This is a genomic window from Shinella sp. R2-11 (genome assembly GCF_055330205.1).
In genome coordinates this window covers 1-55185 of record NZ_JBVAPC010000009.1, presented here as the reverse complement: position 1 = coordinate 55185, position 55185 = coordinate 1, and the positions used below count along the sequence as shown (strand labels likewise).

55 protein-coding genes (1 of these 55 only partly in view) are annotated in these 55185 nt (G+C 66.4%); 27 read left to right on the top strand and 28 right to left on the bottom strand.

Annotated features, from left to right (window positions below; genetic code table 11):
- The 12 genes from ACZ1A1_RS20680 to ACZ1A1_RS20625 form a co-directional block, all read right to left on the bottom strand.
- A protein-coding gene (locus tag ACZ1A1_RS20680; RefSeq protein ID WP_463621404.1) for a chorismate mutase family protein crosses the window boundary here: on the bottom strand, window positions 1-7 show its 5' portion. Its footprint begins 293 nt before the window's first position; only the first 7 of its 300 coding nucleotides appear in the window; the start codon lies at window positions 5-7; the stop codon falls past the left edge of the window.
- 320 nt (window positions 8-327) lie between these two features.
- Entirely contained in the window at window positions 328-1332 is a 1005-nt protein-coding gene (gene cydB / locus ACZ1A1_RS20675; protein ID WP_463621403.1) for a cytochrome d ubiquinol oxidase subunit II, read from the bottom strand.
- Complete coding sequence (locus ACZ1A1_RS20670; protein WP_463621402.1) at window positions 1322-2737, bottom strand: cytochrome ubiquinol oxidase subunit I; 1416 nt, start codon at window positions 2735-2737, stop codon at window positions 1322-1324. The genes cydB and ACZ1A1_RS20670 overlap by 11 nt, the downstream gene beginning before the upstream one ends.
- A gap of 266 nt (window positions 2738-3003) precedes the next feature.
- Window positions 3004-3261 carry a hypothetical protein gene (locus tag ACZ1A1_RS20665; protein WP_313194541.1) on the bottom strand — a complete coding sequence of 86 codons (258 nt, stop codon included), beginning with the start codon at window positions 3259-3261 and terminating at the stop codon, window positions 3004-3006.
- Window positions 3262-3324: 63 nt separating this feature from the next.
- A complete protein-coding gene (locus ACZ1A1_RS20660) occupies window positions 3325-3576 on the bottom strand; it encodes a hypothetical protein (protein ID WP_463621401.1) in 252 nt (83 codons plus the stop codon).
- 60 nt (window positions 3577-3636) lie between these two features.
- Window positions 3637-3891, bottom strand: coding sequence for a hypothetical protein (locus ACZ1A1_RS20655; protein WP_313194543.1), 255 nt, complete (start codon window positions 3889-3891; stop codon window positions 3637-3639).
- A gap of 60 nt (window positions 3892-3951) precedes the next feature.
- Window positions 3952-4209 (bottom strand): hypothetical protein, encoded by a 258-nt coding sequence (locus tag ACZ1A1_RS20650; protein WP_313194544.1) that lies wholly within the window; start codon window positions 4207-4209, stop codon window positions 3952-3954.
- A 644-nt stretch (window positions 4210-4853) separates the two neighbouring features.
- Window positions 4854-6023 carry a M20 aminoacylase family protein gene (locus tag ACZ1A1_RS20645; protein WP_463621400.1) on the bottom strand — a complete coding sequence of 390 codons (1170 nt, stop codon included), beginning with the start codon at window positions 6021-6023 and terminating at the stop codon, window positions 4854-4856.
- A complete protein-coding gene (locus ACZ1A1_RS20640; RefSeq protein WP_463621399.1) occupies window positions 6024-6842 on the bottom strand; it encodes an ABC transporter permease in 819 nt (272 codons plus the stop codon). It abuts the gene before it with no gap.
- Window positions 6842-7570, bottom strand: coding sequence for an ABC transporter permease (locus ACZ1A1_RS20635; protein ID WP_313194547.1), 729 nt, complete (start codon window positions 7568-7570; stop codon window positions 6842-6844). Before ACZ1A1_RS20635 ends, ACZ1A1_RS20640 begins: the two co-directional genes overlap by 1 nt.
- A 192-nt stretch (window positions 7571-7762) precedes the next feature.
- Window positions 7763-8545: a transporter substrate-binding domain-containing protein gene (locus ACZ1A1_RS20630; RefSeq protein WP_463621398.1), complete on the bottom strand. Its 783-nt coding sequence runs from the start codon at window positions 8543-8545 to the stop codon at window positions 7763-7765.
- Between the two features lie 28 nt (window positions 8546-8573).
- A complete protein-coding gene (locus tag ACZ1A1_RS20625; RefSeq protein WP_463621397.1) occupies window positions 8574-9347 on the bottom strand; it encodes an ABC transporter ATP-binding protein in 774 nt (257 codons plus the stop codon).
- Window positions 9348-9560: 213 nt separating this feature from the next.
- On the opposite strand from ACZ1A1_RS20625, the gene ACZ1A1_RS20620 reads away from it, so the two are divergent.
- The 4 genes from ACZ1A1_RS20620 to ACZ1A1_RS20605 are packed head-to-tail and all read left to right on the top strand — an operon-like array spanning window position 9561 to window position 13894.
- Window positions 9561-10439 (top strand): dimethylarginine dimethylaminohydrolase family protein, encoded by an 879-nt coding sequence (locus ACZ1A1_RS20620; RefSeq protein ID WP_463621396.1) that lies wholly within the window; start codon window positions 9561-9563, stop codon window positions 10437-10439.
- Window positions 10440-10450: 11 nt separating this feature from the next.
- On the top strand, window positions 10451-11074 hold the full coding sequence (locus tag ACZ1A1_RS20615) for a TetR/AcrR family transcriptional regulator (RefSeq protein ID WP_415213346.1): 624 nt from the start codon (window positions 10451-10453) through the stop codon (window positions 11072-11074).
- A 25-nt stretch (window positions 11075-11099) separates the two neighbouring features.
- Window positions 11100-12290, top strand: a complete 1191-nt coding sequence (locus ACZ1A1_RS20610; RefSeq protein WP_463621395.1) for a pyridoxal phosphate-dependent aminotransferase — start codon at window positions 11100-11102, stop codon at window positions 12288-12290.
- A complete protein-coding gene (locus ACZ1A1_RS20605) occupies window positions 12287-13894 on the top strand; it encodes a 5-guanidino-2-oxopentanoate decarboxylase (protein ID WP_463621394.1) in 1608 nt (535 codons plus the stop codon). Before ACZ1A1_RS20610 ends, ACZ1A1_RS20605 begins: the two co-directional genes overlap by 4 nt.
- A gap of 60 nt (window positions 13895-13954) precedes the next feature.
- Here the strand turns inward: ACZ1A1_RS20605 and mscL are convergent, their stop codons facing one another.
- Window positions 13955-14395, bottom strand: a complete 441-nt coding sequence (mscL, locus tag ACZ1A1_RS20600; RefSeq protein ID WP_463621393.1) for a large conductance mechanosensitive channel protein MscL — start codon at window positions 14393-14395, stop codon at window positions 13955-13957.
- A 187-nt stretch (window positions 14396-14582) separates the two neighbouring features.
- Here mscL and ACZ1A1_RS20595 point away from each other — a divergent pair, with 187 nt between their 5' ends.
- Window positions 14583-18083 (top strand): hybrid sensor histidine kinase/response regulator, encoded by a 3501-nt coding sequence (locus ACZ1A1_RS20595; protein WP_463621392.1) that lies wholly within the window; start codon window positions 14583-14585, stop codon window positions 18081-18083.
- Window positions 18084-18173: 90 nt separating this feature from the next.
- Here the strand turns inward: ACZ1A1_RS20595 and ACZ1A1_RS20590 are convergent, their stop codons facing one another.
- The 3 genes from ACZ1A1_RS20590 to ACZ1A1_RS20580 all read right to left on the bottom strand — a co-directional run bounded on the left by ACZ1A1_RS20590 (window position 18174) and on the right by ACZ1A1_RS20580 (window position 20167).
- Window positions 18174-18806, bottom strand: coding sequence for a CatB-related O-acetyltransferase (locus ACZ1A1_RS20590; protein ID WP_463621391.1), 633 nt, complete (start codon window positions 18804-18806; stop codon window positions 18174-18176).
- 223 nt (window positions 18807-19029) lie between these two features.
- On the bottom strand, window positions 19030-19683 hold the full coding sequence (locus ACZ1A1_RS20585) for a response regulator (protein ID WP_463621390.1): 654 nt from the start codon (window positions 19681-19683) through the stop codon (window positions 19030-19032).
- Between the two features lie 58 nt (window positions 19684-19741).
- Window positions 19742-20167 (bottom strand): hypothetical protein, encoded by a 426-nt coding sequence (locus ACZ1A1_RS20580; RefSeq protein ID WP_463621389.1) that lies wholly within the window; start codon window positions 20165-20167, stop codon window positions 19742-19744.
- A 38-nt stretch (window positions 20168-20205) separates the two neighbouring features.
- Between ACZ1A1_RS20580 and ACZ1A1_RS20575 the strand changes: the two genes are divergently transcribed.
- From ACZ1A1_RS20575 to ACZ1A1_RS20565, 3 genes are all read left to right on the top strand, one after another.
- On the top strand, window positions 20206-20622 hold the full coding sequence (locus ACZ1A1_RS20575; protein WP_463621388.1) for a DUF952 domain-containing protein: 417 nt from the start codon (window positions 20206-20208) through the stop codon (window positions 20620-20622).
- Window positions 20622-21707: a quinone-dependent dihydroorotate dehydrogenase gene (locus tag ACZ1A1_RS20570; RefSeq protein ID WP_463621387.1), complete on the top strand. Its 1086-nt coding sequence runs from the start codon at window positions 20622-20624 to the stop codon at window positions 21705-21707. The genes ACZ1A1_RS20575 and ACZ1A1_RS20570 overlap by 1 nt, the downstream gene beginning before the upstream one ends.
- Window positions 21708-21845: 138 nt before the next feature.
- Window positions 21846-22205 carry a DUF2934 domain-containing protein gene (locus tag ACZ1A1_RS20565; RefSeq protein WP_463621386.1) on the top strand — a complete coding sequence of 120 codons (360 nt, stop codon included), beginning with the start codon at window positions 21846-21848 and terminating at the stop codon, window positions 22203-22205.
- Between the two features lie 22 nt (window positions 22206-22227).
- On the opposite strand, the gene ACZ1A1_RS20560 is transcribed toward ACZ1A1_RS20565, so the two are convergent.
- From ACZ1A1_RS20560 to ACZ1A1_RS20550, 3 genes are all read right to left on the bottom strand, one after another.
- Entirely contained in the window at window positions 22228-23574 is a 1347-nt protein-coding gene (locus ACZ1A1_RS20560) for an MATE family efflux transporter (RefSeq protein WP_463621385.1), read from the bottom strand.
- A gap of 170 nt (window positions 23575-23744) precedes the next feature.
- On the bottom strand, window positions 23745-24227 hold the full coding sequence (locus tag ACZ1A1_RS20555) for a CAP domain-containing protein (protein ID WP_463621384.1): 483 nt from the start codon (window positions 24225-24227) through the stop codon (window positions 23745-23747).
- A 2-nt stretch (window positions 24228-24229) separates the two neighbouring features.
- A complete protein-coding gene (locus tag ACZ1A1_RS20550) occupies window positions 24230-24496 on the bottom strand; it encodes a DUF6460 domain-containing protein (protein ID WP_463621383.1) in 267 nt (88 codons plus the stop codon).
- A gap of 145 nt (window positions 24497-24641) precedes the next feature.
- On the opposite strand from ACZ1A1_RS20550, the gene ACZ1A1_RS20545 reads away from it, so the two are divergent.
- The 5 genes from ACZ1A1_RS20545 to pdeM all read left to right on the top strand — a co-directional run bounded on the left by ACZ1A1_RS20545 (window position 24642) and on the right by pdeM (window position 29871).
- Complete coding sequence (locus ACZ1A1_RS20545) at window positions 24642-25595, top strand: methyltransferase domain-containing protein (protein WP_463621382.1); 954 nt, start codon at window positions 24642-24644, stop codon at window positions 25593-25595.
- 19 nt (window positions 25596-25614) lie between these two features.
- Window positions 25615-26244, top strand: coding sequence for a YitT family protein (locus tag ACZ1A1_RS20540; protein ID WP_415214976.1), 630 nt, complete (start codon window positions 25615-25617; stop codon window positions 26242-26244).
- Window positions 26245-26284: 40 nt separating this feature from the next.
- Window positions 26285-26533: a hypothetical protein gene (locus ACZ1A1_RS20535; protein ID WP_463621381.1), complete on the top strand. Its 249-nt coding sequence runs from the start codon at window positions 26285-26287 to the stop codon at window positions 26531-26533.
- A 70-nt stretch (window positions 26534-26603) separates the two neighbouring features.
- Complete coding sequence (locus tag ACZ1A1_RS20530; RefSeq protein WP_463621379.1) at window positions 26604-29129, top strand: ligase-associated DNA damage response DEXH box helicase; 2526 nt, start codon at window positions 26604-26606, stop codon at window positions 29127-29129.
- Between the two features lie 16 nt (window positions 29130-29145).
- Window positions 29146-29871 (top strand): ligase-associated DNA damage response endonuclease PdeM, encoded by a 726-nt coding sequence (gene pdeM / locus ACZ1A1_RS20525; RefSeq protein ID WP_463621377.1) that lies wholly within the window; start codon window positions 29146-29148, stop codon window positions 29869-29871.
- On the opposite strand, the gene ACZ1A1_RS20520 is transcribed toward pdeM, so the two are convergent.
- Window positions 29861-30421: a dihydrofolate reductase family protein gene (locus ACZ1A1_RS20520; protein WP_463621376.1), complete on the bottom strand. Its 561-nt coding sequence runs from the start codon at window positions 30419-30421 to the stop codon at window positions 29861-29863. The genes pdeM and ACZ1A1_RS20520 overlap by 11 nt on opposite strands.
- Window positions 30422-30533: 112 nt before the next feature.
- Here ACZ1A1_RS20520 and ACZ1A1_RS20515 point away from each other — a divergent pair, with 112 nt between their 5' ends.
- Window positions 30534-31037, top strand: coding sequence for a winged helix-turn-helix transcriptional regulator (locus tag ACZ1A1_RS20515; RefSeq protein WP_463621375.1), 504 nt, complete (start codon window positions 30534-30536; stop codon window positions 31035-31037).
- A gap of 78 nt (window positions 31038-31115) precedes the next feature.
- Entirely contained in the window at window positions 31116-31556 is a 441-nt protein-coding gene (locus ACZ1A1_RS20510) for a universal stress protein (protein ID WP_454630722.1), read from the top strand.
- Between the two features lie 4 nt (window positions 31557-31560).
- On the opposite strand, the gene ACZ1A1_RS20505 is transcribed toward ACZ1A1_RS20510, so the two are convergent.
- From ACZ1A1_RS20505 to ACZ1A1_RS20495, 3 genes are all read right to left on the bottom strand, one after another.
- Window positions 31561-32355, bottom strand: coding sequence for a TIGR02186 family protein (locus tag ACZ1A1_RS20505; protein ID WP_463621374.1), 795 nt, complete (start codon window positions 32353-32355; stop codon window positions 31561-31563).
- On the bottom strand, window positions 32352-33278 hold the full coding sequence (locus ACZ1A1_RS20500; RefSeq protein WP_463621373.1) for a sulfite exporter TauE/SafE family protein: 927 nt from the start codon (window positions 33276-33278) through the stop codon (window positions 32352-32354). Before ACZ1A1_RS20500 ends, ACZ1A1_RS20505 begins: the two co-directional genes overlap by 4 nt.
- A gap of 504 nt (window positions 33279-33782) precedes the next feature.
- The gene (locus tag ACZ1A1_RS20495; protein ID WP_463621372.1) at window positions 33783-37673 is read right to left on the bottom strand and encodes a peptidoglycan-binding protein; all 3891 of its coding nucleotides are present in this window, start codon (window positions 37671-37673) and stop codon (window positions 33783-33785) included.
- A gap of 691 nt (window positions 37674-38364) precedes the next feature.
- On the opposite strand from ACZ1A1_RS20495, the gene ACZ1A1_RS20490 reads away from it, so the two are divergent.
- The 9 genes from ACZ1A1_RS20490 to ACZ1A1_RS20450 all read left to right on the top strand — a co-directional run bounded on the left by ACZ1A1_RS20490 (window position 38365) and on the right by ACZ1A1_RS20450 (window position 46789).
- Window positions 38365-40161, top strand: coding sequence for an acyl-CoA dehydrogenase C-terminal domain-containing protein (locus ACZ1A1_RS20490; protein WP_463621371.1), 1797 nt, complete (start codon window positions 38365-38367; stop codon window positions 40159-40161).
- Between the two features lie 172 nt (window positions 40162-40333).
- The gene (locus tag ACZ1A1_RS20485) at window positions 40334-41542 is read left to right on the top strand and encodes an acetyl-CoA C-acetyltransferase (RefSeq protein WP_463621370.1); all 1209 of its coding nucleotides are present in this window, start codon (window positions 40334-40336) and stop codon (window positions 41540-41542) included.
- Window positions 41543-41544: 2 nt separating this feature from the next.
- The gene (locus ACZ1A1_RS20480; RefSeq protein WP_463621369.1) at window positions 41545-41943 is read left to right on the top strand and encodes a YbaY family lipoprotein; all 399 of its coding nucleotides are present in this window, start codon (window positions 41545-41547) and stop codon (window positions 41941-41943) included.
- Window positions 41944-41955: 12 nt separating this feature from the next.
- The gene (locus tag ACZ1A1_RS20475; RefSeq protein ID WP_463621368.1) at window positions 41956-44163 is read left to right on the top strand and encodes an FAD-dependent oxidoreductase; all 2208 of its coding nucleotides are present in this window, start codon (window positions 41956-41958) and stop codon (window positions 44161-44163) included.
- Between the two features lie 314 nt (window positions 44164-44477).
- Window positions 44478-44687: a cold-shock protein gene (locus tag ACZ1A1_RS20470; RefSeq protein ID WP_415214965.1), complete on the top strand. Its 210-nt coding sequence runs from the start codon at window positions 44478-44480 to the stop codon at window positions 44685-44687.
- A gap of 263 nt (window positions 44688-44950) precedes the next feature.
- Entirely contained in the window at window positions 44951-45235 is a 285-nt protein-coding gene (locus ACZ1A1_RS20465; RefSeq protein WP_463621367.1) for a cold-shock protein, read from the top strand.
- A gap of 68 nt (window positions 45236-45303) precedes the next feature.
- Window positions 45304-45540: a 30S ribosomal protein S21 gene (gene rpsU / locus ACZ1A1_RS20460; protein WP_119257530.1), complete on the top strand. Its 237-nt coding sequence runs from the start codon at window positions 45304-45306 to the stop codon at window positions 45538-45540.
- Between the two features lie 175 nt (window positions 45541-45715).
- Complete coding sequence (locus ACZ1A1_RS20455; RefSeq protein WP_463621366.1) at window positions 45716-45937, top strand: hypothetical protein; 222 nt, start codon at window positions 45716-45718, stop codon at window positions 45935-45937.
- 678 nt (window positions 45938-46615) lie between these two features.
- Window positions 46616-46789: a hypothetical protein gene (locus ACZ1A1_RS20450; RefSeq protein WP_463621365.1), complete on the top strand. Its 174-nt coding sequence runs from the start codon at window positions 46616-46618 to the stop codon at window positions 46787-46789.
- Window positions 46790-46885: 96 nt separating this feature from the next.
- Here the strand turns inward: ACZ1A1_RS20450 and ACZ1A1_RS20445 are convergent, their stop codons facing one another.
- From ACZ1A1_RS20445 to ACZ1A1_RS20430, 4 genes are all read right to left on the bottom strand, one after another.
- A complete protein-coding gene (locus tag ACZ1A1_RS20445; RefSeq protein ID WP_415214961.1) occupies window positions 46886-47941 on the bottom strand; it encodes a sensor histidine kinase in 1056 nt (351 codons plus the stop codon).
- Entirely contained in the window at window positions 47942-48388 is a 447-nt protein-coding gene (locus ACZ1A1_RS20440) for a response regulator (protein ID WP_415214960.1), read from the bottom strand.
- The gene (locus ACZ1A1_RS20435) at window positions 48385-49881 is read right to left on the bottom strand and encodes a sensor histidine kinase (protein WP_463621364.1); all 1497 of its coding nucleotides are present in this window, start codon (window positions 49879-49881) and stop codon (window positions 48385-48387) included. Before ACZ1A1_RS20435 ends, ACZ1A1_RS20440 begins: the two co-directional genes overlap by 4 nt.
- A gap of 115 nt (window positions 49882-49996) precedes the next feature.
- Window positions 49997-50878 carry a DMT family transporter gene (locus tag ACZ1A1_RS20430; RefSeq protein ID WP_463621363.1) on the bottom strand — a complete coding sequence of 294 codons (882 nt, stop codon included), beginning with the start codon at window positions 50876-50878 and terminating at the stop codon, window positions 49997-49999.
- 188 nt (window positions 50879-51066) lie between these two features.
- On the opposite strand from ACZ1A1_RS20430, the gene ACZ1A1_RS20425 reads away from it, so the two are divergent.
- Window positions 51067-51972 (top strand): DMT family transporter, encoded by a 906-nt coding sequence (locus ACZ1A1_RS20425; protein ID WP_463621362.1) that lies wholly within the window; start codon window positions 51067-51069, stop codon window positions 51970-51972.
- Between the two features lie 95 nt (window positions 51973-52067).
- Window positions 52068-52730: a S24 family peptidase gene (locus tag ACZ1A1_RS20420; RefSeq protein WP_119257523.1), complete on the top strand. Its 663-nt coding sequence runs from the start codon at window positions 52068-52070 to the stop codon at window positions 52728-52730.
- Between the two features lie 12 nt (window positions 52731-52742).
- Here the strand turns inward: ACZ1A1_RS20420 and ACZ1A1_RS20415 are convergent, their stop codons facing one another.
- Window positions 52743-53624, bottom strand: coding sequence for a transporter substrate-binding domain-containing protein (locus ACZ1A1_RS20415; RefSeq protein WP_463621361.1), 882 nt, complete (start codon window positions 53622-53624; stop codon window positions 52743-52745).
- 55 nt (window positions 53625-53679) lie between these two features.
- Here ACZ1A1_RS20415 and ACZ1A1_RS20410 point away from each other — a divergent pair, with 55 nt between their 5' ends.
- Entirely contained in the window at window positions 53680-55176 is a 1497-nt protein-coding gene (locus ACZ1A1_RS20410) for a glycosyltransferase family 2 protein (protein WP_463621359.1), read from the top strand.
- The last annotated feature ends 9 nt before the right edge of the window (window positions 55177-55185 follow it).

Here is a 55185-nt window from a genome sequence, read left to right as displayed (position 1 = left end):
TCGCCATTCCGGTCTCCTGTTTTGCGGACCCGGATAGCAGAGGAATGGTGTGGGGAAAAGGCGGCTGCGTGTCGCAAGGCCACATGCAGGCCCGGGGGTGGACAAAAGGAGGGTGCGGTCCTGTCTTTCGCCTGCGGGCCTGCATGCTGGCCGAGGCGGAACCTAGGCACAGAAGCTGGCGCGAGGCTGGACGCCCTCACGTAAGGTAATGTCAGGCGCCGAGCGCCAGTTTGATGGCGAGCCCGACGAGGCTGACGGCGAGCACGCCGCACGCCCACAGGCCGGCGAACCACAGCAGTTTCGTGACCGTCGAGCGCTCTTCGGTCATCAGTGATAACCCTCCTCCGGATCGACCTTGCCGCGGAAGACCCAGTAGGCATAGGCGGTATAGCCGAGGATCATCGGCACAAGGACGACCGCGCCGACAATGAGGAAGGCAAGGCTCTCCTCAGGCGCGGCGGCTTCCCGGATCGTCAGCGAGGCCGGTACGATATAGGGATAGAAGCTGATGCCGATGCCGGCAAAGCCGAGCACGAAAAGGCCGAGCGCGGCGATGAACGGCCACGAATCGTGCTCGGTTTTTAGCCCATGGATCAGCATGGCGAAGCAGCCGAGCACGAGCAGCGGCACCAGCAGGCTGAAGACGATGGTCGGCCAGCCGAACCAGCGCTCGAAATAGAGCGGCTCCAGGAAGGGCGTCCAGAGGCTGAAGACGCCCATGGCGGCGAGCGTGCCGATGCCGGCGCGCAAGGCATAGCGGCGCGCGCGGGCGGCAAGCTCGCCGGTGGTCTTCATCACCAGCCAGGTGGCGCCGAGCAGGCCATAGCCGACGAGCAGCGCGATACCGGTCGCGATGGAGAAGGGCGTCAGCCAGTCCCACCAGCCGCCGGCATAAGCGCGGCCCGTGACGGGAATGCCCTGCACCAGCGCGCCGAGCGCCACGCCCTGCATGAAGGCCGCCACCATGGAGCCGCCGGCAAAGGCGATGTCCCAGAGGAACTCGCCGCGCCTTGTGCGCCAGCGGTATTCGAAGGCGACGCCGCGGAAGATGAGGCCGAGCAGCATGAGGATGAGCGGCATGTAGAGCGCCGGCAGGATGGTCGCATAGGCGAGCGGGAAGACGGCCATCAGCCCACCACCACCCAGCACCAGCCAGGTCTCGTTGCCGTCCCAGACCGGCGCAACGGAATTCATCATCACGTCGCGGTCGTGCTTTTCCTTAAAAAAGGGGAAGAGGATGCCGACGCCGAGGTCGAAGCCGTCGAGGATGACATAGGCGAGCACCGCAAAGGCGATGATGGCCGCCCAGAGGAAGGGAAGGTCAAGCGCCATGGCGGTGGCTCCCGGCTTTGCTGGAGACGGCGGCGGCGGGCGTGATGCCGGCCGTGCGGATGGGGCCTTCCATTTCGGGCATCGGATCGCGCGGCAGGCGGCCCATCAGGCGCAGGATATAGAAGGTGCCCGCGCCGAAGACGAGGAAATAGACGATGATGAAGGCGATCAGCGAGGTCGCGACGGCCGGCGCATCGACGGGCGCGACGGAATCGGCCGTCAGCAGATGGCCGTAGACCGTGTAGGGCTGGCGGCCGACCTCCGTCGTCACCCAGCCGGCGAGCACGGCGAGGAAGCCGGCAGGCCCCATCAGCACGGCGGCGCGGTGCAGCCAGCGGTTCTCGCCAAGCGTGCCGCGCCAGCGACACCAGAGCGACCACAGGCCGAGGCCGAGCATGGCGAAGCCGATGGCGACCATGACGCGGAAGGACCAGAAGACGACCGCGACGGGCGGCTGCAGGTCGCGCGACACCGTATCGAGACCTGCCAGCGGCGCATTCAGGTCGTGCTTGAGGATGAGGCTCGACAGCTTCGGAATCTCGACGGCGTGGTCGACGCGCTGCTCGGCGGCATTCGGCAGGCCGAGGAGGATGAGCGGCGCGCCGTCCGGATGGCTCTGGAAGTGGCCCTCCATCGCCATGACCTTGGCGGGCTGGTGCTCCAGCGTGTTGAGGCCGTGCATGTCGCCGGCCAAAATCTGGACGGGCGCGACGAGCGCCGCCATCCACATCGCCATCGAGAACATCTTCCCCGCCCGCTTCGGCGCATCGCCGCGCAGGAGGTGGAAGGCGCCGACGCCGCCCACGACGAAGGCCGTGGTGAGATAGGCGGCGAGCACCATGTGCACGAGCCTGTAGGGGAAGGACGGGTTGAAGATCACCGCCCACCAGTCGGTGGGCACGAACTGGCCCGCCGCGTTGACGGAGAAGCCGGCGGGCGTCTGCATCCAGGAATTGGCGGCAAGGATCCAGGTCGCCGAGATCAGCGTGCCGAGGGCGACCATGAGCGTGGCGAAGAAATGCAGCTTCGGGCCGACGCGGTTGAGGCCGAACAGCATGACGCCGAGGAAGCCCGCCTCGAGGAAGAAGGCGGTCAGCACCTCGTAGCCCATCAGCGGCCCGACGACCGGGCCCGCCTTGTCGGCGAAGACGCTCCAGTTGGTGCCGAACTGGTAGGACATGACGATGCCCGAAACGACGCCCATGCCGAAGGCGAGCGCGAAGATCGTCTTCCAGAAATTGAAGAGCGCGAAATAGACCTCGTCCTTCGTCCAGAGCCAGAGGCCCTCCAGCACGGCGAGATAGCTCGCAAGGCCGATGGAGAAGGCGGGGAAGACGATGTGAAAGGAGATCGTGAAGGCGAATTGCAGCCGCGCGAGCAGCGTTGCATCCAGCGTTTCGAACATTCGATCCCATCCTTTCCGAGCGCCGCAGTCCTCTCGGCTGCCGTCAGCAAGGATGTGGGCCGGAAATGGGAAAGGTCAATTCCGGCCCCCTGCCCCACGTTGCCGCAGCGCGACAATCGCCCGCGTGCGGCATTTTCGCTTGCACGACGCGGGGCAGAAACGGGCGAAGCTCCCGGTGTTCCCACCGAGAGCTTCGCAGGACGCCGGTAGGGGCGTCGGAATCATCCGCTGCGCCCGGGCTCGATCGCCCGAGCGCAGGAGGCTGATCAGTTGGCGTTGACCGGGGCAACCGAACGGTAGTCGCCGCGCGCCGCGCCCTGGCTGTCGGCAGCATTGTCGCGCACGAGGACGCGCTTGTCGCCGATGCTGTGCGTGCGAACCGCGTCGACGCCCTGGGCCTGGACCGGCTGGCGGGCGCCGCCGACGAAGTATTCACCGCCCGGGGCGGCAAGGGCAGCCGAGGCACCGAAGACGGAGGTGGCCAGAAGGGCGGCTGCGAGAGTGGTGTTGAAGGTCTTGGTCATTGTTCTTGTCCTTGCATAAATCTTGGCATCAAATCTTGTCCGGTCGCCCGGTGGCGCCAACGATCAGTTGGCGTTGCCCGGAGCCATGGTGCGGTAGTCGCCACGGTCGTAGGACTGGGCGTCGGCCTGGCCCTTGATGACGACGTGCTTGCCGCCGATGCTGTTCGTGCGGAAGCTGTCGACATGGGTCTGGGACTTCACGGCATCCGGCGAACCGCCGACATAGTAGTCGCCGCCGGCGAAGGCCGAGGAGGCGCCGAAGACGGAAGCAGCGACGAGGGCTGCGGCGAAGGTGGCGTTGATGGTCTTGGTCATTGTCGTATTCCTTGGTTCAATTCTTCAAAGGCAAGTCCTGGGAGCTTGCCGGTTCGGTGATCAGTTCTGGTAGTTGCCGGCCGGGCGGTAGTCGCCGCGGTCGTAGGGCTTCGGCTGGGAAGCCTGGTGCCTGATCACGACGTTGCCGTTGCTGTCGACGCTGTTGGTGCGGAAGCTGTCGACGCGGGTCTCGGTCTTCACGGCATCCGGCGAACCGCCGACATAGTAGTCGCCGCCGGCGAAGGCCGCGGAGGCGCCGAAGACGGAAGCGGCGACGAGGGCTGCGGCGAAGGTGGCGTTGATGGTCTTGGTCATTGTCATATTCCTTGGTTCAATATTTCGGGGCAAGTCTTGGGAGGCTGCCGTTTTCAGGGATCAGTTCTGGTAGTTGCCGGCCGGGCGATAGTCGCCATGGTCGTAGGGCTTCGGCATGGAGGCTTCGCGCCGGATCACCACATGGCGATCGCCGATGCTGTTGGTCTGGAACCGGTCGAGGCGCTCGTGCTGGGCGGGCTTAACGGCATCCGGCGAACCGCCGACATAGTAGTCGCCACCGGCGAAGGCGGCGGAGGCGCCGAAGAGGGAGGCTGCTGCAAGAGCGGCGGCGAAAGCGGTGTTGAGGGTCTTGGTCATTGTCGTAGTCCTTTCCTATATGTGTTCCGGAGGAAGCGGCGGTGCGGTCTTGCTCGATTACCGGGGCGGGCCAGTTCGGGGCGCTCACAGCTCTCTTTGCTTCAACATTCCCGACATCGTCTTTCCTTCGGTTGTCTTTCCGGAAGCGGTGTGTGCCGCTTTCGTGAATTAAAGATGGTCCCTCAATTTGTGGGACGCAAGGGTCCCGAATTGGAAACAACCGTCAACGTTTTTTGAACAGTGAAAATCGCCGTTCCGGCGCACAACCGGAATGCGGGAAACGGCATCAAACCGTCCGGATGGACGGTTTTTTCATGCGCGCTTTCGCTGCCGCAAGAAATTGATTTAACATGTTAAATTTTCTGGCTTGCCGGCCAGGCGGCGGGACCGCACGCAGAAAATGCAGAGCGCCTTCGCCGCGTTAACCTTTGCGGCGTTATCATCGCAATTGACGATTTCAAGAGTTTCACGAATGTGTGACGATCAAAAAATCGCCCCTGAAACGCCCTCCGGCGTCCGTCCAATTGTGTCGGAAATGTGACAAATCACAAGCCGCGGGCGGCCCGAAGAGACGCTGGCGATTCCCTCTCGCCCCTCTTTCCGCCCCTGGCGGGAAATGCCGGGCCGCGTTTTAAGCCCCAGTCTCAGGCGGCGCGCAGATAATGCTCGGCGAGCTCCGTCCAGAAGGCGGCACCGACGGGCAGAAGATCGTCGTTGAAGTTATAGCCGGGGTGATGGAGCGACCTGTCGTTCCCGCCGGTACTGCCGCCGAGGAAGAAATAGGTGCCCGGCCGCGCCTTGAGCATATAGGCGAAATCCTCGCTGCCCATGAAGGGACGCTCGAGATCGACCACCTTGTCGGCGCCGGCGAAGCGGGTGGCGAGGGCACGCACCAGATCGGTCTCGGCCTTGTGGTTGACGGTCGCGTCGTAGAAGCGCTGGTAGTTCACCGCCGCGCTCATGCCGTAGCTCTCGGCCTGCCGCTCGGCGATAAGGCGGATGCGGCGCTCCAGCTCGTCGCGCACGGCCGGATCGAAGGAGCGGATGCCGACGACGATTTCCGCCCGGCTCGGGATGATGTTGCTGGCCGAGCCGGCATGGAACGAGCCGACCGTCACCACCGTCGGGTCGAGCGGATGGATGTTGCGCGACACGATGGTCTGCAGCGCCATGACGATGGAGGCGCCGCAGACGATGGGATCCAGCGTCTCCTGCGGCTCGGCGCCGTGGCCGCCAACGCCGTTGACCGTGATGCGCGCCTCGTCGACCGCCGCCATGATCGGCCCCTCGCGTAGCGCGAACTGGCCGAAGGGCAGGTTCGGCTCGTTGTGGAGCGCGAAGACGGCGTCGCAGGGGAATTTCTCGAATAGCCCCTCCTCCACCATGATCTTCGCACCGCCGAAATTCTCCTCCGCCGGCTGGAAGATCAGGTGCACCGTGCCGTCGAAATTGCGCCGCTCGGCAATCGCCTTCGCCGCGCCGAGCAGCATGGTGGTGTGGCCGTCATGGCCGCAGGCATGCATCTTGCCCGGCGTCTTGCTGGCATAGGCAAGGCCCGTCTCCTCCTGGATCGGCAGCGCATCGATATCGGCGCGGATGCCGATGGACCGGCTGCCCGTGCCGTTCGTCAGCGTCGCGACGAGGCCGGTCCTGGCAAGGCCGCGCGTCACCTTGTAGCCGTAGCTTTCGAGATGCCGGGCGATGACGTCGGAGGTGCGGACCTCCTCGAGGCCAAGTTCGGGGTGCTCGTGCAGGTCGCGGCGGATCGCCACCAGTTCCGGCATGGAATTGAGCAGGGTCGTATGGATCGTCATCTAGGCACCACGCGTCGGGATCTTGCTTTCGAAATAGCGGAAGGCGACCACCAGGATGGCCGTCAGGCAGAGATAGATGAGCGCCAGCAGCAATAGCGGCTCATAGGTGATGTAGGTCTCCTGCCGCACCTTGGAGATGACGGCATAGACGTCGATCACCGTGATGGTCGCGACCAGCGGCGTCGATTTCAGCTGGAGCACGGTCTCGCCGTTCAGCGTCGGCAGGGCGCGGTGCACGGCGCGCGGCAGCCAGATGCGGCGAAAGGCCGTGAACGGGCTCATGCCATAGGCACGGGCGGCTTCCAGCTCCCCGCGCGGCACGCCGGCAAAGGCGCCGCGCATCACCTCGCCCTCATAGGCGGCGAAGGAAATCGTCAGCGCCGCCACGCCATAGGGCCAGGCCTCGCGCAGATAGGGCCACAGGAAGGAGCTGCGTATGCTCGGGAACTGCGGGAACAGCGAGCCGAGCCCGTAATAGAGCAGCCAGAGCTGCAACAGCAGCGGCGTGCCGCGGATGACGGTGCAGAAGCCCTTGGCCAGCATCTTGAGCGGCCAAGGCCCCGTCACCTGCACGAGGCCGATCGGCACGGCGAGGAGGAAGCCGAGGATCGAGGTGCTGAACAGCATCAGCAGCGTGACGCCGACGCCATAGGCAAGGCGGCCGGAATATTTCGGCACCCAGTCCCAGCGCATGAACCAGACGACGCAGAAGACGAGGATGGCGGCGATCGCCATCAGCACGATGCGGTGCGGCCTGAAGAAGCTTTTCTTCGAGGGCAGCTCGGTCAGCGCCATGGCGGAAACGGTTTGCTCGCTCATCAGGCCGGCCTCGTCATGCCACGCCGGTAGTGGCGCTCGATGAAGCCGATCAGCACGTTCGAGATCAGCGTGATCATCAGGTAGAGCACGCCCGCCGCGCAGAAGAAGAGAAGATAGGCCTTGGTGCTGCCCGCCGCCTGGCGCGTGACGAGCGTCAGCTCGCTGAAGCCGACGACGGCGAGCAGCGCCGTATCCTTGGTGGCGATCAGCCAGAGGTTGGAAAGGCCGGGAATGGCGTGCGGCAGCATGGCCGGCAGCGTGACGCGGCGCATGATCTGCGTCGGCGACATGCCATAGGCGCGCGCCGCCTCGATCTCGCCCGCCGGCACCGCCTTGATCGCGCCGCGCAGCACCTCGGTGGAATAGGCGCCCTGCACGACGCCGATGACGAAGATGCCGGCGGCAAGGCCGCTGATATCGACCGCGCCCCAGCCAAGCGCCGCGGACATCTGGCTCAGCACGTCCGTGCCGGCATAATAGAGGATGAGGATCAGCACGAGCTCGGGCACCGCGCGCACCAAGGTCGTATAGACCTCCAGCAGGTCCTTCGTGACCGGCCCGCCATAGAGCTTGCCCATGGCGCCGCCGGTGCCGAGGACGAGGCCGAGCCCGTAGCCGCCGACGGCGATCTGGATGGAATTCCAGAGCCCGCCCAGCAGAACCCCGCCCCAGCCGGGCGGTTGGATGGCAAGCAGGCTCCAGTTGATCAGCGATCCGGCATCGGCCATGGGGTTTCAGTTTCCTTGCGTGCAGAATCATCCTGAAAGCCGGCGCTTGCCTTACCCCCTCTGGCCTGCCGGCCATCTCCCCCACAAGGGGGAGAAAGGATGAGGCGAGCGCCTGCCCCATCCCGCACGTGGAGCGGGGCAGGAAAGCCCCTCCCCCTTGTGGGGAGGGGTTGGGGAGGGGTCTTCCCCCGATCAGCCGCCGTAGATGTCGAAGTCGAAATACTTCTTCGAGAACTCCTCATAGGTGCCGTTCTCGCGGATCGCCTTGATCGCGGCGTTGATCTTGTCCTTCAGCTCGGTCTCACCCTTGCGCAGGCCGACGCCGACGCCGAGGCCGAGGACTTCCGGATCGTCCTTGACCATGCCCTTCATGTCGCAGCATGCCGCGCCCTGCTCGGACTTGAGGAATTCCAGCATGGCGACGGAATCGGCCTGCACCGCATCGATGCGGCCGGAAGCGAGGTCGTTGTTGGCCTCGTCCTGCGTCTGGTATTCCTTGACCGTCACGCCGGCCGGGGCGAAATACTTGTTGGCATAGACCTGGTGGATGGTCGCCACCTGAACGCCGAGCGTCTTGCCGGCAAGGCCCTCGGGCGTCGGCTCGAACGTCTGGTCCTTCGGGCCGATGACGCCCGGCAGCGAGTTGTAATATTTGTCGGAGAAGTCGATGGTCTGCTGGCGCTCCGGCGTGATCGACATGGAGCCGATGATCATGTCGATCTTGTTGGTGGTCAGCGCCGGGATGATGCCGTCCCAGGCGACCGGCGTGATGACACAGTCGAGCTTGGCTTCGGCGCAGATCGCCTTCATGAAGTCCACTTCCCAGCCTTCCCAGTTGCCCGAGGCATCCGGCGAGGTGAAGGGCGGATAGGGCTCGGCGGCAAAGCCGACGCGAACCTGCTCGGCGGCCGCGCCCGAAATGGCCGCAAGGCCGATGGCGGCGGCAAGGGCGATTGTCTTCAAGGCATTCTTCATGTTCTTCCCTCTGTTGGTCTTATGGTTCTCAGTGGATGGAGCTGATGAACTTCCTGAGGCGCTCGGATTTCGGCGCGCCGAAGATCTCGTCGGGCGGCCCCTGTTCCTCGATGACGCCGCCCGCCAGGAACACGACATGGCTCGCCACGTTGCGCGCGAACTTCATCTCGTGGGTGACGAGGATCATCGTGCGCTTCTCCTTGGCAAGGTCGCCGATGACGGAAAGCACCTCGCCGACCAGTTCCGGGTCGAGGGCGGAGGTCGGCTCGTCGAAGAGCATGACATGGGGCTGGATGGCGAGCGCGCGGGCGATGGCCGCGCGCTGCTGCTGGCCGCCGGAAAGGAAGGCGGGATAGGCATCGCGCTTCTCGTGCAGCCCGACGCGGCGCAGCAGCGCCTCGGCCCGCTCGATCGCCTCGTCCTTCTTCACGCCCAGCACATGGACCGGCGCCTCGATGACATTTTCGAGGATCGTCATGTGCTGCCACAGATTGAAGCTCTGGAAGACCATGCCGAGGCGGGAGCGGATGCGCTGGACCTGCCTGCGGTCGGACGGCATCATGCCGCCGTGGCCGTCCTTCTTCATGGCGATGGTCTCGCCATGGATCGTCACCGTGCCGGCGCTCGGCAGCTCCAGCATGTTGATGCAGCGAAGGAAGGTCGACTTGCCCGAGCCCGAACCGCCGATGATGGCGATGACGTCGCCCTCGTGCGCGGTCAGCGATACGCCCTTGAGAACCTCCAGAGGCCCGAAGCGCTTGTGCAGGTCCGTGACCGCGATTGCCTCGGCGCGTTCCGTCATCGCGGAGCGGTCTCCAGCGCACGGAAAGTCGATGCATGCCCCATGCCAAATTCCCCTGTTTTCAGCGTTCCCGCGGGCATCTTCGGCCCGTCGTTTCGTCTTGTTGAAGCCATCGTGGCACTTGTTAAGAAATTATTCAAGCGTATAATAATCGCATCGCTGACTTTTCTGGCAGCGCCCGTCCAAGATGAATTTTCCTTTGAGGAGCATTGAATGACCGCCTACGGTTCGCAGGAAATGTCGGCCCCTCTGCTGCGCGTGCTGATGCGCCGGCCGGGCGCAAGCCTGAAGGCCGCCGCCCCGTCCAAGTGGCACTACGGCCCGACCTTCGACGGCGCGCGCGCCGTTCACCAGTACAAGGCCTTTGCCGAGCTGGTGGAAAAGTCCGGCACCGAGATCATCTGGCTGGAGGACGAGGGCGATGGCCTCGCCGACGCCATGTTCACGCACGACCCGTCGCTGATGTCCGACCACGGCGCGATCCTCCTGCGCATGGGCAAGCCGCTGCGCGTTTCCGAAACGGCCCTGCATGAAAAGGCCTATGCCGAGCGCCAGATCCCGATCCTCGGCCGTATCGAGGGCGAGGGCACCGTCGAGGGGGGCGACTGCATCTGGCTCGACGCGAAGACCCTCGTCGTCGGCCGCGGCGTGCGCACCAACCAGGAAGGCATCGACCAGTTGACGCGGATGCTCGCGCCGCACGGCGTCAGCGTACTCGCCTACGACCTGCCGCTCTGGCAGGGCGAGGAAGCCTGCCTCCACCTGATGAGCGTGATGAGCCCGCTGGCCGAGGACCTCGCGCTCGTCTTCGCTCCGCTGCTGCCGGCCGCCTTCTACCAGATGCTGAAGAAGCGCGGCGTGCGCCTCATCGAGGCGCCGGCGGAAGAGTTCCACGCCAGCAACGGCCTGTCGCTCAACGTGCTGCCGACCCGCCCCTACGAGGTCATCATGGTGGAAGGCTTCCCCGCCACCAAGGCGGCCATGGAAGCGGCCGGCTGCAAGGTCGAGACCTTCGAGGCCGATGCGCTGTGCATCGCCTGCGAGGGTGGCCCGACCTGCCTGACGCGGCCGGTGCTGCGCCGGGCGGCCTGACAGGAGGACAAATGGCCCGCCGGACCTTTCATCGCGCTCCCGAAGCCGAACGCCGCCACGACCTGATCGAGGCGACGCTCGACTGCATCGCGGAATATGGCCTCGAGGGCGCGACGGTCCGGCAGATCGCCATCAAGGCGGGCGTCACGGCGGGCCTCATCCGGCATTACTTCCAGTCCAAGGAGCATATCCTGCAGGAAGCCTACCGGATCGTCATCGCCCGGCTCACCGAGAAGGCCGAGCGGGTGACGGGCGATCCGGAAACCCGGCTCGTCGACTTCATCGTCATCAACCTGACGGAGCCGGTCGCCAACAGCCGCAGCCTCTCGCTCTGGGCCTCGTTCATCAGCCGCGTCAGCGTCGATCCCGAGCTTGCCGCGATCCATCGCGAAGGCTATCTCGGCTTCCGCAACGCACTGGAGGGGCTGCTCGCGGATTTCCTCACCGAGCGCGGCGTCGACGCCTCGCCGGAGCGCTGCCGGCGGCTCGCCATCGCCATCAACGGCCTGCTCGACGGCCTGTGGCTGGAAGGCTGCCTTGCCGGCGAGCTCTTCGGCGAAAGCGAGCTCGTCGGGATCGCGCTCTCCACCATCGAGACGCTTCTCGGACTGACCTTCAGGCCCGCCAAGGGCTAAACGACATTTCACAGGGAGGACGGCCATGCGCTATGCATCCATCACAGACCGGCTTCAAAATCTCGGCTCGGAGAAATGGGCCATCCATGCCGAAGCGCGGCGCATGAAGGCCGAGGGCAAGCCCGTCATCGAGCTGACCATCGGCGAGCCCGACGTGGCGCCCGACCCGACGCTGCTTGCCGAAGCCACCCGCGCCATGCATGCCGGCCGCCACCGCTATTCCAACGGCCGGGGCGAACCGGCCGTCGTCGGCGCGCTGGTGCGCAAGTACCAGAAGCGCCGCAGCGACGTGACCGCGGAGAACGTCCTGTGCTTTCCCGGCACGCAGACCGCTCTTTTCGCCGTGATGCTCGGCCTCGTGGAGGCGGGCGACGCGGTGCTCGTCGGCGATCCGCTCTATGCCAGCTACGAGGGCGTCATCCGCGCGACGGGCGCCAGCTGCGTGCCCGTGCCGCTGCGCCCGGAAAACGGCTTCCACATGAAGGCCGCGGACCTCGAGGCCGCCATCACGCCGCAATGCCGCGTGCTGCTGCTCAACACGCCGCACAACCCGACCGGGGCCGTGCTCACGGCGGAGGAGATCGCCGAGATCGGCGCCGTCAGCCGCAGGCACGACCTCTGGATCGTCTGCGACGAGGTCTACGAGCAGCTCGTCTTCCACGGCGCCTTCGCCTCGCCCTTCGACAACAAGGACCTTGCCGAGCGCACCGTCGTCGTCTCGTCCATCTCCAAGTCGCACGCCGCGCCGGGCTTCCGCAGCGGCTGGGCGATCGGCCCGACGGAGTTCTGCGCGCGGCTGCTCGCCGTCTCCGAGACCATGCTGTTCGGCGGCCAGCCCTTCATCGCCGACATGACGGCCTATGCGCTCGACAATCCCATCGCGACCGCCGCCATCATGCGCCGAAGCTATCAGGCGCGGGCCGAGCGCTTTGCCGAAGCGCTCTCCCGCGCGCCCGGCCTCGTGCCGCTGCCGCCGGAAGCCGGCATGTTCATCGTGGTCGACGTCTCGCAGACCGGCATGAGCGGCGAGGATTTCGCCTGGGCGCTGCTGCGCGAGGAATTCGTGGCGACGATGCCCGGCTCCTCCTTCGGCGAGCAGGCGGAGGGTTTCATCCGCCTCAGCCTCACCGTTCCGGACACCCATATCGACGAGGCGTGCCGGCGCATCACGGCGCTCGCCGCCCGCGCCACGAGCCCCAAGGAGCGCTGCGCATGACCACGAAGACCGTCGGGGAAGTTCTCGTCGACCTTTTGGAAGCCAACGGCGTCGAGGTGGTTTTCGGCATTCCGGGCGTGCACACGGTCGAGCTCTACCGGGGCCTTGCCGCCTCGAAGATCCGCCACATCACCCCGCGCCACGAACAGGGCGCCGGCTTCATGGCCGACGGCTATGCGCGCGTTTCCGGCAAGCCGGGCGTCGCGCTCGTCATCACCGGGCCCGGCCTTACCAACACCATCACGGCGATGGCGCAGGCGCGGCAGGATTCCGTGCCGATGCTGGTGATCTCCGGCGTCAACAAGCGCGATTCGCTCGGCCACGGCCGCGGCCTGCTGCACGAGCTGCCGGACCAGCAGGGCATGATGAAGACGCTGGCGCTCTATTCGCACACGCTGCTCAACCCCGCCGACCTGCCACTCGTCGTCGAGCGCGCCTTCGCCGTGCTGCTCTCCGGCCGCCCCGGCCCGGTGCATATCGAGATCCCGACCGACGTGATGGCCAAGCCCATCGAGACCGGCAGCTTCCCGGCCGCCGTCGCCACGCGCCCGCGCGCCGATGCGGAGACGCTGCAGCGCGCCGCCATCCTCTGCACCAACGCCTCGCGCCCGGTCATCCTTGCGGGCGGTGGCGCGATCACGGCGGAAGAGGAGATCCGCGACCTTGCCGAGCGCATCGGCGCGCCGGTCGTCACCACCGTCAATGCCCGCGGCATGCTCGCCGGCCACCCGCTGCGCGTGCCGGCCAGCCCCAGCCTGAAGGCGGTGCGGCGGCTGCTTTCCGAGGCCGACCTCGTCGTCGCCTTCGGCACGGAATTCGGCCCGACGGACTACGACATCAACGTCGATGGCGGCTTCCCGCGCCTGAAGACGCTGATCCGCGTCGACATCGACGCTGCGCAGCTCGCTCGCACGCCGCAGACGAGCCTTTCCATCTTCTCCAGCGCCAAGACGGCCGCCGCCGGCATGATCGGCTTCCTCGAAGGGCACAAGCCGATCAGCGAGGGCGTCTCCCGCGCCGAGGCCGCGCGCAAGGGAGCGTGGAAGGAGCTGACGCCCAAGATGCAGGCGGAGATCGGCGTCATCGACGCGATCTGGCGCACGCTGCCGAAGGCGATCGTCGTCGGCGACTCGACGCAGGCCGTCTATGCCGGCAACTACTATTGCGACGCGCCGCGCGCGCGGAGCTGGTTCAACGCCGCGACGGGCTACGGCGCGCTCGGCTACGCCCCGCCCGCCGCCGTCGGCGCGGCGCTGGCCGAGCCCGATGCGCCGATCATCTGCCTCGTCGGCGACGGCGGGCTGCAGTTTTCCCTGTCGGAGATCGGCTCGGCGGCGGATGCCGGGGCGCGCGTCATCTTCCTCGTCTGGAACAATGACGGCTACCAGGAGATCGAGAACTTCATGATCGACGCAGGGATCACGCCCGAGGGCGTAAAACCCTCCGCCCCCGATTTCATCGCCATCGGCACCGCCTATGGCGTGCCCTCCGAACGGCTCGCGGACGTCAAGGACCTGCCGGCGGCGCTGGAGCGGGCGGGGGAACGCGAGGGGCCGAGCCTCGTCGAGGTCCACCAGACGAAAACGGCCGGCGCGACGGCCTGATACATGGCAAAAAGGCCCGGGAAACCGGGCCTTTCTTCATTGAACGCGGTGCTGAAGACCTCAAACCGCCGGGCGGCTCTTGAGCAGGTCGCGGATTTCCGTGAGGAGCAGCACGTCTTCCGGCGGCGGGGCCGGCTCGGCGGCGCCCTCGGCCTTTTCCTTTTCCAGCGAGGTGCGCATGCGGTTCACGCCCTTGATCATCAGGAAGATGATCCAGGCGAGGATGAGGAAATTGATGAGGACGGTGATGAAATTGCCGTAGGCGAAGACCGCGCCCTGTTCGCGGGCGGCGGCCAGCGAAGAGGCCGTCACATTGCCCGACAGCGCGATGAAGTAGTTGGAAAAGTCGAAACCTCCCCCCGTCAAGGCGCCGACGATCGGCATGACAAGGTCGTTCACGACGGATTCGACGATCTTGTTGAAGGCTGCACCGATGATGACACCCACGGCGAGGTCCATGACATTGCCGCGGGCGATAAACGCCTTGAACTCATTGAGCATGAGGGTCTCCTGTTGCTGCGACGCAAAAGCAGACTAATTTAGTTTTTCATGGGTTGAAACTGCCAATTGCCAATCTGACGGCGCTTTGCACAGGCGAACATTTCCAACCCCGACCTTCGGCGCAATTTCCTTCCCGTCCGCTTTGGCCTATTCTCGCCGGAAAGGCCGAAGGACTGCGGGAGGAAGCATGCCGGGCTCGCTGATATTCGCCTTGGCGCTCGCCTACCTGCTCCTGCTCTTCGCGGTCGCAAGTTACGGCGACCGCAAGGCCAAGCATTCCGGCCGCTCGTCGAAAGGCCGGCCGCTCGTCTATGCGCTCAGCCTTGCCATCTACTGTACCTCCTGGACCTATTTCGGCGGCGTGGGGCTCGCCACCACCAACGGGCTGGAATTCGCCGGCATCTATATCGGCCCGATCCTGATGTTCACGCTCGGCATGCCGCTGATCCGCCGCATCGTGACGCTGGCGAAATCCGAGCGCCTCACCTCCATCGCCGACTTCGTCGCCGCACGCTACGGCAAGAATCCCGGCGTCGCCGCCGTCGTCGCGCTGATCTCGCTGATCGGCTACATCCCCTATATCGCGCTGCAGCTCAAGGCGGTCTCCAGCTCCGTCGCCGCCATGGTCGACACGACCGGCTTCGGCATCGCCGCCTCGGGCGGGCTCATCGACCTGCCGCTGGTCGTGACGCTCTTCCTCGCCTGCTTCGCCATCGTCTTCGGCACGCGCCACACGGACGCGACCGAGCACCAGGACGGCCTCATCCTCGCGATCTCGATGGAATCGCTGGTCAAGCTCATCGCCATCGCCTCGGTCGGGCTCTACGTCATCTTCGGGATGTTCGACGGGCCGGGCGATCTGTGGCAGCGCGCCTCGCAAAGCCCGCGCGTCATGCAGGCGCTGACCTACGAGACGCCGGTGGCGCGCTGGATCCTGCTCATCGTGCTGTCGGCCTTCGCCATCGTCATGCTGCCGCGCCAGTTCCACGTGACGGTGGTGGAGAACCGCACGGCGGGCGAACTGCGTACGGCGGGCATCCTCTTCCCGCTCTATCTCGTCGCCATCAACCTCTTCGTCCTGCCCGTCGCCATCGGCGGCGTGATGACCTTCAACGGCCAGGGCGACGGCGACCTCTACGTGCTGACCCTGCCCTTCGCGCTCGACCAGCCGGTGCTGACGCTCGTCGCCTTCATCGGCGGCTTTTCCGCCGCCACCGCCATGGTCATCGTCGCCTCGGTGGCGCTCTCCATCATGGTGTCGAACGACATCGTCATCCCGGTCGTGCTCAGGCGAAACCTCATCGGCGGCGTCGAGCAGCAGGACGACCTGTCGCGCATGCTGCTGCGCATCCGCCGGCTCGCCATCTTCTTCGTGCTGCTGCTCGGCTATGCCTACTACCGCGCGGCGACGGCCAATGCGGGCCTTGCCTCCATGGGCCTCCTCGCCTTCGCGGCGGCGGCGCAGGTCGCCCCGGCGCTGCTCGGCGGCCTCTTCTGGCGCAGCGCCAATGCGCGCGGGGCCATGGCCGGCATGATCTCCGGCCTCGTCGTCTGGGCCTACCTGCTCTTCCTGCCGAGCATCGGCGTCGCGGACAACGCCTATGTCGCCGAGACCATCCTCGGCTTCCTCTTCCCCGGCTCCACCATTTTCACCGGGGATGCCGCCGACCCGCTGGTCAACGCGACCCTCATCGCCATGCTGGTCAATGTCGGGGCCTATGTCGTCGGCTCGCTCACCCGCAACCCGACCTCGCTGGAACGCCTCCAGGCCGGCACCTTCATCCGCTCCAAGCCGCGCCTCGAAAGGGCCTTCCGCGGCCGGCGCACGAAGGTGACGGTCAAGGACCTCAAGAGCACAATCGCCAAATATCTCGGCGAGGAGCGCATGCAGCGCTCCTTCCATACCTATGAGCGGCAGGTCGGCCGCTGGCTGGAGGACAATGCGCCGGCCGACGCCGCCATCGTGCATTTCTCCGAGCAGCTCCTCGGCAGCGCCATCGGCTCGTCCTCCGCCCGCCTCGTGCTCTCGCTCGTGCTCCAGCGCATCGACGACACGCCGACGGACACCGACTGGCTGCTCGACCAGGCCAGCGAAGCGCTGCAATACAATCAGGACATGCTGCAGACCGCGCTCGGCCAGATGGACCAGGGCATCGCCGTCTTCGACAGCGAGGGCAATCTCACCGTCTGGAACCGCCGCTTCCGCCAGCTCCTCGACCTGCCGGAATATGTCGGCCAGGTCGGCTTTCCGCTTGCCGATATCGTGGAGATCCTCGTCGAGCGCGGCGATATCGCCGAGGCCGACCAGGAGGCGGCGATCGTCCGCACCATGACCTTCGACGAGCCCTTCGCGCTGGTGCTTTCCGGCGGCGAGCGCATCATCGAGATCCGCACCAATGCCATGCCGGAAAAGGGGTTCGTCTCCACCTATACCGACATCACCGACCGCGTCGCCGCCGACCGCGCGCTCAAACAGGTCAACGAGACGCTGGAGCAGCGCGTCGCCCAGCGCACCGTCGAGCTCACCCGCGTCAACACCGAGCTTGCCGAGGCGCGCGCCGCCGCGGAAGAAGCCAATATCAGCAAGACGCGCTTCTTCGCCGCCGCCGGCCACGACATCCTCCAGCCGCTCAATGCGGCGCGGCTCTATTCCTCCTCGCTGGTCGAGCGGCTGGGCGACACGGAGAACCGGGCGATGATCCACAATATCGATTCCTCGCTGGAATCGGTGGAGGCGATCCTCGGCGCGGTGCTCGACATTTCCCGCCTCGACACCGGCGCGATGAAGCCGCGCGTGCAGACGGTTCCGCTCAAGGACCTTCTGAAGCGCATCGAGACCGATTTCGCGCCCGTCGCCCGCGCGAAGAACCTCAGGTTCACCGTGCTCCCCTCCTCGCTCGCCATCCGCACGGACCCCAATCTCCTGCGCCGCGTCGTGCAGAACCTCGTCTCGAACGCCATCAAATACACCAATTCCGGCAAGGTGCTCGTCGGCGTGCGGCGCAAGGGCGGGCATGCCTATATCCAGGTGCTCGATTCCGGCATCGGCATCCCCGCCTCGAAATTCCGCACCGTCTTCAAGGAATTCGCCCGGCTCGACGAGGGCGCGCGCACCGCGCCGGGCCTCGGGCTCGGCCTTTCCATCGTCGACCGCATCTCGCGCGTCCTCTCCCATCCCGTCGAGCTGCAATCGACGCCGGGGCGCGGCACGAGCTTCAAGGTGCGCCTGCCCGTCGATGCGGTCGCCAGCCGCCATGTCGCCGACAAGCCCGCCGTAGTGCCGGCCAGCGACGAGCCGCTGAAGGGCCTCAGGGTGCTCTGCATCGACAACGAACCGAAGATCCTCGACGGCATGCGGCTGCTGCTTTCCGGCTGGGGCTGCACGGTGACGCTCGCCGAATCCGTCGCGGCGGTCGAGGCGCTGGTCGCCGCCGAGCCGCCGGCCATCGACGCCGTGATCGCCGACTACCACCTCGACGACGGCACCGGCATTTCCGCCATCGGCAAGCTCCGCGCCGCGCTCGGCCGCGAGGTGCCGGCCTTGCTGGTCACCGCCGACCGCACGCCCGACGTGCGGGCCGAGGCGGAGCGGGACAATGTGCTCGTGCAGAACAAGCCGGTCCGCCCCGCCTCGATGCGGGCATGGCTGACGCAGTTTTCGGCGTTGCAGCGGGAGGCGGCGGAGTAAAGCGGCTATGACCGGACAAGGCTTTGATCGGCCCCCTCCCCTCGGCTCTGCGTATGGGGGTACAGCCGCGATGAGGTGGAAATCCCAGCGCTAGGCGATCTTGAGAGCGGCCAGGTCACCATTGCTCAAGGCTGTCAAATTGGCTTCGATCTTCTCGATCGACCAATCCCACCAGGCAATATCGAGCAGGTCGTTTATCACCTCGATGGGATAACGCATTCTAATGACGGCGGCTGGATTGCCACCAACCACTGCATAAGGCGGTACATCGCGAGCGACGACCGAGGCTGCGGCAACGATTGCGCCCGCACCAATGCGCACTCCAGGCATGATAGCCGCGTCGTGGCCGATCCAGACATCATGGCCGACGATCGTATCTCTGACCGGCAGGTCTTTGTAGCCAAACGTCTCGGGTTTGAATATCCGAAATGGATATGTTGTGAAACCAGTCATCGGATGATTGGCTGAACTGGTTATGAAATAGCTGCCCCGAGCAATCTGCACAAATTTGCCAATTACCAGTCGCTCGCGACATCCGTGACCCAGATAAGGTGCCAGTATCTGGGCCGTTTCTTCCGGCGTTCCGGAATGTGTGAAATAGCTGAAGTCGCCGATTTCGATACGCGGATGGTCGATGACGTTCTTCAGGTAAACCGTGTCCGTATACACCCTGCCGTCAGGCAGTGTGATTGGGTGGATTGCGTTCGCATCGAGAAGCGACATGAAGAACCTTTTCGACTGACCGATTGCGGCGAAACGGGAAGGTCTCGCGTTGAACAGGCTTGATCGATCTCAATGGAGCGACGATATCGCTGCCAAATCGTCAAATCCATCTCGCCGTCCCTATCGCCTCCATGAAATGTTTTCATGAGAGGCCTCGGAGTACGGCTCTCCAACGTCTCATTGCCGCCGGCTAATCAGACCGATCACATAACTCTGTACAAATTCACGCCGCCGCCTGCGCCGCGCCGATCTTGCCGAGCTGGATGACCGCCTGGGTGCGGCTGTCGACATTGAGCTTGAGGAGGATTGCCGAGACATGGGCCTTGATGGTCGCCTCGGAGACGCCGAGCTCGTAGGCGATCTGCTTGTTGAGCAGTCCCTCGGCCAGCATGGCGAGCACGCGCGACTGCTGCGGGGTGAGCGTGCGCAGCCGGGCGATGAGGTCGGCCACCTCGCTGTCCTGCTCGGGCCCGCGCACATAGAAGCCGGGCGTATAGATATTGCCCTCCAGCACCGAGCTTATCCCCTCGCGGATATCCTCGATGGAGGCGGACTTGGAGATGAAGCCGGAGGCGCCGAGATCGAGCGCGCGGCGGATGGTGGCCGCGTCGTCGCTCGCCGAGACGATGACGACCGGAAGGCTCTGGAACTCGGCCCGCAGCGAAATGAGGCCGGAAAGGCCGCTGACACCCGGCATGGCGAGGTCGAGCAGCATGAGGTCGGCGCCCGGATTGGCGGCGGCCGCCTTGCGCGCCGCCTCGAAATCGCCTGCCTCGACGATGTCCGGACCGCCCGCCATTCCGGTCAGCGCCTGTTTCAACGCGCCGCGGAACAGCGGATGGTCATCCGCGATGATGATCGTGAGTGCCGATGCCATGCGCTCCCTCCCAGGAATGTGACGGGCGCAGCACGGTTCTGCCGGCGCAGGAAGCCCGTCAGGTCTTCTGCGGCACCGCCTTGCCGGGAGCGGCTTCCTCCTCGCCGTCCTCCAGGTTCTTCACGATGCCCATGAACCTTTGCATCATCTTTTCCATGATGCTCATGGTCCGGTCAATCTCTTCGTCCGACGGGAGCGAGGGTTTTGCAGCCGTCAGGCCGCTCGCGGCACCCTTTTCGAGCGCTTCGACGCGCTTCGTGAGGAGATCGAGTTCCTTTTCGAAAGCCGCGCGCTCGTCCGCCGCCATGCGGCAGACGATCTGGCCCTCCTGCTCGCGGCAGAGGGAAATCTCGCCGGAAACCGTGTCGAGCCGCACCAGGCCGGCCTCGGTCTTCTCCATGCGGTAGCGACCCTCGCCCTCGGCATGGGCGGAGCCTGCCAGAAGGAGAGCGGCGAAGGTCAGGGGCAGAGCAGAGATTTGCATGCAAAATCCTCCAAGAGCCGGTTTGCGGCCTGTCGCCGGTGGACATTCGCCGTTCTTTGCGGCAAGCGCTACCGTCAAACGCGGCAGCCAATGGAGGAACGGACGAGATGGCGAAAACAATCTACAAGATCGTTCCGGCAAGTCTGTGGCAAGATGCGAAGGATGCCGGGATTTTCAAGGGCGCGGCCATCGACCTTGCGGACGGCTATATCCATTTCTCCACCGCGGCTCAGGCGAAGGAGACCGCCGCCCGCCATTTCGTGGGGCAGAGCGACCTTCTCCTTGTCGCCATCGATGGCGATGCGCTCGGCGAAAATCTCGTCTTCGAACCCTCGCGCGGCGGCGATCTCTTCCCGCATCTTTATGCCGACCTGCCGCTTTCCGCCGTGCTCTGGGAAAAGCCCCTGCCGCTCGGCTGCGACGGCGCCCACCAGTTTCCGGAGATGTCCCTCTGATGTCGTTTCTCTCGAGCCTCGGCCGCAAGGGCCTCTTCCTCTTCGATCCCGAAACCGCGCACGGCCTTTCCATCGCCGCGCTGAAGGCCGGCGTCGTGCCCGCCTGCCCGGTGAAGGCCGATCCGCGCCTGGCGCAGACCGTCGCCGGCATCGCCTTCCCCAATCCGCTCGGCATGGCCGCCGGCTATGACAAGAATGCCGAGGTGCCGGAGGCGCTGCTGCGCCTCGGCTTCGGCTTCACCGAGGTCGGCACCGTCACGCCGCGCCCGCAGGCTGGCAATCCCAAGCCGCGCATCTTCCGCCTCATCGAAGACGATGCCGTCATCAACCGCCTCGGCTTCAACAATGAAGGCCATGCCGCCGCGCTCGGACGCCTCGGGGCCTGCCGGCGCGATGCGCTGATCGGCGTCAATATCGGTGCCAACAAGGACAGCGAGGACCGCATCGCCGATTACGTGGCCGGCATCCGTACCTTCTACGACGTCGCGCGTTATTTCACCGCCAACATCTCCTCGCCCAACACGCCGGGCCTGCGCGACCTGCAGGCGAAGGAAAGCCTGCATGCGCTGCTATCGGCCGTGCTCGCCGCCCGCGCCGAGGAAGAGACCCGCAGCGGCCGCCCGGCGCCGGTCTTCTTGAAGATCGCGCCCGATCTCACCGAGGAAGGCCTCGACGACATCGCCGAGGTGGCGCTCGCCCATCCGCTCGACGGCCTCATCGTCTCCAACACGACGCTGTCACGCGAAGGGCTGCGCGACACCCGCCATGCGGGCGAGGCGGGCGGGCTTTCCGGAAGGCCGCTCTTCGAGAAATCGACCGTGGTGCTTGCCAAGATGCGCCGGCGCGTCGGCGAGAGCCTGCCGATCATCGGCGTCGGCGGCGTCTCCTCGCCGGAGACGGCGGCGGAGAAGATCCGCGCCGGGGCGAACCTCGTGCAGCTCTATTCCTGCATGGTCTATGCCGGCCCGACGCTGCCGGGCGAGATCGTGAACGGCCTCTCGCGCATTTGTGATCGCGAGCAGATCGCCTCCATCTCAGCGCTTTGCGGCACGCGCACGGCCCATTGGGCCGATCGTCCCCTCTGATCGTCACACGGGAACCAAACTTTCCCGCTAGGGGTTTCCTCCTTGCGGGTGGAGTGTTCGGCAGAAGCCGGTTCGCACCGCGGTAGCCTGCACCAATCCCGCCCGAAACGGCCGAAAAGGCCAGGAAGGGACGATACGATGAACGATCACGACGAACGTATCAGGCAAAGGGTCCACGCGATCTGGGAGGCGGAAGGCCGCCCGGAGGGCCGCGAATATTCGCACTGGCTGCGCGCCCGGGCGGAGATAGCGGAGGAGGATGGCGAGGCCGTCCCCCATGCCAGGAGCGGCCTCATCCTGCGCCCCGACCTTCATCCGAAGGAAAGGCTCGACCGGGCGGCCAGGGCCGATATCGCCCGCAACGCGCTCCCGCCCGGCACCGTGCCGGAAAACCCGACGGCGGAAAATCCCGACCGCATCACCCACCTGAAATCCGCCCGCGTCACAAAACCCCTCGACGCGCGCGACATGGACGCCCAGCTAGACCAGCTCCTGTGACGGCCCGGTCCGCTGAAAGGCCTCAAGCGAATTGCCGCCCCGCCAGCCCCGGCAGGCGGAGCGCCAGGAAAATCCCCCGAAACGCCAGGAACAGGTTGAGCGCGAGCCAGAGCCCGTGATTGCCGAGGAGCGGCACGAAGAGGGCGAGCGCCGCGAGATAGCCGACGAAGGCGACCAGCATCATGTTGCGCATGGCCGAGGACCAGGTCGCGCCGATATAGACCCCGTCCATCTGGAAGGCGAGCGCGCCGGTGATCGCCGTCAGCGCCGCCCAGGGCAGGTATTTCACGGCCTCCGCCTGCACGCTTTCCGTGGTCGTCAGGAAGCCGATCACATTCGTTCCGAAGAGAAGGAAGAGCAGCGTCGTCACGATGCCGAGGCCGAAGGACCAGAGGAACGTGAGCCGGACGGCGCGGTCGAAGGCCGGACGGAAATTCGCGCCGAAGGCCCGGCCGACGAGCTGCTCGGCCGCATTGGCGATGCCGTCGAGATAATAGCCGGCGACGAGGAAGATGTTCATCAGCACCGCATTGGCCGCCAGCACCAGCGGGCCCATGGAGGAGCCGATGCGCGTCATGATGGCGAAGGCGCCGATCAGCACGAAGGTGCGGATCATGATGTCGCGGTTGAGCGAAAACAGCGCCTTCATGCGCGCGCGGGCGAAGATCTCCGCCCTTGCCGGGCGCTGCGCCCGGTCGAAACGGGTGACGACGATGAGGAGGCCGGCGAGCATGCCGACCGTCTCGCCGGTGAAGGTGCCCCAGGCGATGCCGGCGACGCCCCAGCCGAGCCCGAGGCCGAGGGTGATCGACAGCACGATGTTGATGCCGTTGATGATCGCCTGCAGGGCGAGCCCCGTCATGCCCTGCCCACGCCCCAGCACGAAGCCGAGCAGCGCATAATTGGCGAGCGCCATGGGCGCGGCGAGCACGCGGATGGTGAAATAGGTCGAGGTCACCTCGGCGACGGCCGGCGACGGCGCCATCAGGAAGAGGCCGGCGGAGAGCAGGAGCGGCGAAAGCAGCGCGATCGCCAGGCCGCAACAGAGCGCGATGGTGAGCGAGCGCCAGTAGACCGCCTGCTCCTCGCGCCGGTCGCCGCGCCCGAAGGCCTGGGCGACGAGCCCGGTGGTGGAAGCGCGCAGGAAATTGAAGCTGCCGAGCAGGAGATCGAAGAGCACCGAGCCGACCGCCATGCCGGCCAGCGCATCGGCCGAACCGAGCCGGCCGGCGACCGCCGTGTCGGTGAGGCCGAGCAGCGGCGTCGTCAGGAAGCCGAGCGTCATGGGAATGGCGATGGACAGCACCAGCCGGTGCGTCACCTCGAAGGGGCCGGCCCCTTCGTTTTCCTCTATCGTCGCTGCGCTCATGTTTCCGTCCCCCGCTGCCCTTGCAGCCCCTCATCCGCCTGCCGGCACCTTCTCCCCGCGAGCGGGGAGAAGGACGTAAACCGCACCGTTTTCCTCACCCCTCGCCCCATGCACAACATGCTCCCTCTCCCCGCTTGCGGGGAGAGGACTGGGGTGAGGGGCAATCCCGCTCAGTTCGAGAGCACCATCGCCCAGTAGCGCCGGTTGCCGGACGCCGGATTGGAGACGACCGCGACGCCGAGGCCGCGATAGTTGCCCAGCATGTTGGCAAGGTGCTTGGGCGACTGGCGCCAGGCCTCGAAGGCCTCCGCCGCGCCCGCCTGCCCGGCGGCGATGTTCTCGGCGGCCGGAAGCGCCACGTCCATGCCCTTCATGCGCTTGCCGAAATTCGCGCCGAGGCCGATATTGTGCTCCATCCGGCCGGCGGCCGCCATGCGGCTTGCCTGGTCCATGGCGGCGCGCTGCGCCGCGCCGTCGGCGGCAAGCGCCGGCAGGCCGCGCGTGGCGCGCAGCTTGTTGACGAAGGCGAGCGAGGCGGCGGTCTGGTCGCTGCCGGTGCCGGCGGAAGGCGCCGGGGGGCGGGTGGTGCAGCCGGCGGCAAGCGCGGCGACGGCCGCCCCGGAGGCGGCAAGGAAGTGTCTGCGGGAGATCATGATCAGCGGCGGTAGCTCAAGAGACGGATGACGATGAAGACGGGGACGACGATGGCGGCGCCGAGCAGCAGGTAGTCGCCGAGGCGGCCCAGCGTCTTGAAGCCGGTGTTCCACAGGTCGATGATGAAATCGCGCGCGGCGATGAGGATGTCATGCGGATAGAGCCCGAAGATCGACATCAGGAAGCCCACGGCCACCGACAGGATCAGCAGCTTGACGATCACGCGGACCGGTGTGTCGCCGAGAAAGCCGTTCACGCCATTCGACATCGGTTGATTCTCCAAAAATTCGTGTCCATTCCAGATAAGCCGTCACCGCTCCCGCGGCAAGCAAGCGGGCTTCATGAGAAATCGCTTGCCTTTTATAACGGCCCTGCCATGTAGCTCAGCCAGCTTTCCCGCATCAAAGGTGCCCATGACGAGCCCGCATTTCTCCTCCGGCGATCTCATCGCCGACCGCCGCGCCGACTATGCCCGCATGTTCGCGGAATCCGGCGAGTTCGCGGAGGCTGCGGAACTCATGGAACAGGCGCTCGAACAGGTGCCGCTCTGGGCCGCCGGGTGGTTCCGGCTCGCCGAATATGCCGAGAAATCGGGCCGGAAGGAGGCGGCGACCGCCGCGCTCGAAAAGGTCGTCGCGCTCGACCCTTCCGACATCTTCGGCGCGAGCCTCAAGCTCGCCGTGCTCGGCGCCGCCGAACCGCCCGCCGCGCCCCCGACGCCCTATGTCGAGCGCCTCTTCGACGACTATGCCGACCGCTTCGACACCGCGCTCGTCGAAAAGCTCGACTATACCGTTCCCCAGACGCTCGCCCGGCTGGTGCTGAAGCATGCGGGCACGGACAGCGAATTCGGCCTCGTCTGCGACATCGGCTGCGGCACCGGCCTTTTCGGCGTGGAATTCCGCACCCATGCCGGCCGGCTGGAGGGCTTCGACCTTTCCGCCGGCATGCTCGCCAAGGCGGAGGAAAAGGCCGTCTACGACCGTCTCGCCCAGGCCGACCTTTCGCTTCCCGCCGAAGAAAGCGGCCTTTTCGCGGACGGGCCGGAGGCGCGCGCCGATCTCGTCAGCGCCGCGGACGTGCTGATGTATCTCGGCGACCTTGCCGAGGTCTTCCCGAGCGTGGCGCGCCTTGCGCGGCCGGGCGGGCTCTTCGCCTTTTCCGTCGAGGACGGCGGGACGGGCGATGCGCCGCTGCTGCGCCCTTCCCTGCGCTATGCCCATCCGGAAGCCTTCATCCGCCGGCGGCTGGCCGAAAGCGGGTTCAACCTTCTCGCGCTCGAAAGAAGCGTGATCCGCCGGGATGCCGGCCAGCCGGTGCATGGCCTGCTCTTCCTCGCCCGTCGCCACGGCCAGGCCGGCACCTGAGAACCATCGGAGATCGGCCATGGACAAGCGGCGTTTCGGCTTCTGGAATCCCACACCCACCCGCCATACATTGCTGGAGGATGCGCAGGGCCTCTTCGCCAGCAGCATGATCGCCGCGCTCGGCCTTGCCCTGATGGGCAGCGCCGGCCTCGTCGCCAGCGGCACCGCCGGCGTCGCCTTCATCCTGCATTATCTCACGGGCGTCAGCTTCGGCCTCTACTATACCGTCGTGAACATCCCGTTCTACATCCTCGCCCTCAAGCGCCTCGGCCGGGCCTTCACCCTCAAGACCGTCGCCGCCGTCGCCCTCACCTCGCTCATCACCGAGTTGCAGCCGCATTTCCTCAGCATCGACAGCATCGATCCGATGTGGACGGCGGTGCTGGCCGGCATCCTGCTCGGCTTCGGCCTGCTCGGCCTCTACCGCCACCGCGCCAGCCTCGGCGGCATCGGCGTGCTCGCGGTCTATCTGCAGGAGCGCTTCGGCTGGCCCGCCGGCCTCGTCCAGCTCGCCTTCGACCTCGTCGTGCTGGCCGCCGCCTTCGCCGTCGCCGCACCCTTCATCGTGCTCTGCTCGGTGGTCGGCGCCGTGGTGCTGAACCTCTTCCTCACCGTCAACCACCGCGCCGACCGCTATATCGCCATGTAGGGGCGTTGGCCGGGGCGGGAAATCCCGGTATTGCGGAGGCATGAAGACCCTTGGCCGCCTTGTCCTCTCCGCCATCCTGGCGATCCTCGCCAGCCTGATCGTCGCGGGGCTGTTTCTGCCCGTCTACGGCATCGTCGAAGGCGGCCCGCACGATTGCCTTCCTGACGGGGTCGGGACATGCCTTTCCGAAATTCCCCTCAGCGCGCTCCTCTACGGGCCGTTGTTTTCCATCGCGGGCCTGCTGGTCCTGACGCCCGTCTTCATGACGATCCTCTCCTGGCGCGACTGACCGCTTAGGCGGCAGGCTGTTTTTTCGGTCCACGGCTTCACATTCACGCGCCGCTCACTAGCTTAGGGCGGTGAGCACCGCCGATTCCACCGCCAGCCCCTCCCTCCTTACCAAACCCTTCGCCGACTGGTTCGCGGCCAAGGGCTGGCAGCCGCGTGCCCACCAGATGGAGCTCCTGGCGCGTGCCACGGCGGGGGAGAGCCTGCTGCTGATCGCGCCCACCGGCGCCGGCAAGACGCTGGCCGGCTTCCTGCCGGCGCTGACGGACCTTGCTCAGCGCGGCAAAATCCCGCCCGGCTCCGCCTTCACCGGCATCCACACGCTCTATATCTCGCCGCTGAAGGCGCTTGCCGTCGATATCGAGCGCAACCTGATGAAGCCCGTCTCGGAAATGGGCCTGTCGATCACCATCGAGACGCGCACCGGCGACACGCCGCAGGCCAAGCGCCAGCGCCAGCGCCTCAACCCGCCGGACATCCTGCTGACGACGCCGGAACAGGTCGCCCTCCTCATCGCCAACGGCGAGGCCCCGCGCTTCTTCAAGGACCTGAAATACGTCATCTTCGACGAGTTGCACTCGCTCGTCACCTCCAAGCGCGGGCACCTCCTCTCGCTCGGCCTCGCGCGCCTGCGCCGGCTTGCGCCGGACCTCAGCACCATCGGCCTTTCGGCCACCGTCGCCGAGCCGATGGACCTTCGCCGCTGGCTGGTCGCGCAGTCGCCGGACGCGGAGAACCATGCCGGGCTCGTCACAGCGCCGGGCGGTGCGAAGCCGATCATCACCATCCTCAAAAGCGAGGAGCGGGTGCCGTGGTCGGGCCATCAGGCGAAATATGCGATGCCCGAGGTCTATGCGGCGATCAAGGCGCACAGGACGTCGCTGCTCTTCGTCAACACGCGCAGCCAGGCGGAAATCCTCTTCCAGGAACTGTGGAACATCAACGAGGACACGCTGCCGATCGCCCTGCACCACGGCTCGCTCGATGTCGGCCAGCGGCGCAAGGTGGAGCAGGCCATGGCGGAGAACCGCCTGCGCGCCGTCGTCGCCACCTCGACGCTCGACCTCGGCATCGACTGGGGCGATGTCGATCTCGTCATCCATGTCGGCGCGCCGAAGGGCGCCTCGCGGCTCGCCCAGCGCATCGGCCGCGCCAACCACCGCATGGACGAGCCGAGCCGCGCCATCCTCGTGCCGGCCAACCGGTTCGAGGTGATGGAGTGCCAGGCGGCGCTCGACGCCAACTATCTCGGCGCGCAGGACACGCCCCCCGTCGGCGAGGGCACGCTCGACGTGCTCGCCCAGCACGTCCTCGGCATGGCCTGCGCCGCGCCCTTCGACGAGGACGCGCTCTTTGCCGAGATCACCACCGCCTCGCCCTATATCGGCCTTTCGCGCGAAAAGTTCGGGCGGATCGTGCAGTTCGTCGCCACCGGCGGCTATGCGCTGAAGACCTACGAGCGCTATGCCCGCATCCGCAAGACCGTCGACGGCCTCTGGCGCGTCTCCAATCCGGGGGTCGCCCAGCAATACCGCCTGAACCTCGGCACCATCGTCGAGATGCCGATGCTGAACGTGCGCATGGTCAGGCGCGGCGCGAAGGGGGCGGTCGGACGCGGCGGGGCCTCGCTCGGCAAGGTGGAGGAATATTTTCTCGAAATGCTCTCGCCCGGCGATACCTTCCTGTTCTCCGGCAAGGTGCTGCGCTTCGAGGGCATCCGCGAGAACGAATGTCTCGTTTCCCAGGCCTTCTCGCTCGATCCGAAGGTGCCGGCCTATGCGGGCGGCAAGTTCCCGCTCTCCACCTATCTCGCCGACCAGGTGCGCGGCATGCTGGACGATCCGCACCGCTGGGGCGAACTGCCCGAGCAGGTGCGCGACTGGCTCGCCCTCCAGCGCGACGTCTCCGCCCTGCCGAAACGCGACGAGCTCCTCATCGAGACCTTTCCGCGCGGCAGCCGGCATTACATGGTCGCCTATCCCTTCGAGGGACGGCTGGCGCACCAGACGCTCGGCATGCTGCTGACGCGCCGGCTGGAGCGCGCGGGGCGGCGGCCGCTCGGCTTCGTCGCCACCGACTATTCGCTGGCGATCTGGGCGCTCGACGACCTCGGCCATGCCTTCGCCGTCGAGCGGCCGTCGCTCGAAAACCTCTTCGACGAGGACATGCTGGGCGACGATCTGGAAGCCTGGCTCGACGAAAGCTTCATGCTGAAGCGCACCTTCCGCAATTGCGCCGTGATCGCGGGGCTGATCGAGCAGCGCCATCCGGGCAAGGAAAAGACCGGGCGGCAGGTCACGGTTTCCGCCGACCTCATCTACGACGTGCTCAGGAGCCACGAGCCGGACCACATCCTGCTCGAAGCCACGCGCGCCGATGCGGCGGCGGGGCTTTTGGATATTCAGCGATTGGGCGATATGCTTGCCCGAATCAAGGGCCACATCGCCCACCGGCGGCTCGACCGCATCTCGCCGCTCGCCGTGCCGATCATGCTGGAGATCGGCAGGGAGACGGTGGCGGGCGAGGCGCAGGATTTTCTGCTGGCGGAAGCCGCCGAGGACCTGATCGCCGAGGCGATGGGCGAGGCCAATATCTAGGGACTGAACGACGCGCATGCAAAGACTGGCGCTGGCATCGATGGATATTCAGGATTTCGGCGCGGTCTCGGCCCGCACCGTCGTCGCCGGCGTCGAGGCGGTGTGCGATCCGCTCGGCGCGCTTTACCTACCGGAAACGCGCCTCCTCGTCGTCTCGGACCTGCATCTGGAGAAAGGCGCGGCATTCGCCCGCCGCGGCATGATGCTGCCGCCCTACGATACGCTGGCGACGCTGAAGGTGCTGGAGGCTGTCATCACCCGGCACGACCCCGCCATCGTCGTCAGCCTCGGCGACAATTTCCACGACCGCGTCGGCTCGGCCCATCTGCCGGAGATTTTTCGCGCGAAGATTTCGGACCTTGCGCGCGGGCGCGAATGGATCTGGATCAATGGCAACCACGATCCGGACGGCACCGTGGACCTACCCGGCCAATCGGCCGACGAACTCCACTATGCCGGCCTTGCCTTCCGCCACGAGCCCTCGCTCCTCTCCCCGGCCGGCGAGATCGCTGGGCACCTGCACCCGGCCGCCACCGTCATCCGCCGCGAGAAGGCGGTGCGCCGCCCGTGCTTTGCGACCGACGGCAGGCGCCTTTTGATGCCCGCCTTCGGCATCATGACCGGCGGCCTCGACCTGCGTCACAAGGCGATGACCGGCCTCTTCGACCGGCAGAGCCTCGTCGCCCACATGCTCGGCCGCGACCGCATCTATTCGGTGCGGTTTACCAATCTCAGAGGCTGACGCCTTCCGGCGCATAGCGCGTAAGGATCGTGCCGTTGGAAAGCGGCCTTGCCTCGACGAGATCGAAGTCGCGCCGCGCATCGCCCTTGAAGAAGGGCGTGCCCTTGCCGAGCTGCACCGGCACGATGCCCAGCATCACCTCGTCGACCAGCCCCGCTTCAAGCAGTGAATCCGCCAGCTCGGCGCTGCCGAAGACATAGATCGGCTTGTCCAGCGCCTGCTTGCGGCGGGAGAGCTCGCCGACGATATCGGCCGTCACCTCGGTATTGTTCCACTCGGAGGACGCGAGGGTGCGCGAGGCGACGAGCTTCGGCAGGGCGTTCATGAAGGTCTTCACCTCGCCCTCGTCCTCCGTCGTCGTCCAGTAGGCCTTCATGCCCTCATAGGTGACGCGGCCAAAGACGAGGAGGCCCGCAGATGCGCCGAACTCCATGCTGAGCGCTTCCAGTTCCGGCCCCCAGGCCTTGCCGTGGAAGCCGAGGTCCCATTTCGTCCCGCCCTCGAAGAAGCCGTCGAGCGTCACGAGATTCCAGATGATCAGCCTTGCCATGGTCCTGTCCTCCGTTGCGGCCGTGCCGCTGCGCTAAACCGATTGCGAATTGCAACTGGTTGATGGATAGAGAAACCGATTTTACTATGCAAGCAGTTTTTGGAGAGACTGCATGAAGGATACCCGCCGCTCCGGCTGCCCGATCAATCTTACACTGGAAATCCTCGGGGATCGCTGGAGCCTGATCGTGCTGCGGGACATGATGTTCGGCAACCGCCGGCATTTCCGCGAGCTTCTGACGAAATCGGAGGAAGGCATCGCCTCGAACATCCTGGCGGACCGCCTTCGCCGGCTGGTAGAGGAGGGACTGATCAGCAAGGCGGACGATCCGAGCCACAAGCAGAAGGCGCTCTACAGCCTCACCGAGATGGGCATCGCGCTCGTGCCGGTCTTCGCCATGATGGGCGCCTGGGGCCGGCGCTTCCTGCCGGTGACGGAGGAACTGTCCATCCGCGCCGAGCTTCTGGAAGAGGGTGGGCCGGCGATGTGGGAGGCCTTCATGGAGGAACTGCGTGCCATCCATCTCGGCAGCCCGCCGCCCGCCCGCTCGGTCTTCAACGAATTGCGCGTGGCCTATGAGGCGACCGTGGCGAGGCGGGCCACAACCGGCACTTGACGAAAGCCGCACGGTTGATTTCCATCAAGGCACGGCCCGAAGCCGGGCCTACTCTGGGTAAAAAAGGAGGCTGCGACCATGTACAGGCATATCCTCGTTCCCACCGACGGCTCGGATCTTTCCGCCGCCGCCGTCGACCAGACGCTGCAACTGGCAAAGGCGCTGGGGGCGAAGGTGACGGCGCTCACCGTCGCCGAGCCGCTGCACTTCCTGCCCGTGACGCCCGGCGCCACCGTCAACCTGCGCGCGGAATACGAGGCGCACCTGAAGGCGGACGGCGCCCGCATCCTCGGCGCGGTCGAGGCGAAGGCGGCGGCGGCCGGCATTCCGGTCGAGACGCTGCAGGTCGCGGCGGGCGATGCCTGGCAGGCGATCATCGACACGGCGGAAAAGCGCGGCTGCGACCTCATCGCCATGGCCTCGCACGGCCGGCGCGGCGTCAGCGCCTTCCTGATGGGCAGCGTCACGACGAAGGTGCTGAGCCACGCGAAGGTGCCGGTGCTGGTCTACCGGTCCTGACCGCTCAGTCCTTGCGGAAGACGACGCTGGCGAGCCAGCCCGTCAGGAGGGCGAGCAGCACCGAGAAGAGGCCGTAGGCCAGCGAATTGTTGTAGGCGGCATTCGAGATCATCTGCTCGATGCCGGTCTTCATGACGCGCAGCGGCAGCGCCTTCTCCGCGATGAACACGCCATCGCGGAAGAGGTGGGCGCGCACGACATGGGTGCCGTTCGGCACGTTGGCCGGCAGCTTGACCGTCGCCTTGAACAGGCTGGCGCTGATGAACTGCACGCCGCCGGGATCGCGCTGGTAGAAGCCGCCGCTTTCCTTGAGGCGGCGGAAGGCGTCGCGGAACTCGGTGAGCTTCGAGCCGTCGCCGACATAGCCGATGGGCGAGAGGCGGATATGCTGGATGCCGACGCCGACGCCGTTGAGCATGGCGGGCTCGGCGATGGTCTCGACGTCCCGCGTGCTCGACAGCGAATAGGATTCCGGCACCAGCTCGAAGGTCATGGAGCGGCGGTTGACCCAGATGCCGAAGACGCGCTCCTTGATGCGCACCGTGTTGTTGTCCTTCGGCCCTTCCAGCGCCACGACGATGTCGTACTTGCTCTGGGCGAGAAGCGCGGGATCGTAGCCCTCGATGGCGCCGAAGATCGTCAGGTCCGCGCCGCGGAAATCCGAGGAGATGGCGATCTCGTCCGTCGAGATGCCGATCTCCAGCTTCTCGGGAAATTCCACCGGCTTGTCCTCCAGCACCTGCGCGCCGGCGGGAAGGGCAAGGCCAAGGACGAAGAGGAGCGTCGCGAGGGTTCTCATCGATAGACCCCCTCGCTGACGATGGAATAGATGTCGGCCGGCGTGACGACGAGGTCGACCGCAAGGCGGGCGCCGACGGCAAGGACGAGAAGCGCGAGAAGCGCGCGCAACTGTTCGCCGCGCAGCTTCTGGCCGACGCGCACGCCGTATTGCGCGCCGATGACGCCGGCCACCATCAGGATGAAGGCGAGCACGATGTCGACGGAATAGTTGGTCGTCGCCTGCACGACGGTCGTATAGGCCGTGACGAAGATGATCTGGAACAGCGAGGTCCCGACGACGACATTGGTCGGGATGCGCAGGAGATAGATCATCGCCGGCACCATGATGAAGCCGCCGCCGACGCCCATGACCGAGGTGAGGATGCCGATGCAGAAGCCGAGCCCGATCACCGGGATGACGGAAAGATAGATCTTCGACTTCTTGAAGCGCATCTTCAGCGGCAGGCGGTGCACCCAGCTATGCTGGCCGGGCCGGCGCAGCGAGACGGGCTGGTTGTTGGCCGAGCGGCGCATGGCGCGGATGCTTTCGAGCAGCATCAGGGTGCCGACCGTGCCGAGCAGCACGACATAGAGCAGCGAGATGACGAGGTCGAGCTGGCCGACGCTGCGCAGCAGCGCAAAGATCCAGATGCCGACCGTCGCCCCCGTGAGGCCGCCGACGAGAAGCACCGTGCCGAGCTTGACGTCCAGCGTGCCGCGCCGGAAATGCGACAGCGCGCCCGAGATCGACGAGGCGACGACCTGGTTGGCGCCCGTCGCCACCGCGACGACCGGGGGGATGTTGTAGAAGATGAGGAGCGGCGTGATGAGGAAGCCGCCGCCGACGCCGAACATGCCGGAAAGGAAGCCGACGGCCGCGCCCATGCCGAGAATGATGAAGATATTCACCGAGAGCTCTGCGATGGGCAGATAGACAGTCACAACAATACCCCGATCGGCAATTCCCGCTTGCGCGGAAGCCCAGGCAATTCCGGCGGACGCGCGAAGCGGCTCGCCTCCGGACTTGCGTCAAACGATACTCGGCAGCCGCCTTCACCCCTTCCCGCCCCTGCCGCGGCTCCTCTTCGGCAGGCAGCGAATACGACGACGCGCCCCGCCGCAAAGGGAGTGCCCCTCGGCGGCCGGCCGCGCCTTGCATCCGGCAAGGACCGGTCTGGCACGCAGCCATTGCGGCGCGTGCCTCAGCCCTTTCGGATGATGACGTTTCTTCCTGGCGTTATCATCTTGGAGCGACATGAATTTTCTATTGCATAATCCGCAAATCGGGGCCGATTTAAGGATGAAAACATGCAGCAGATCAAATTGCCGCGGCGCCCGTCGCACATCGTGAGCGACGGGCGGGCACCTTCGACGGGCGTCATGCCCCCAGTCTCGGGAAAGACGTGACCGGAGGCGCCGCCTGACGGGCCTCCGGCGATGCGCCGGTCAGCCCGGCTGCTTGTTGCGCTTCAGAAGCTCGGTGACGAGCGCGTCGTCGATCTCGCCGGTTTCCTTCTGGCCGACGGACTTCTGGAAGGCCTTGATGGCGGAGACGGTCTTCTTGCCCATCTCGCCGTCCGGCGTGCCGGCGTTGAAGCCGTTGTTGTTGAGGATGGCCTGGATGTTGCGGATGGCCTTCTTCATGTCGACGCTGGCGGTCTTCACCGGCTTGCCGACCCATTCGTCCGGCAGGTCGGCCGAATTGGCCTTATCGTCGAGCGCCCGCGGCTTCCAGAGGTCGACCTTCGCCTTGGCGCTGGAAAGCTGCTCCGGCTTCATGGCATTGGCCACCTCGTCGCGCTTCTCGGCGGCGTCGTGGTCGCCGTCGCGGGCGGCGATGGCGAACCACTTGTAGGATTTTTCCAGGTCCTGCTTCACGCCGTTGCCGCGCGCATAGAGGATGGCGAGGTTGAACTGGCTGTCGCGCACGCCGAGCTCGGATGCCTTCTGGAACCATTTGGCGGCGCCGTTGAAGTCCGGCGCGGCATCGCCCGAGCCCGTTGCCAGCAGGACGGCGAGATTGTGCATGGCGCTCGCATTGCCCTTGCCGGCCGCGTCCTCGTAGAGCTTGCGCGCCCGGGCAAGGTCGAGTTCGACGCCCTGGCCCTTCTCGTAGAGGTTGGCGAGGCGGTATTCGGCCGGTGCGAAGCCGCGGTCGGCCGAAAGCGCGTACCAGCGCGCGGCTTCCTTGAGGTCGGTGGCGACGCCCCGGCCTTCGGTGTAGCGCGCGCCGATCTCGAACAGCGCCAGCGGGTCGCCTTCCGTCGCGGCCTTGGAAAGCGAGGCGGGCGTGATCGCTTCCGGCACGGCAATCGCCGCCGTCTGCGCGGCGCCGAGCGGCGCGGCCTCTTTCGCGCCGGCCTTGGCATCCTTGCCGGCGAGCGGCACGGTTTCCGGCGTCGTCAGCGGCTCGAAGCCGGCCGTGGCATTGTCATCCGTCGCGACGGGCGCCGTCAGGGCGTCGGCGCCCTTCGTCTGGAGCGGCGTCATCTGAAGGGATGCGCCGTCATCCGTCGCCTTTTCGGGCGCGGCGAGGCTGCGCTCGCCGTCCATGCCGGCCGGCGCGGGGTCGGTCACGGCCTTTTCCCCGGCGACGGGCGCTGCGGCAGCGTTCGCGGTCAAGGCCTTGTCGGCGCCGTCCGTCGTCGCGGCGGGCTTTGCCTCTTCCCTGACGGCGGCCTGCTCCACGACGGCCGGGGCCTCGTCGCCACGGACCAGCGTGTTGACCAGAGGATAGGACATGATGGCGAGCAGCACGGCGCCGACGGCGAGCAGGATCGGGCGGCGATGGCGCGCGAAGGCGGAGGTGGCGGCGGGCTTGTCGCCCTTGGCCGCCCTTTCCGGCTTTTTGGCGGGCGCGACGCGGGAGATCGTGTCGGTCTCTTCGGCGGCGAGCTTGGCGGCGCGGCGGGCGGCGGCGATGAAGTCCGCCTTCTCGCCCTCGCCGCCGGCACGGCTGCCCGCGGCTTGGCCGGCGCGGACGCGCTCGAGGATGCGGCGCACGTCCGGCACGCCGGAGCCCGGCTCCAGAAGCTGGTTCGCCTCTTCCGGCGCCAGTTCGTCGACGGGGTCGAGGGAGGGCGCCGGGTCGATCTGCTGGCGCTCGGCCTGCGGGGCCACATCCTTGCGGCCGGGCGCGAAACGCCGCTTCAGGCCGGCAAGCAGGCCCGCCTTGGGCTGGGCCTCGGCGATATCGCCGGCAAGCGCCACGGCCTCTTCGGCAACGGCGTCCCCTGCCTCGGCGCGCGCGGGCGCCGGAATGTGCTCGACCTCGATCTCGGCGAAGCGGCTGTCCTCCTCGGGCGCGGCAGCTTCCGCCTTCAGCTCGGCGGCGCCGAAGGCATCGTCGTCAAAAGGGTAGTCGTTGCGATGAAGGCCGGCGTCCGGGCCGAAGCCCATGGCCGGCATCTCGGCGCGGGGCATTTCGGCGCGCGGCTGGACGGCCTCGCGGCGGCCGAAGGTTTCGCGCGGGGCGTCGAGCTGTTCGAGGCGGCCGGCGATCTGCACCAGCGTGTCATGCAGGGCGTCGAAGGTGCGGGCGGTGCGTTCCTCGCCGGCGCGGGTCAGCTCCTCCAGCGCGCGAAGGTCGTTCGCAAGGCCGGCGATCGCCTCCATGTCGGTATTGGCGGCGGAGGCGGGGCCGGCGTGGCGATAGGCCTCCATGACGGCTTCCGCCGCCTGGCGGGCGGCCTCGACGATATATTCGTCATTGGTCGCCATGTAGTCTTCGATGGTGGCGATCCGGTTCTCGAATTCCGGGGGCATGGCGGCCATGGCCGCGGCGGAGGGCGTGCTGATCAGCGTGGAGAGATGCGCGATCTGCGCCTCCAGGCTGCGCAGCGCCTCGTGGTCGCCGGCGGGCGCCACACGGGTCGCGTCGAGCCGGTCGGCGATGTCCGAAAGGCGGCCTTCGAGGCGCGAGAAACGGTCTTCCTGGAAGGGGCTGCCGACGGGCGTATCCAGCGTGTCGATGCGGCGGGCGAGCGCATCCAGACGGCCGGCGAGCTCGTTGTTGACGCTGCCCTGGTCGAGCGCGTCGATCTTGCGGGAAATGTCGGAGAGGAAATAGGCAAGCTCCTCGCCGCCGACGAGGGCGGGCGCAGCCTGCTGGCCCTGCTCCAGCATCTGCGACAGGTGCTCGATGCGCTCTTCGAGGCGCAGCGCCGTGCGCTCGTTCGACAGGTCCTCGATGCGGCTTGCCAGCGCCTCGATGCGGGCGGAGAGGTTCTGGTCGGCGGGCGCGGGGCGGCGGGCGATGAGGTCGATCTGGCCGGCGAGATCGGCTATGCGGCCTTCGAGGCGCTGCATCATGCCCTGGTCGGCGAAGGACGACTGCTGCATGCGGCCGGCGGCGGCGATGGCGCGGCTGATCTCGTCGAGGCGGGCGTCCAGCCCCTCGAACTGCGAGGCGACGGCGGAAACGAAGCGTCCGTCGTCCGGCGCGCCCTGGCGGGCGACCATGTCGACGGCATGCACCATCGATTCGATCTTTTCCTCCAGCGCGCGGATGGCGGGCGTCGCGCTCATCGCGTTGATCTGGTTCTTCAGCTCGTCGAGCCGGTAGGCGAGCGCCACCAGCTCGTCGTCGCGGCTCTGGTCGAAGACGGAAAGCTTCTCTTCGACGCCGCTCCAGCGGTCTTCCATGCGGCGCACGGAATCCTCGCGGGCCAGCCCGTCAAGCACGGAGCGCAGCGCATCGAACTCGACGCGCAGGCCCTCCGTATGGCCCGACTGGCGGCCGAGCTGGCTGATGCCGGCGGAGAGGCGGTGCAGCTCCTCGCGCAGGTCGTCGCCATTGCCGCGGCCCTCGGCCATCTGGCGGATGCCGCGGATTTCCGAGCGCAGCAACTGCATCTCGCGCTCGAGGCCCTCGGCGATATCCTTCTTGAGATCCTGGCGGAGCGAGACGAGCGAGCGGGCGATATCCTGCACGGAACTGTCGGCGCGGGCGGGCGCTGCGGCCGGCTGGCCGCCGAAGGCGGTGTAGGCGTGCTCGGCGGCGGCGTGGTGATCGGCAGAGAGCGGGCGGCGCTCGATGCGCTGGGCGACGCGCTCGCGGCTGCCCTCGATGGCGCGCTGGCGCTGCACGATTTCGGAAACGGGGTCTTCGCGCAGCGGCATGGCGCGCGCCGGCTCGTAGCGCGACGGCTCGGGGCGGATCTGTTCGGAGCGGGCCTGCTCGGTGCGGGGCGCAAAGCGCTCCTCGCCGCGCCCGCGCGCATCCCGGCTGTTCGCCATCAGGCCCTCGATGCGGGCTTCCAGCCCCTCGATGGTGCGATTGAGCGCGTCGAGCGAAGAGCGTTCGCCTTGACGTTGCGGGTTTCGCGATCCGTTCATCTTTCGCCTCGCTTTGACGGCCGTCGGCCCGTCGGGAGATACCCTTGAAAGCGCTGCCCGCCCGGCTGCGCTCTTCCTGCGTTGTGGCGGAAAACCGTATCGTCCCTGTTTTCGCCCGGACCGTCCGCCCGGGCTGCACAGAGGGGAGCCGAAATGATTCCCGATCCCACGCCCTCAAGCGCCACAATTCATGAAACGTGGTAAACAAGGGGTTAACTCGACCGGAAATTTTTTAACGATTTGCTCATAGACTGGTCCCGGAGAGGGGAAGATGAGCGGTTGCGGGACGTGGGGAGGTTGCGTCCGCTAGGGTTTTCTTATCAACGAGGCGGTTCCTCCTTCCCCATCTCCCCGCCTGCGGGGAGATGGTCGCGGCAGCGGGATGAGGGGCAGGCGGCACATTCTCCCGTGGAGGGCGTGGAAAGCCGGTGCGGCCCCTCATCCGCCTGCCGGCACCTTCTCCCCGCAGGCGGGGAGAAGGAGGGTGTGGCCGGCGCCTTGCCATGGGTGGCGGAATTCCCTTGGGGAACGTCGGCAGCCAACGAGCTTGCCGTATCGCCCCCTGCTCTCCCTGCGACGAAAAATTCAGCACGCCTCCCCTCTTTTGACGTTTACGCAAACGTCAAAGTTTTATACACTCTTTCCCCAAGGACCGGACTCCTGTCCGTGGCATAGGTGAGGAACGCGAGAAATGCCGATCTACAAGGCCCCCGTGAATGACACGCTTTTCATTCTGAACGACGTGCTCTCGCTCGAGCGCTACAACAATCTGCCCGGCTTTGCCGACACGACGGGCGACATGCTGGAGGCGATTGCCGGCGAGGCGGCGAGGCTTGCCGAGGAGGTGCTGTTCCCCGTCAACCTGTCCGGCGACCAGGAAGGCTGCAGGCGCAATGACGATGCCACGGTGGTAACGCCGAAGGGCTTCAAGGAAGCCTATGATCTCTACTGCCAGGGCGGCTGGATCGGCCTTGCCGTACCGGAGGAATTCGGCGGCCAGGGCCTGCCCTACGTGCTGCACACGGCGGTCGGCGAATACATGTCCTCGGCCAACATGGCGCTGACCATGTATCCGGGCCTGACGCAGGGCGCCATCGCCGCGATCCTCGTCCACGGTTCCGACGAACAGAAGGCCGCCTATCTGCCGAAGATGGTGGAAGGCACCTGGACCGGCACGATGAACCTGACGGAGCCGCATTGCGGCACCGATCTCGGGCTCCTGCGCACCAAGGCCGTGCCGCAGGCGGACGGCTCCTACAAGATTTCCGGCCAGAAGATCTTCATCTCCGCCGGCGAACACGACATGTCGGACAACATCGTGCACCTCGTCCTCGCCCGCATCGAGGGCGCGCCGGAGGGCACCAAGGGCATCTCGCTCTTCATCGTGCCGAAATTCCTCCTCAAGGACGACGGCACGCCGGGCGAGCGGAACACGGTCTCCTGCGGCGCCATCGAGCACAAGATGGGCATCCACGGCAACGCCACCTGCGTCATGAACTACGACGAGGCGAAGGGCTTCCTCATCGGCGCGGAGAACAAGGGCCTCAACGCCATGTTCGTGATGATGAACGAGGCGCGCCTCGGCGTCGGCCTGCAGGGCCTCTCGATTGCCGAGGTCGCCTACCAGAACGCCGCCAATTATGCCCGTGAGCGCCTGCAGGGCCGTTCGCTCTCCGGCGTCAAGAACCCGGAGGGCAAGGCCGATCCACTGATCGTGCACCCGGATATCCGCCGTGCGCTGATGACCATCAAGGCCTGGACGGAGGGCGGCCGCGCCTTCACGCTCTGGACGGCGCTGAAATCCGATATCGCCCACCGCGCCAGCGACGAAAAGGACCGCCAGGCCGCCGACGACATCCTCGGCCTGATGACGCCGATCCTCAAGGGCGTGCTCACCGACAAGGGCTTCGACCATGCCGTCATGGCCCAGCAGGTCTTCGGCGGCCACGGCTATATCGAAGAGCACGGCATGAGCCAGTATGTGCGCGACGCGCGCATCGCCATGATCTACGAGGGCGCCAACGGCATCCAGGCGCTCGACCTCGTCGGCCGCAAGCTCGGCATGAACGGCGGGCGCGCCGTCATGGCCCTCTTCAAGGAGATCGGCGATTTCTGCGAGGAGAATCGCGGCGACGAGAAGCTCGCCCCCTTCACCAAGGCCCTCAAGAAGGGCTTGAACGACCTTCAGGCCGGAACCATGTGGTTCATGCAGAACGCCATGGCCAAGCCCGACAATGCCGGTGCCGGCTCGACCGACTACATGCACCTCTTCGGCCTCGTCGTCGTCGGCTACATGTGGGCGAAGATCGCCAAGGCCGCCGAAGAGGGCCTTGCGAACGGCGCTGGCGAGCGCGAGGATTTCCTGAAGAACAAGCTCGTCACGGCAAAGTTCTTCATGGAGCGCCTGATGCCGGAAACGGCGCTGCGCAAGACCCGCATCGAGGCCGGCGCGGGCACGACGATGGAACTGGCCGCCGAGGCGTTCTGACGCTTTCCACCCCTCTCCCCGCGAGCGGAGTGAGGGGCTACAGTCGCAAGCCAAGCAGTCCCTTCTCCCCGCTTGCGGGGAGAAGGTGCCGGCAGGCGGATGAGGGGCATCCGCCGGGCCGAGCCGAGGAAATTCTAGGGCGCCTTCGCGCCGCCAGGGAGAAGAGAGACCCATGACCGACGTCTTCATCTACGATCACGTGCGCACCCCGCGCGGGCGCGGCAAGAAGGACGGTTCGCTGCACGAAGTGCCGTCCGTACGCCTTGCCGCCAAGGTGCTGGAAGCGGTGCGCGACCGCAACGGGCTGGATACCGCCAAGATCGACGACATCGTCATGGGCTGCGTCGATCCCGTCATGGATGCCGGCGCGGTCATCCCCAAGGCCGCCGCCTTCGAGGCCGGCTATTCGACCCGCGCGCCGGGCATGCAGATCTCGCGCTTCTGCGCCTCCGGCCTCGATGCCGTGAATTTCGGCGCGGCGAAGATCGCGCAGGGCGCCGACGACATCGTGATCGCCGGAGGCGTGGAGAGCATGTCCCGCGTCGGCCTCGGCATGTCGGGCGGCGCCTGGTTCATGGATCCCTCGGTCAACTTCCCGGCCTATTTCATGCCGCAGGGCGTTTCGGCCGACCTCATCGCCACCAAGTACGGCTTTAGCCGCGACGATGTCGACGCCTATGCCGTCGAGAGCCAGAAGCGCGCGGCGCATGCCTGGGAAAAGGGCTACTTCAAGAATTCCGTCGTGCCGGTGAAGGACATCAACGGCCTCACCATCCTCGACCGTGACGAGCACATGCGCCCCGGCACCGACATGCAGGCGCTGGCCCAGCTCCAGCCCTCCTTCCAGATGCCCGGCGAGATGGGCGGCTTCGAAGCCGTCGCCATCCAGGCCCATCCGGAAATCGAGGGCATCAACTACGTCCACCATGCCGGCAATTCCTCGGGCATCGTCGACGGCGCGGCCGCCGTGCTGCTCGGCTCGAAGGAAGGCGGCGCGATCCTCGGGAAGAAGGCGCGCGGCCGCATCAAGGCCTTCGCCAATATCGGCTCCGACCCGGCGCTGATGCTGACCGGCCCCGTCGACGTCACGGAAAAACTGCTCGCCCGCACCGGAATGCAGCTCTCCGACATCGACCTCTTCGAGCTCAACGAGGCCTTCGCCGCCGTGGTCCTGCGCTACATGCAGGCCTTCGACATCCCGCACGACAAGATGAACGTCAACGGCGGCGCCATCGCCATGGGCCACCCGCTCGGCGCGACCGGCGCGATGATCCTCGGCACCGTGCTCGACGAGTTGGAACGCCGCGACCTCAACGTTGCGCTCGTTACGCTCTGCATCGGCGCGGGGATGGGGACGGCGACGATCGTCCAACGAGTCTGACCATGACGAGCCCGACCCGCCGCAGCTTCCTTGCCCTCATCGGGGCCGGTCTCATCGCCTCCTCCGCCGAGGCGAGCGACAGTTTCGTGCTTTCGGGCACCGTCACCTATGTGGCGAAGGGCGCCATTCCGCCCGGCCGGCTGACGATCCGGCTCGAGGAGCAGGGCGTCATGGATGCGCCGGCGAGAGGCATTGCCGCGACCACCGTCACCAGCAAGGGCGACCGGCATTCCATCCGCTTCTCGATGCGGGTGAAGCGCTCGGCGCTCCGCAGGGCGGTCGATCCGGGCTTCACCGTCCGGCTCGAACGGCACGGCCGCCTCATCGCCACCAACACGACGAAACAGGGATATGGCGGCCGGGGCAAGGCCTCGCTGCAGATCGAACCCATTCTCTACTGAGGGGGAGAAACCATGAGCTACAAGAACTTCACCATCGAGACCGACGCCGACGGCATTGCGCTGGTCACCTGGGACATGCCCGACAAGTCGATGAACGTCTTCACCGTCGAGGTGATGGACGAGCTCGACGCGATCATCGACCAGGTCGTCGCTGACGCCGCCGTCAAGGGCGTGGTCATCACCTCCGGCAAGTCCTCCTTCTCCGGCGGCGCGGACCTCTCCATGATCAAGGCGAGCTTCGATCTCCTGAAGGAGGCCGAGGCGACCGATCCGGCGACCGCCGTGCAGAAGCTGTTCGACGCCACCGGCCGCATGACCTGGCTGTTCCGCAAGCTCGAAACCTGCGGCAAGCCGTGGGTCTCCGCCATCAACGGCACCTGCATGGGCGGGGCGTTCGAAATGTCGCTCGCCTGCCACGGCCGCGTCGCCTCGAATGCCAAGTCGGTCAAGATCGCGCTTCCCGAGGTCAAGGTCGGCATCTTCCCCGGTGCCGGCGGCACCCAGCGCGTTCCGCGCCTCGCCAATGCGCAGGACGCCCTGCAGATGATGACGACCGGCTCCTCGCTGACGGCCGCGCGCGCCAAGGCGATGAACCTCGTCCATCAGGTCGTCGAGCCCGACCAGCTCGTCCCGGCCGCAAAGCAGATGATCAAGGACGGCCTCAAGCCCGTTCAGCCCTGGGACGAGAAGGGCTTCAAGGCCCCCGGCGGCGGCATCTGGACGCCCGCCTCCGCCCAGCTCTGGCCGGCCGCCCCGGCAATCCTGCGCCGCGAGACCGCCGGCAACTATCCGGGCGCGCTCGCCATCCTGAAATGCGTCTATGAGGGCCTGCAGGTGCCCTTCGAGACGGGCCTGAGGATCGAGCAGCGCTACTTCACCCATATTCTCCAGACGACCGAAGCCTTCTCGATGATCCGGTCGCTGTTCATCTCCATGCAGGAGCTCGGCAAGGGCGCGCGCCGCCCGGCGGGCCAGTCGAAGGCGGAGTTGAAGAAGGTCGCCGTCGTCGGTGCCGGCTTCATGGGCGCCTCCATCGCCTATGTCACCGCCGCCGCCGGCATCCCGGTCGTCCTCATCGACCGCGACCAGGAAGCCGCCGACAAGGGCAAGGCACACTCCGAGGGTCTCGTCACGGGCGCGATCGGCAAGGGCCGCATGTCGAAGGAGGACGGCGAGATGCTGCTCTCCCTCATCACCCCGACGCCGGACTATGCGAGCCTGGCCGATGCCGACCTCGTCATCGAGGCCGTCTTCGAGGACCGCACCGTCAAGAAGGACGTCACCGAGAAGATCGAGGCCGTGCTGCGCGAGGACGCCATCTTCGCCTCCAACACCTCGACCCTGCCGATCACCGGCCTTGCGAAGAACTCGAAGCGCCCGGGCCAGTTCATCGGCATCCACTTCTTCTCGCCGGTCGACAAGATGATGCTGGTGGAGGTGATCCTCGGCAAGGAGACGGGCGACCGGGCGCTCGCCACCGCCCTCGACTATGTCGCGGCCATCAAGAAGACGCCGATCGTCGTCAACGACACGCGCGGCTTCTACGTCAACCGCTGCGTCTTCCGCTATATCGGCGAGGCCTATGACATGCTGATCGAAGGCGTGCCGGCGGCGATGATCGAGAATGCCGCCAAGATGGCGGGCATGCCGGTCGGGCCGCTCTCGCTCAACGACGAGGTCGCCGTCGATCTCTCCTACAAGATCTTCAAGGCCTCCATCGCCGACCTCGGGCCCCAGTCCGTCGATCCGCGACACATGGAGCTGGTCACGAAGCTGGTGGAAGGCGAGGGCCGCCTCGGCCGCAAGGCCGGCAAGGGCTTCTACGACTACCCGCCGAAGCCGGCCAAGAAGAAGCTGTGGCCGGGCCTGAAGGACCTCTACCCGCAGCTCAAACCCGAGGATGTCGACGTCAAGGTGCTGAAGGAGCGCCTGCTCGCCACCATCGCGCTGGAAGCGGCCCGCACCATGGAAGAGGGCATCGTCACCGATCCACGCGAGGCCGATGTCGGCTCCATCCTCGGCTTCGGCTTCGCCCCCTATACCGGCGGCACGCTCTCCTATATCGACGGCATGGGCGTGAAGACCTTCGTGGAACTCTGCGAAAAGCTCGCCGCGAAATACGGCGACCACTTCCAGCCGACGCCGCTCCTCAAGGACATGGCCGCCAAGGGCGAAACCTTCTACAGCCGCTTCTCCGCCGGGGCGAAGCAGGCGGCCTGACCGCGCAATAGCTTGCAACGCGAAAGGGCGGCCTGGTGCCGCCCTTTTTGCTTGCATCTTCTTCAAGTTGCATAAAAATAAAACTGCGGCGAAACCTCCGGAACCGTCCGTATTTTCGGGCCGGTTTCCGAGCCCTTTCAGAAAAATCCCGCCAAACCATTGCGCTTTTCGAAATAAACTCTATATAGAACATATCGAAAACTGCTTGCGACCTTTGTCTTCGAGCTGAAAAGCTCTGTCAGATTTCCTTTCAAGATCGATCAATAACGGACAAAATATCGTCCGATTACACTAGCGATGGAAAGGATATCGTTATGAATTCAGGTACCGTAAAGTGGTTCAACAGCACCAAGGGTTTCGGCTTCATCCAGCCCGATGACGGCGCGACCGACGTGTTCGTGCACATCTCGGCTGTCGAGCGCGCGGGCCTCGGCTCGCTCTCCGAAGGCCAGAAGATCAGCTACGAGATCGTCCGCGACCGCAAGTCCGGCAAGAACTCGGCCGACAACCTTCGCGCCGCTTGAAAAAGATTGTCGTTCCTCTTCGCTGACCACGGATGTACTGGCAGCAGAGAGTCGAATGACGGGAGAGGTCGGGGTCAAGCCCCGGCCTTTTTATTTCCCGCTACCCGCCCGGGAATTCGCGCAGGCATGCGCATTGGAGCAATTCCAGCAAAAGCGCGCAGCGGTTTGCGTCCGGAATTGCGTAGAAACAAAAGCATAGATCGTTTTCGCGATTCGAGGAAAAGCGGAAACGCTCTAGCGGGCATCCGCGAAGGAGAAGCGCCATGAGCCGGAAACCCTATGCCATCGGCGACCGGGTCGTCCTGAAGGCCGGCCTGTCCCGCAGTCAGGCGGGTGAGCGGACATGCAGCATCGTCAGCCTCCTGCCCGCCGACCACGGCGAGGTCCAGTACCGCGTGCAGCGCGAAGGGGAGACCTTCGAGCGGCGCATCGTGCACAGCGACATCGATACGGCGGAAAGCGCCGCACCGGTGTCCCGCGACGGCCCGGCGTCCCCCGGCAAGGCGGGCTCCTGGCTGAAACCGTCGAGCATCCGTGTCGGCCGATAGCCGGACGGCACGGCTGCCCCGGCCCGTTTCAAACCAGTGCGGCACCGCCGCAAGAGAAAGGACATCCATTGCAGGTTCTCGTCAGGGATAACAATGTCGACCAGGCGCTTCGCGTCCTGAAGAAGAAGATGCAGCGCGAAGGCCTTTTCCGCGAGATGAAGGCCCGCAGCGCCTATGAGAAGCCGTCGGAAAAGCGTGCCCGCGAAAAGGCCGAGGCCATTCGCCGCCAGCGCAAGCTCGCCCGCAAGAAGATGCAGCGCGAGGGGCTCCTGCCCGCGCCCCGCAAGGCGGCCCGCACCCGCTAGCACCATTCCGCCAAATGCCGGGTGCCGGAGCGTTGCCCGCTTTCCGAAAAGCGGAACGCCGCGGTCCCGCGCCTGCCACGCCGGGCATCCGGCGCCGCATGAATTGCCGCCGGACGGACGGCCTCGCATAGGGGCGCGTCCGTCCCCCGGCCATCGCCCCGGGAGGGCAGAGACCATGACCGCAACCAAGGAAGAGTTCTTCAAGCCCGCCAAGCTGTCCGCGCAGGACAAGGCGGTAAGGACCGACGACACCGCGCGGGGCATCATCGCGCAGGAGACCAACGCCCGCGAGGCGAAGACGGCCCGCCTGCGCGCAATGCGCCTCGACCAGCAGGCGAAAGAGCCTGCACCCGCGCCCCGCAAGGGCCGGAAGGCCGCCGCCGCCGGCAAGGTATAGGGCGCGGCACGTATCATAGAGAGACGGGCGGCTACTGCGCCTGGTGCTCGTCCCGAACGTCTGCATGGCATGGCATGCTTCCGATTTCATCACGTGAAAGCATGAGGCTGCGAACCCTTGGCTCAAGGCCGAGGGTGACGAAGGAGAGGAAGCGGTTTCCCGTCAAGTGAGCGGTACGACATAAGCAACGATTAAGGCGTCCCGCCACCGTCCCCTCTTCACCGAACGGCGCGACATCGGCGGCGCTGCCTCTCGCCCCCGCCCCTCTCTTCCTGCGCCATCCTCGGGCGCTGACCCGAGAATCCAGGCCCCGCGCGCCCTCAATTCCCGAGAAAACACCCCCACCTTTTCCCCACCCTCCGAACCCGTGCCCACAATCCCCCATCCCGCCAAGGATACACTGCAAGGCGTTGCAGCGAGGCGTGATCGGCGCTTGTGGTGGGGGAAGGACGTGAGCCTTCGCCACGAGGGGCCGCGGAAAATGGTCTCCCTCCGGCGACACGGGGGAAGCGGCGGGGCGTCGGACCGGCCCTTTCGCTTCATGCCCCGAACGGCGCGCCGGGCGTGCCTGTGCGGCACACAAGCGGGCAGGAAATGGCGGATGTGTCGGCATCGTCCGCCGGGATGGACACCGCCCGGAAGGAAGTCCCTTCCGTCCGTTTCGCCATGGAGCGCGAGATGGATAAGAAAACGGAAAGGCCCATGCCGGAAACCGGCGAGCAACATCTGCCACCATCTGTCTTTGCAGAGGGACTGGAGTCGCGGGCACAAACCGCTGAACGGGGCGCTGAAAGGTGCCGCATCAAACAATCATTCGAGGCAGCTTCCAGCGCCCCGTCCGATGCTCTTTGACAAGCCACGGGCGAGATCGCCGCGTGGATAGAGGTATCTCAGGGGAGAAGCCGTCCACGCGAGCGTTGATCACGCATCCATGCGGATGCGCGGCCCCTAGGCCGCGCCCGGCGCCTCCACCACGCGCACCAGGATTTCGGCGCGCGTGCCGATGGTGCGGGCGGCATAGTCGAGTTTCGTGTCGAGGCTTCCGGCCATGGCATTGATGATCTTCGAGCCGAGACCGGTGCCGCGCACCGGGCCCTCGCCGCGCCAGCCGATGCCGTCGTCCTCCACGAAGAGGACGGCGTTCTCGCCGTCGAGGCGGGTGAAGCCGACGCGCACCTCGCCGCCGGCCTCGCCATAGGCGTATTTGAAGGCGTTGGTGACGAGTTCCGTCACGATGACGCCGAGCGAGACGGCGCGGTCGGTCGGCACGTGCAGCGGCTCCAGCATGCGGTTGAGGCGAACATTGCGGCCGTCCCCCTGCATCGAGGCGTCGAGCTCGGAGAGCAGCGTCGAGAGATAGGCGCCCATGTCGACATGGCGCACGTCCTCGGAGGTGTAGAGGCGGCGGTGGATGCCGGCGATGGCGGTGATGCGCGCCTGCGTTTCCGACAGCGCCTCCTTGACCGCCCCGTCGGGGGCGCTCGACATCTGCAGGCGGATGAGGGCGGCGGCGAGCGCCAGCGAATTGCCGACGCGGTGGTTCACCTCGGCCAGCAGGATCTCGGCGCGCTCCTTGGCGGCGCGGATCTCCTTCTCGGCCTTCAGCTTGGCGCGCCGCAGATCGGCGTTTTCCAGCGCCTGGCCGAGCGCATTGGCCAGGAGCGGCATGAAATCGTCGCCGACCGACTTGATGACATAGTCGGCCGCGCCCGCCTTCAGCGCCTCGACGGCGACCTGCGCGTCGTTCGAGCCGGTGACATAGACGACCGGCACCGGGTCCGGCGCGCCGGCGCGTTCCTTGAGAAAGGAAAGGCCCGTGCCGGCCTTCAGGAAATGGTCGAGCACGATGGCGTCGAAGCGCTCTTCGGCCAGCATTTCCCGGCCGCGCTCGACCTCCTCTGCATGCAGCACCTCATAGCCGAGACGGCCCAGCGCCCGCTGGGCGAGCCGGGCGAGGATGGGGTCGTCGTCGATATAGAGGATGCGGACGGGGCCTTCCCTCATTTATTGCGTCTCGGGAATCTGGATCACGGAGAAAAACAGGCCGAGCTGGCGGATCGCATGGGCGAAGCTTTCGTATTCGACCGGCTTGGTGATATAGACATTGGCGCCGAGATCGTAGCAGCGCTGGATCTCCCGCTCGTCGTCGGTCGTCGTGAGGATGACGACCGGCAGGCGCTTGGTGTGGATGTTGGACTTGATCTTCTGCAGGATGTCGATGCCCGACATGTCCGGCAGGTTGAGGTCGAGCAGGATCAGCAGGAACTTGCCGGCGCTGCAAAGGCCGCTGCGGTCCTTGCCGAGCACGAAATCGAGCGCCTCGGTGCCGTTGGTGAAGGGCACGATCTCGTTGTGCACGCCGGCGCGGCGGATGTTCTTCTCGATGAGGCGCGCATGGCCCTCGTCGTCCTCGACCATCACGATGGTGACTTCCTTGCCCAAACCGTTCATGCCTGCATACTCCTGACAACCTTGCTGAGGTCGGGCGGCAGACGAAGCACGAAGGTCGTCCCCTGCCCGAGTTCGGATCTGACCATGATATCACCGCCAAGATTGCGCATCAGTGAACGCACATGGGCAAGGCCGATGCCCTCGCCCGGCTTGTCCTGCGTTCCCGAGCGGCGGAAAAGCTCGAAGACGCGCTCGTGATCGTCCGGCGCGATGCCGCGGCCGTTGTCGGTGAAATCGATGAAGAAGCCGGCCCGGCCCGCATTGCGCGCCGTGACGGAAATGCGCAGCGGCCGATCCGGCGACTGGTACTTGATGGCATTGTCGAAGAGGTTGCCGAAGACCTGCTCCAGTGACAGCCGGTCGGAAACCACCGTCGGCAGGTTGCGGTCGATGGTCACGACGCCATCGGATTCGCCGACCTGGTGCCCGACCGCCGCCGCGCCCGTCTCGGCCAGCGCCCGGAGGTCCACCCGCTCGATCTTGAGTTCCCGCCGTCCGTCGCGCGAGATCTTCAGGATGGCGTTGATCAGCCCGTCCATCTTCTTGGTGGAGGAGCGGATGAAGCCGATCGCCTCCGGCAGGTCCTCGGCGGCGGCGCGGCGCGCCTCGATGATGTCGGCCTCGCTCGGCGCCTTCCCGTCCGCCAGCACATAGGCCTGGATGGCGGAGAGCGAGGCCTGCAGCTCGCTGGTGAAGCCCATGATGTTGACGAGCGGCGCGCGCAGGTCATGCGTCACGATATAGGCGAAGCGCTGGACCTCCTGGTTGGCGCGGATCAGTTCCTCGGTGCGCTCGTCCACCCGCTTCTCGAGGGTCGCGTTCAGCGTCTCGACCTCGCGGCGGGCGACGATGATGTCACGGGTATATTGCGCGATGACCGCGATCGCCCCGCCCAGCACGCCGATGATGGCGATGGCGCCGATCACCGTCGTCCATTTCAACGCGCTTGCCGACCAGAGCGTATCGACGACGCTCTCCTGCAGGCGGCCGTCGGCATCCGCCATGACGGCGCCGAGCTGTTCGCGGAGCTGGTCCATCAGCAGGCGGCCGCGGTCTGTCCTGACCTCGCCGATCGCATCGGCGGTCCGGCCCTGCTCGACGGCCTCCACGACGCCGGCAAGCTCGGCCAGCTTCTCGGAGACAAGGTGCTCTATGCCGGGAACGCGCTCCTCGTAGTGGGGAAAGCGGGCGGCCTTCTCGGCAAGCGCCTGCTGGCGTTCGGCGACGGCCTTCAGCGCCTCGTCATAGGGCTGGCGGAAATTCGGATCGCGGGTGATGACGAAGCCGCGCTGGCCGGTTTCGGCGTCCTGCAGCGTCGACAGCAGGTCGGCCGCCGCGCTGCGCACCTCGCGCAGCTCGATGAATCCGGTGAAATAGGTCTGCACCTTGGCCGCGAGCCAGAGCGACGTGCCGACGATGCCGAGCAGCGCGATCATGCCGGCGAGCAGCAGAACGATGGTCGAGCGCACGAAGGCGGCGTTCGATATCGGCATTCCTTCCCCCGGTTCACCTCGCCGTTTACGAGGCGACAATATCGTTATGCCCGCGGCATGCAACGGGGCGTAACGCCCCAAAGTGGATTCTTTTGGTGGGTTCTGGACTTAGCCGTCATGCGCGGAGCCGGAAGCGCCCGCCGAGGCGCTCGCGGGCGATGATGATCATGCCGGCGGAAACGATCAGCGCGGCGCCGGCAAAGACGTTCGAGCCGGGCACGTCGCTCCAGATGAGATAGCCGAGCGCGAAGGCCCAGACGAGCGAGGTATATTCGAAGGGCGCCAGCACCGAGACGGGCGCGCGGCGCATGCCCTCGAACATGGCGAACTGGCCGAGGCCGGCGATGAGGCCCGTTCCGGACATCAGGGCGAGGTCCATGGCCGTGACCGGCTGCCACACGAAGGGCATGGCGAGCGCGGTGAACAGGATGAAGAAGCCGCTGGAAATGGTCATCTGCACCTGCGTGCGCTCGTGCAGCGCGGTCTTGCGCAGGAGCACGGTGGCGACGGCCCAGAAGATCGCCGCCTGCAGCGCGAGATAGACCGGCAGCGACAGCGTGATGCCCTTCGCCGCGATGCCGCAGGCAACGACCACGCCGACGAAGCCGACGACGACGGCGAGCCACCGGTAGCCCGGCACCTTCTCGCCGAGGATCGGCACCGAGAGGATCGTCATGACGACGGGCGAGGCGTAGTAGAGCGTCGTCAGCTCGGCAAGGCCGAGATCGCGCGCGGCGGTGTAGTAGCAGAGCCAGGCGGCCAGAAGCAGCAGGTTGCGCAGGAAGAGCGGCCTGAGCACCGGCGAGCGGCGCGCATCCCGCAGCAGCGGGCGCCCGCCGACGGCAAGACACAGCGAGAAGATCGTCACGCTGCGCACGAAGAGGATCTGCCAGACCGGCAGGGCCACGACGAGCCATTTGACCGACGCATCCTGCAGGGAAAACAGGAAATAGGCGAAGGACGTCAGCAGGATGCCGGAAGAGACGGTCTTGTGCACGGAAGGAACCTCGAAGGCGCAAGCAGCCTTGCGCGCCTCCTTGATAGCGCGCCGCGCCGTTTTGCGAAAGTGGCTGGAAATCGCGGGGGAAGGAAAATTTTCCTGCGCCCTGCGGCCGAGGCCGAAAATGTCCCGAGGCGCTGAAATTCCGGCGTGCAAGCGAGGCGGGAGAGGTATATGCGCGGGCCATGGACACCAAACGACTCGGCTACGCCTTCACCCTGCTCGCGATCGTGATCTTCAGCCTGCAGGACGCCATTTCGAAGCATCTCGGCAGCGCCTATCCGCCTGTCTTCATCGCCATGCTGCGCTTCTGGGCTTTCGGCGCCTTCGCGCTGGTGCTGGGCGCGCGCGGCCCCGGCGGCCTGCGGGCCACGGCGGCGACGAAACGGCCGTTGCTGCAGATCCTGCGCGGCGTGCTGCTCGCCTTCCAGATCGTCGTCGTCATCACCGCCTTCAGCACGGTCGGCCTTGCCCATTCGCAGGCGATCCTCTCCTCCGGGCCGATCTTCGTGGCGCTCCTGTCCATGCCGCTTCTCGGCGAACGGGTCGGCTGGCGGCGCTGGACGGCCATCGCGGTCGGCCTTTGCGGCGTGCTGATCGTCATCGACCCCGCCGACAGCGCCTTCGACGCCAGCGTCCTGCTGCCGCTGGCCGGCGCGCTGATGTTCGCGGTCTATGTGATCGCGACGCGGCTTGCCAGCCGCGACGATCCCGCCTCGACGAGCTTCTTCTATATCGGCGTGGCGGGTGCCGTCGCGATCTCGCTCGTCGGCCCGTTCTTCTGGACCAGCCTTTCACCGACGGACTGGCTCTGGATGGGGCTGCTGTGCATCACCGGCATGTCGAGCCACTATTTCCTGATCCGCGCCTACGACCTCCTCGATGCCGCGGCGGTGCAGCCGCTCACCTACCTGCAGGTGGTGCTGGCGGCGATCATCGGCATCTCCGTCTTCGGCGAGACGCTGAACCTCAACACGGTCATCGGCTCGGCCATCGTCGTCGGCGCGGGCATCTTCACCATCTGGCGGGAAAGCGTGGTGGCGCGCCGGCGCGCGCAGCAGGTTGCCACCGACACCCAGACAGGAAAATAATCCTTTTTTCTTTACTCGGACGGCGTCCTTGGCTATGCTTCCGACCGTTCGGACCGGCACCAGCCGGTCCGCCGCCTTGGCAGGGTTTCGCAAGCATGTTCTCCCACGACCGGATCTGGGCGGCGATCGACGCCCTCGCCGAACGCCATCGGCTCTCCCCGTCCGGGCTTGCCCGCCGTGCGGGACTGGACCCGACATCCTTCAACAAATCCAAGCGGCAGGGCGTCGACGGGCGGCAGCGCTGGCCCTCGACGGAATCGATCGCCAAGGTGCTCGACGCGACGGGCGCATCCATCGACGAGTTCTTCACCCTTTCCGACCCCGTCCGCGACGCGGCCCTGCCGCAGGGCGCCTTTCCGCCGCAGCCGGGCAGCATTCCCCTGCTCGGCTTCGCCCAGGCCGGCGCGGGCGGTTTCTTCGACGATGGCGGCTTTCCCGCCGGCCAGGGCTGGGACGTGGTGGAATTCCCCGCCTCGCCCGACCGCAAGGCCGGCGTCTATGCGCTGGAGGTGCAGGGCGACAGCATGCTGCCGCTCTACCGCGACGGCGACGTGCTGATCGTCGAACCGGGCGCGCAGGTGCGCCGCGGCGACCGCGTCGTGGTGAAGACCCGCGAGGGCGAGGTGATGGCCAAGGTGCTGCACCGCCAGAGCCCGCGCAGCATCGAGCTCGTCTCGCTCAATCCCGAGCACCCCAACCGCAATTTCGACATGGACGAGGTCGACTGGATCGCCCGCATCATCTGGGCGAGCCAGTAGAGGCGTCCTCCATCAGCCGCCGTAGAGATTGACCGGGAAGTAGCGCAGGTAGATTTCCTGCAGGCGGCCGCTCCGCGAGAGCGCCAGCAGCGCGTGGTCGATGGCGCCGGTCAGCGCCGTGTCCTCCTTGCGCAGCATGATCGTCAGCCCCTCGCCGAGGAATTTCTCTGACAGATAGGGACCGTCGAACAGGCGGCAGCAGCCGGCGGCGTCCGCCCCGCTCGTCCAGAAGGCAAGCTGCATGCCGTCGCCGAAGGCGGCGTCCACCTTGCCGTCCTTCAGCGCCGCAAGCAGCGCCGCCCGGTCGGTAAACGGCTGCGCCTCGATCTTCGGGAAGAAGGCCTTCAGCATCGCCTCATGGGCGCTTGCCGCGACGACGCCGACCTTGCGGCCTGCAAGGCTCGCCGCGGTCTCACCCGGCGGCGGCGCATTCTTGCCGACGGCGAAGCGCGCCGGCAGGCGCATGAAGGGCCGCGAGAAGGCGAAGCGTTCGCGCAGCGGCGTGCTGACGGCGATGCCCGCGGCCACCGCCTCGCCATTGCCATCGGTGAGCGCCTTTTCCAGCTCCGGGAAGGTCACCGCCTGGATCTGGCACTTCTCCGTCAGCGCCAGCTCGCGGCAGATCTCGCGCACGAGATCGACATGGAAGCCGGCGAGCTTGCCGGTCTGGTCGATGAAATTGAACGGCGGGAAATCCACCGTCGTCAGGAAACGCAGCCGGACGAGGCCGGAAAGGTCCGGCCGGGCGATGCGCTCGCGGGTGTCGAACAGGATCGGCAGATCGACCGGCGACCGCTCCGCGGCGGCAAGGGATAGCGGTTTCATCGCCGCCGCCAGCAGGCAGAGCGCAAAAAGCCCCTGCATTTTAAGGGATGAAATTCTGTTTTGCCACATTACAATCAACTTGGGGTTTAAGAGGGCGCCGGCGCGAAAGCGACGGTGAGACGGCATGATGCTGGCAGAATATCCCGACGACATGGCTTTCGCCACCGCAATCGGTGTCCGGCAGGAGACGGTCCTGCCGCCGGCCGAAGAGGGGCAGGTGCCCGACCGCCTCATGGACGAGGCGCGGCTCTTCCGCCGGCTCGGCCTTTCCAAGCCGCTGATTTCCGCCATGCTGGTGCAGGCCGGCCGGAACGGCACGACACTGGAAGCCGAAGTGCTGGCGAGCGGCGCCATCTCGCACGACATCTATTACGAAGCGCTTGCCGACATCCTCGGCCTGCCCTTCCATCCCGCGCTGGACCCGAAGGAGATCGAGGACCTGCCCGGGGCGGACAGCCAGCTCGTCGAGCCGGTGATGGTGCGGCTGCGCCAGCCGGCCCGCGCGCCGATAACGGCGATCGTGCCGAGCGCGGCGCGGCTCGACGATCTTCGCGGGAGGCTACAGGCTTCCGGGGAAATGCGCTCCCGTATGATCGCGACCACGCCCACCGCGCTGCGCGCGGCCCTCTGGCAGGCTGGCCGCGGCCGCCGGCTGCGCGAGACGGTCGAGCAGCTTTTCGGCACGGCGCCGGAGGCGAGCGCCCGCATCACGCTCTGGGGGCAGCAGGGATTCTATATCGGCACCGCGCTCACGCTCGTCGCCATGCTGCTCCTCACGCAGCCGGGCACGGTGCTGTTGCTGCTGCATATCGTGCTCGGCCTCTTCTTCTCCGCCACCGTCGTCATCCGCGCCGTGGCGCTCCTCGCCAAATGGTGGGAGACGTACCGCCCGCGCCCGACATTGCCCCTTGGCCGGCGCCCGGTCTATTCCGTCTTCGTCGCGCTCTACCGGGAGGCCGCGGTGGTGCCGCAGCTCGTCGCCACGCTCGACCGGCTGCGATGGCCGGCCTCCTGCCTCGACATCAAGCTGATCTGCGAGGCGGATGACCGGGAAACGCTGGACGCGCTCGCCGCCATGCCGCTCGGCCCGCAATACGAGGTGGTGGAGGTGCCGCCCGGCCGGCCGCGCACCAAGCCGAAGGCGCTGACCTATGCGCTGGGCGCGGCGCGGGGCGACTATCTCGTCATCTACGATGCCGAGGACCGGGTCGACCCGATGCAGCTGGAGGAAGCCTGGCGCACCTTCACGGCGGGGCCGGCGCATATCGCCTGCCTCCAGGCGCCGCTGATCATCACCAATGCGCGGGAGAACTGGATCAGCGCGCTCTTCGCGGTGGAATATGCCGGCCTCTTCCGCGTGCTGCTGCCACGGCTCGCCGCCGCCCGCATGCCGATGCCGCTCGGCGGCACCTCGAACCATTTCCGCACGGCGGTGCTGCAGGAGGTCGGCGGGTGGGACCCCTATAACGTCACCGAGGATGCCGACCTCGGCCTGCGCCTCTACCGGCGCGGCTACCGCTGCGGGGTCATCAGCCGGCCGACCTACGAGGAAGCCCCGACGCAGGTCCGCGCCTGGCTCGGCCAGCGCACGCGCTGGTTCAAGGGCTGGCTTCACCTTTAGAAGAGTACA

Coding starts and splice junctions, on each gene's coding strand:
- cydB (WP_463621403.1), bottom strand. CDS start 1,332: ATGGCGCTTGACCTTCCCTTCCTCTGGGCGGCCATCATCGCCTTTGCG.
- ACZ1A1_RS20670 (WP_463621402.1), bottom strand. CDS start 2,737: ATGTTCGAAACGCTGGATGCAACGCTGCTCGCGCGGCTGCAATTCGCC.
- ACZ1A1_RS20665 (WP_313194541.1), bottom strand. CDS start 3,261: ATGACCAAGACCTTCAACACCACTCTCGCAGCCGCCCTTCTGGCCACC.
- ACZ1A1_RS20660 (WP_463621401.1), bottom strand. CDS start 3,576: ATGACCAAGACCATCAACGCCACCTTCGCCGCAGCCCTCGTCGCTGCT.
- ACZ1A1_RS20655 (WP_313194543.1), bottom strand. CDS start 3,891: ATGACCAAGACCATCAACGCCACCTTCGCCGCAGCCCTCGTCGCCGCT.
- ACZ1A1_RS20650 (WP_313194544.1), bottom strand. CDS start 4,209: ATGACCAAGACCCTCAACACCGCTTTCGCCGCCGCTCTTGCAGCAGCC.
- ACZ1A1_RS20645 (WP_463621400.1), bottom strand. CDS start 6,023: ATGACGATCCATACGACCCTGCTCAATTCCATGCCGGAACTGGTGGCG.
- ACZ1A1_RS20640 (WP_463621399.1), bottom strand. CDS start 6,842: ATGAGCGAGCAAACCGTTTCCGCCATGGCGCTGACCGAGCTGCCCTCG.
- ACZ1A1_RS20635 (WP_313194547.1), bottom strand. CDS start 7,570: ATGGCCGATGCCGGATCGCTGATCAACTGGAGCCTGCTTGCCATCCAA.
- ACZ1A1_RS20630 (WP_463621398.1), bottom strand. CDS start 8,545: ATGAAGAATGCCTTGAAGACAATCGCCCTTGCCGCCGCCATCGGCCTT.
- ACZ1A1_RS20625 (WP_463621397.1), bottom strand. CDS start 9,347: ATGACGGAACGCGCCGAGGCAATCGCGGTCACGGACCTGCACAAGCGC.
- ACZ1A1_RS20620 (WP_463621396.1), top strand. CDS start 9,561: ATGACCGCCTACGGTTCGCAGGAAATGTCGGCCCCTCTGCTGCGCGTG.
- ACZ1A1_RS20615 (WP_415213346.1), top strand. CDS start 10,451: ATGGCCCGCCGGACCTTTCATCGCGCTCCCGAAGCCGAACGCCGCCAC.
- ACZ1A1_RS20610 (WP_463621395.1), top strand. CDS start 11,100: ATGCGCTATGCATCCATCACAGACCGGCTTCAAAATCTCGGCTCGGAG.
- ACZ1A1_RS20605 (WP_463621394.1), top strand. CDS start 12,287: ATGACCACGAAGACCGTCGGGGAAGTTCTCGTCGACCTTTTGGAAGCC.
- mscL (WP_463621393.1), bottom strand. CDS start 14,395: ATGCTCAATGAGTTCAAGGCGTTTATCGCCCGCGGCAATGTCATGGAC.
- ACZ1A1_RS20595 (WP_463621392.1), top strand. CDS start 14,583: ATGCCGGGCTCGCTGATATTCGCCTTGGCGCTCGCCTACCTGCTCCTG.
- ACZ1A1_RS20590 (WP_463621391.1), bottom strand. CDS start 18,806: ATGTCGCTTCTCGATGCGAACGCAATCCACCCAATCACACTGCCTGAC.
- ACZ1A1_RS20585 (WP_463621390.1), bottom strand. CDS start 19,683: ATGGCATCGGCACTCACGATCATCATCGCGGATGACCATCCGCTGTTC.
- ACZ1A1_RS20580 (WP_463621389.1), bottom strand. CDS start 20,167: ATGCAAATCTCTGCTCTGCCCCTGACCTTCGCCGCTCTCCTTCTGGCA.
- ACZ1A1_RS20570 (WP_463621387.1), top strand. CDS start 20,622: ATGTCGTTTCTCTCGAGCCTCGGCCGCAAGGGCCTCTTCCTCTTCGAT.
- ACZ1A1_RS20565 (WP_463621386.1), top strand. CDS start 21,846: ATGAACGATCACGACGAACGTATCAGGCAAAGGGTCCACGCGATCTGG.
- ACZ1A1_RS20560 (WP_463621385.1), bottom strand. CDS start 23,574: ATGAGCGCAGCGACGATAGAGGAAAACGAAGGGGCCGGCCCCTTCGAG.
- ACZ1A1_RS20555 (WP_463621384.1), bottom strand. CDS start 24,227: ATGATCTCCCGCAGACACTTCCTTGCCGCCTCCGGGGCGGCCGTCGCC.
- ACZ1A1_RS20550 (WP_463621383.1), bottom strand. CDS start 24,496: ATGTCGAATGGCGTGAACGGCTTTCTCGGCGACACACCGGTCCGCGTG.
- ACZ1A1_RS20545 (WP_463621382.1), top strand. CDS start 24,642: ATGACGAGCCCGCATTTCTCCTCCGGCGATCTCATCGCCGACCGCCGC.
- ACZ1A1_RS20540 (WP_415214976.1), top strand. CDS start 25,615: ATGGACAAGCGGCGTTTCGGCTTCTGGAATCCCACACCCACCCGCCAT.
- ACZ1A1_RS20535 (WP_463621381.1), top strand. CDS start 26,285: ATGAAGACCCTTGGCCGCCTTGTCCTCTCCGCCATCCTGGCGATCCTC.
- pdeM (WP_463621377.1), top strand. CDS start 29,146: ATGCAAAGACTGGCGCTGGCATCGATGGATATTCAGGATTTCGGCGCG.
- ACZ1A1_RS20520 (WP_463621376.1), bottom strand. CDS start 30,421: ATGGCAAGGCTGATCATCTGGAATCTCGTGACGCTCGACGGCTTCTTC.
- ACZ1A1_RS20515 (WP_463621375.1), top strand. CDS start 30,534: ATGAAGGATACCCGCCGCTCCGGCTGCCCGATCAATCTTACACTGGAA.
- ACZ1A1_RS20510 (WP_454630722.1), top strand. CDS start 31,116: ATGTACAGGCATATCCTCGTTCCCACCGACGGCTCGGATCTTTCCGCC.
- ACZ1A1_RS20505 (WP_463621374.1), bottom strand. CDS start 32,355: ATGAGAACCCTCGCGACGCTCCTCTTCGTCCTTGGCCTTGCCCTTCCC.
- ACZ1A1_RS20495 (WP_463621372.1), bottom strand. CDS start 37,673: ATGAACGGATCGCGAAACCCGCAACGTCAAGGCGAACGCTCTTCGCTC.
- ACZ1A1_RS20490 (WP_463621371.1), top strand. CDS start 38,365: ATGCCGATCTACAAGGCCCCCGTGAATGACACGCTTTTCATTCTGAAC.
- ACZ1A1_RS20485 (WP_463621370.1), top strand. CDS start 40,334: ATGACCGACGTCTTCATCTACGATCACGTGCGCACCCCGCGCGGGCGC.
- ACZ1A1_RS20480 (WP_463621369.1), top strand. CDS start 41,545: ATGACGAGCCCGACCCGCCGCAGCTTCCTTGCCCTCATCGGGGCCGGT.
- ACZ1A1_RS20475 (WP_463621368.1), top strand. CDS start 41,956: ATGAGCTACAAGAACTTCACCATCGAGACCGACGCCGACGGCATTGCG.
- ACZ1A1_RS20470 (WP_415214965.1), top strand. CDS start 44,478: ATGAATTCAGGTACCGTAAAGTGGTTCAACAGCACCAAGGGTTTCGGC.
- ACZ1A1_RS20465 (WP_463621367.1), top strand. CDS start 44,951: ATGAGCCGGAAACCCTATGCCATCGGCGACCGGGTCGTCCTGAAGGCC.
- ACZ1A1_RS20455 (WP_463621366.1), top strand. CDS start 45,716: ATGACCGCAACCAAGGAAGAGTTCTTCAAGCCCGCCAAGCTGTCCGCG.
- ACZ1A1_RS20450 (WP_463621365.1), top strand. CDS start 46,616: ATGGATAAGAAAACGGAAAGGCCCATGCCGGAAACCGGCGAGCAACAT.
- ACZ1A1_RS20445 (WP_415214961.1), bottom strand. CDS start 47,941: ATGAGGGAAGGCCCCGTCCGCATCCTCTATATCGACGACGACCCCATC.
- ACZ1A1_RS20440 (WP_415214960.1), bottom strand. CDS start 48,388: ATGAACGGTTTGGGCAAGGAAGTCACCATCGTGATGGTCGAGGACGAC.
- ACZ1A1_RS20435 (WP_463621364.1), bottom strand. CDS start 49,881: ATGCCGATATCGAACGCCGCCTTCGTGCGCTCGACCATCGTTCTGCTG.
- ACZ1A1_RS20425 (WP_463621362.1), top strand. CDS start 51,067: ATGGACACCAAACGACTCGGCTACGCCTTCACCCTGCTCGCGATCGTG.
- ACZ1A1_RS20420 (WP_119257523.1), top strand. CDS start 52,068: ATGTTCTCCCACGACCGGATCTGGGCGGCGATCGACGCCCTCGCCGAA.
- ACZ1A1_RS20415 (WP_463621361.1), bottom strand. CDS start 53,624: ATGTGGCAAAACAGAATTTCATCCCTTAAAATGCAGGGGCTTTTTGCG.
- ACZ1A1_RS20410 (WP_463621359.1), top strand. CDS start 53,680: ATGATGCTGGCAGAATATCCCGACGACATGGCTTTCGCCACCGCAATC.